This is a genomic window from Sphingomonas sp. IC-11 (genome assembly GCF_021043365.1).
Lineage (GTDB): Bacteria > Pseudomonadota > Alphaproteobacteria > Sphingomonadales > Sphingomonadaceae > Sphingomonas.
In genome coordinates this window covers 55,104-112,774 of sequence record NZ_JAJNDU010000005.1, presented here as the reverse complement: position 1 = coordinate 112,774, position 57,671 = coordinate 55,104, and the positions used below count along the sequence as shown (strand labels likewise).

The 57,671-nt window shown below is 65.6% G+C and carries 50 protein-coding genes (2 of these 50 cut by a window edge); 27 read left to right on the top strand and 23 right to left on the bottom strand.

Translation table 11 applies throughout. The features are described 5' to 3' along the window. Positions 1–296 carry the beginning of a TonB-dependent receptor gene (locus LQ954_RS14370; RefSeq protein WP_231023729.1) on the bottom strand. It extends 2,188 nt beyond the left edge of the window, so the window shows 296 of its 2,484 coding nt (coding positions 1–296); the start codon lies at positions 294–296; its stop codon lies off the left edge, out of view. Between the two features lie 293 nt (positions 297–589). Between LQ954_RS14370 and LQ954_RS14365 the strand changes: the two genes are divergently transcribed. Further along, a complete protein-coding gene (locus tag LQ954_RS14365; RefSeq protein ID WP_231023728.1) occupies positions 590–1,072 on the top strand; it encodes a GNAT family N-acetyltransferase in 483 nt (160 codons plus the stop codon). Positions 1,073–1,197: 125 nt separating this feature from the next. Here the strand turns inward: LQ954_RS14365 and LQ954_RS14360 are convergent, their stop codons facing one another. Next, a complete protein-coding gene (locus LQ954_RS14360; RefSeq protein WP_330999982.1) occupies positions 1,198–2,409 on the bottom strand; it encodes a DmpA family aminopeptidase in 1,212 nt (403 codons plus the stop codon). A gap of 113 nt (positions 2,410–2,522) precedes the next feature. Next, positions 2,523–3,296 carry an SDR family NAD(P)-dependent oxidoreductase gene (locus tag LQ954_RS14355; RefSeq protein WP_231023726.1) on the bottom strand — a complete coding sequence of 258 codons (774 nt, stop codon included), beginning with the start codon at positions 3,294–3,296 and terminating at the stop codon, positions 2,523–2,525. 232 nt (positions 3,297–3,528) lie between these two features. Between LQ954_RS14355 and LQ954_RS14350 the strand changes: the two genes are divergently transcribed. From LQ954_RS14350 to LQ954_RS14340, 3 genes are all read left to right on the top strand, one after another. Beyond that, on the top strand, positions 3,529–4,317 hold the full coding sequence (locus LQ954_RS14350) for a DUF1206 domain-containing protein (protein WP_227772141.1): 789 nt from the start codon (positions 3,529–3,531) through the stop codon (positions 4,315–4,317). Between the two features lie 55 nt (positions 4,318–4,372). Continuing rightward, positions 4,373–4,828, top strand: a complete 456-nt coding sequence (locus LQ954_RS14345; RefSeq protein ID WP_231023724.1) for a YaiI/YqxD family protein — start codon at positions 4,373–4,375, stop codon at positions 4,826–4,828. 211 nt (positions 4,829–5,039) lie between these two features. Next, entirely contained in the window at positions 5,040–5,588 is a 549-nt protein-coding gene (locus tag LQ954_RS14340; protein ID WP_443026637.1) for a fasciclin domain-containing protein, read from the top strand. 100 nt (positions 5,589–5,688) lie between these two features. On the opposite strand, the gene LQ954_RS14335 is transcribed toward LQ954_RS14340, so the two are convergent. The 3 genes from LQ954_RS14335 to LQ954_RS14325 form a co-directional block, all read right to left on the bottom strand. Next, the gene (locus LQ954_RS14335) at positions 5,689–6,261 is read right to left on the bottom strand and encodes a LuxR C-terminal-related transcriptional regulator (RefSeq protein ID WP_231023723.1); all 573 of its coding nucleotides are present in this window, start codon (positions 6,259–6,261) and stop codon (positions 5,689–5,691) included. A gap of 75 nt (positions 6,262–6,336) precedes the next feature. Then, on the bottom strand, positions 6,337–7,542 hold the full coding sequence (locus LQ954_RS14330) for an acyltransferase family protein (RefSeq protein WP_231023722.1): 1,206 nt from the start codon (positions 7,540–7,542) through the stop codon (positions 6,337–6,339). 155 nt (positions 7,543–7,697) lie between these two features. After that, positions 7,698–8,594: a LysR family transcriptional regulator gene (locus LQ954_RS14325; protein ID WP_231023721.1), complete on the bottom strand. Its 897-nt coding sequence runs from the start codon at positions 8,592–8,594 to the stop codon at positions 7,698–7,700. A gap of 162 nt (positions 8,595–8,756) precedes the next feature. On the opposite strand from LQ954_RS14325, the gene LQ954_RS14320 reads away from it, so the two are divergent. Continuing rightward, entirely contained in the window at positions 8,757–9,809 is a 1,053-nt protein-coding gene (locus LQ954_RS14320) for an NAD(P)-dependent alcohol dehydrogenase (RefSeq protein WP_231023720.1), read from the top strand. Between the two features lie 66 nt (positions 9,810–9,875). Here the strand turns inward: LQ954_RS14320 and LQ954_RS14315 are convergent, their stop codons facing one another. After that, the gene (locus LQ954_RS14315) at positions 9,876–10,751 is read right to left on the bottom strand and encodes a hypothetical protein (protein ID WP_231023719.1); all 876 of its coding nucleotides are present in this window, start codon (positions 10,749–10,751) and stop codon (positions 9,876–9,878) included. Between the two features lie 324 nt (positions 10,752–11,075). Here LQ954_RS14315 and LQ954_RS14310 point away from each other — a divergent pair, with 324 nt between their 5' ends. The 4 genes from LQ954_RS14310 to LQ954_RS14295 all read left to right on the top strand — a co-directional run bounded on the left by LQ954_RS14310 (position 11,076) and on the right by LQ954_RS14295 (position 18,743). Further along, positions 11,076–13,730 carry an ATP-binding protein gene (locus LQ954_RS14310; protein ID WP_443026636.1) on the top strand — a complete coding sequence of 885 codons (2,655 nt, stop codon included), beginning with the start codon at positions 11,076–11,078 and terminating at the stop codon, positions 13,728–13,730. Between the two features lie 112 nt (positions 13,731–13,842). Further along, entirely contained in the window at positions 13,843–15,825 is a 1,983-nt protein-coding gene (locus tag LQ954_RS14305; protein WP_231023718.1) for a S9 family peptidase, read from the top strand. Positions 15,826–16,017: 192 nt separating this feature from the next. Beyond that, the gene (locus tag LQ954_RS14300; RefSeq protein ID WP_231023717.1) at positions 16,018–17,220 is read left to right on the top strand and encodes a flavin monoamine oxidase family protein; all 1,203 of its coding nucleotides are present in this window, start codon (positions 16,018–16,020) and stop codon (positions 17,218–17,220) included. Then, a complete protein-coding gene (locus tag LQ954_RS14295) occupies positions 17,217–18,743 on the top strand; it encodes a cation:proton antiporter (RefSeq protein WP_227772132.1) in 1,527 nt (508 codons plus the stop codon). Before LQ954_RS14300 ends, LQ954_RS14295 begins: the two co-directional genes overlap by 4 nt. Positions 18,744–18,776: 33 nt before the next feature. Here LQ954_RS14295 and LQ954_RS14290 read toward each other — a convergent pair whose 3' ends face one another. From LQ954_RS14290 to LQ954_RS14275, 4 genes are all read right to left on the bottom strand, one after another. Continuing rightward, entirely contained in the window at positions 18,777–19,169 is a 393-nt protein-coding gene (locus tag LQ954_RS14290; RefSeq protein WP_231023812.1) for a DUF983 domain-containing protein, read from the bottom strand. 351 nt (positions 19,170–19,520) lie between these two features. Further along, on the bottom strand, positions 19,521–20,765 hold the full coding sequence (locus tag LQ954_RS14285; protein ID WP_227772131.1) for an acyl-CoA dehydrogenase family protein: 1,245 nt from the start codon (positions 20,763–20,765) through the stop codon (positions 19,521–19,523). Between the two features lie 101 nt (positions 20,766–20,866). Continuing rightward, complete coding sequence (locus LQ954_RS14280) at positions 20,867–21,745, bottom strand: LysR family transcriptional regulator (RefSeq protein ID WP_227772281.1); 879 nt, start codon at positions 21,743–21,745, stop codon at positions 20,867–20,869. A gap of 26 nt (positions 21,746–21,771) precedes the next feature. Beyond that, positions 21,772–22,416 (bottom strand): flavin reductase family protein, encoded by a 645-nt coding sequence (locus LQ954_RS14275; protein WP_231023715.1) that lies wholly within the window; start codon positions 22,414–22,416, stop codon positions 21,772–21,774. 201 nt (positions 22,417–22,617) lie between these two features. Here LQ954_RS14275 and LQ954_RS14270 point away from each other — a divergent pair, with 201 nt between their 5' ends. Further along, on the top strand, positions 22,618–23,238 hold the full coding sequence (locus tag LQ954_RS14270) for a YoaK family protein (RefSeq protein ID WP_231023810.1): 621 nt from the start codon (positions 22,618–22,620) through the stop codon (positions 23,236–23,238). 42 nt (positions 23,239–23,280) lie between these two features. On the opposite strand, the gene LQ954_RS14265 is transcribed toward LQ954_RS14270, so the two are convergent. Further along, the gene (locus tag LQ954_RS14265; RefSeq protein WP_231023714.1) at positions 23,281–24,933 is read right to left on the bottom strand and encodes an alkaline phosphatase D family protein; all 1,653 of its coding nucleotides are present in this window, start codon (positions 24,931–24,933) and stop codon (positions 23,281–23,283) included. Between the two features lie 10 nt (positions 24,934–24,943). Then, complete coding sequence (locus tag LQ954_RS14260; RefSeq protein ID WP_231023713.1) at positions 24,944–27,274, bottom strand: TonB-dependent receptor; 2,331 nt, start codon at positions 27,272–27,274, stop codon at positions 24,944–24,946. 506 nt (positions 27,275–27,780) lie between these two features. Here LQ954_RS14260 and LQ954_RS14255 point away from each other — a divergent pair. The 6 genes from LQ954_RS14255 to LQ954_RS14230 all read left to right on the top strand — a co-directional run bounded on the left by LQ954_RS14255 (position 27,781) and on the right by LQ954_RS14230 (position 34,250). Continuing rightward, positions 27,781–28,701: a hypothetical protein gene (locus tag LQ954_RS14255; RefSeq protein WP_231023712.1), complete on the top strand. Its 921-nt coding sequence runs from the start codon at positions 27,781–27,783 to the stop codon at positions 28,699–28,701. A 35-nt stretch (positions 28,702–28,736) separates the two neighbouring features. Next, on the top strand, positions 28,737–29,639 hold the full coding sequence (locus LQ954_RS14250; protein ID WP_231023711.1) for a hypothetical protein: 903 nt from the start codon (positions 28,737–28,739) through the stop codon (positions 29,637–29,639). Next, positions 29,636–30,994: a hypothetical protein gene (locus LQ954_RS14245; protein WP_231023710.1), complete on the top strand. Its 1,359-nt coding sequence runs from the start codon at positions 29,636–29,638 to the stop codon at positions 30,992–30,994. The genes LQ954_RS14250 and LQ954_RS14245 overlap by 4 nt, the downstream gene beginning before the upstream one ends. Then, complete coding sequence (locus tag LQ954_RS14240) at positions 30,995–32,719, top strand: hypothetical protein (protein WP_231023709.1); 1,725 nt, start codon at positions 30,995–30,997, stop codon at positions 32,717–32,719. A gap of 35 nt (positions 32,720–32,754) precedes the next feature. Further along, positions 32,755–33,891 carry a hypothetical protein gene (locus LQ954_RS14235; protein ID WP_227772122.1) on the top strand — a complete coding sequence of 379 codons (1,137 nt, stop codon included), beginning with the start codon at positions 32,755–32,757 and terminating at the stop codon, positions 33,889–33,891. A 116-nt stretch (positions 33,892–34,007) separates the two neighbouring features. Further along, positions 34,008–34,250 (top strand): helix-turn-helix domain-containing protein, encoded by a 243-nt coding sequence (locus tag LQ954_RS14230; protein ID WP_231023708.1) that lies wholly within the window; start codon positions 34,008–34,010, stop codon positions 34,248–34,250. Positions 34,251–34,629: 379 nt separating this feature from the next. Here the strand turns inward: LQ954_RS14230 and LQ954_RS14225 are convergent, their stop codons facing one another. The 5 genes from LQ954_RS14225 to LQ954_RS14210 form a co-directional block, all read right to left on the bottom strand. After that, positions 34,630–35,865 (bottom strand): cytochrome P450, encoded by a 1,236-nt coding sequence (locus LQ954_RS14225; protein WP_231023707.1) that lies wholly within the window; start codon positions 35,863–35,865, stop codon positions 34,630–34,632. A 214-nt stretch (positions 35,866–36,079) separates the two neighbouring features. Continuing rightward, entirely contained in the window at positions 36,080–36,211 is a 132-nt protein-coding gene (locus LQ954_RS16170; protein ID WP_269142333.1) for a hypothetical protein, read from the bottom strand. Between the two features lie 318 nt (positions 36,212–36,529). Beyond that, positions 36,530–38,200, bottom strand: coding sequence for a serine protease (locus LQ954_RS14220; RefSeq protein ID WP_231023706.1), 1,671 nt, complete (start codon positions 38,198–38,200; stop codon positions 36,530–36,532). Further along, positions 38,197–39,144, bottom strand: a complete 948-nt coding sequence (locus LQ954_RS14215; RefSeq protein WP_231023705.1) for a hypothetical protein — start codon at positions 39,142–39,144, stop codon at positions 38,197–38,199. The genes LQ954_RS14220 and LQ954_RS14215 overlap by 4 nt, the downstream gene beginning before the upstream one ends. A gap of 24 nt (positions 39,145–39,168) precedes the next feature. Continuing rightward, positions 39,169–39,756, bottom strand: coding sequence for a glycoside hydrolase family 108 protein (locus tag LQ954_RS14210; RefSeq protein ID WP_231023704.1), 588 nt, complete (start codon positions 39,754–39,756; stop codon positions 39,169–39,171). Between the two features lie 138 nt (positions 39,757–39,894). On the opposite strand from LQ954_RS14210, the gene LQ954_RS14205 reads away from it, so the two are divergent. Further along, entirely contained in the window at positions 39,895–40,662 is a 768-nt protein-coding gene (locus LQ954_RS14205; RefSeq protein ID WP_231023703.1) for a hypothetical protein, read from the top strand. An 80-nt stretch (positions 40,663–40,742) separates the two neighbouring features. On the opposite strand, the gene LQ954_RS14200 is transcribed toward LQ954_RS14205, so the two are convergent. From LQ954_RS14200 to LQ954_RS16345, 5 genes are all read right to left on the bottom strand, one after another. Continuing rightward, positions 40,743–40,940 carry a hypothetical protein gene (locus tag LQ954_RS14200; protein ID WP_231023702.1) on the bottom strand — a complete coding sequence of 66 codons (198 nt, stop codon included), beginning with the start codon at positions 40,938–40,940 and terminating at the stop codon, positions 40,743–40,745. After that, positions 40,937–42,910, bottom strand: a complete 1,974-nt coding sequence (locus LQ954_RS14195) for an ATP-binding protein (RefSeq protein WP_231023701.1) — start codon at positions 42,908–42,910, stop codon at positions 40,937–40,939. Before LQ954_RS14195 ends, LQ954_RS14200 begins: the two co-directional genes overlap by 4 nt. Next, positions 42,907–43,899 carry a toll/interleukin-1 receptor domain-containing protein gene (locus LQ954_RS14190; RefSeq protein ID WP_231023700.1) on the bottom strand — a complete coding sequence of 331 codons (993 nt, stop codon included), beginning with the start codon at positions 43,897–43,899 and terminating at the stop codon, positions 42,907–42,909. Before LQ954_RS14190 ends, LQ954_RS14195 begins: the two co-directional genes overlap by 4 nt. 54 nt (positions 43,900–43,953) lie before the next feature. Then, positions 43,954–44,280 carry a hypothetical protein gene (locus LQ954_RS14185; protein WP_231023699.1) on the bottom strand — a complete coding sequence of 109 codons (327 nt, stop codon included), beginning with the start codon at positions 44,278–44,280 and terminating at the stop codon, positions 43,954–43,956. A gap of 209 nt (positions 44,281–44,489) precedes the next feature. After that, the gene (locus LQ954_RS16345) at positions 44,490–44,870 is read right to left on the bottom strand and encodes a hypothetical protein (RefSeq protein ID WP_443026639.1); all 381 of its coding nucleotides are present in this window, start codon (positions 44,868–44,870) and stop codon (positions 44,490–44,492) included. Positions 44,871–45,176: 306 nt separating this feature from the next. Here LQ954_RS16345 and LQ954_RS14180 point away from each other — a divergent pair, with 306 nt between their 5' ends. The 10 genes from LQ954_RS14180 to LQ954_RS14135 form a co-directional block, all read left to right on the top strand. Then, the gene (locus LQ954_RS14180) at positions 45,177–45,758 is read left to right on the top strand and encodes an ANTAR domain-containing response regulator (protein WP_231023698.1); all 582 of its coding nucleotides are present in this window, start codon (positions 45,177–45,179) and stop codon (positions 45,756–45,758) included. Beyond that, a complete protein-coding gene (locus LQ954_RS14175) occupies positions 45,755–46,966 on the top strand; it encodes a CmpA/NrtA family ABC transporter substrate-binding protein (protein ID WP_231023697.1) in 1,212 nt (403 codons plus the stop codon). Before LQ954_RS14180 ends, LQ954_RS14175 begins: the two co-directional genes overlap by 4 nt. Positions 46,967–47,194: 228 nt before the next feature. Then, on the top strand, positions 47,195–48,430 hold the full coding sequence (locus tag LQ954_RS14170; protein ID WP_231023696.1) for a nitrate/nitrite transporter: 1,236 nt from the start codon (positions 47,195–47,197) through the stop codon (positions 48,428–48,430). After that, a complete protein-coding gene (locus LQ954_RS14165; RefSeq protein ID WP_231023695.1) occupies positions 48,430–49,623 on the top strand; it encodes an alginate export family protein in 1,194 nt (397 codons plus the stop codon). The genes LQ954_RS14170 and LQ954_RS14165 overlap by 1 nt, the downstream gene beginning before the upstream one ends. Further along, positions 49,623–52,115 carry a nitrite reductase large subunit NirB gene (nirB, locus tag LQ954_RS14160; protein WP_231023694.1) on the top strand — a complete coding sequence of 831 codons (2,493 nt, stop codon included), beginning with the start codon at positions 49,623–49,625 and terminating at the stop codon, positions 52,113–52,115. The genes LQ954_RS14165 and nirB overlap by 1 nt, the downstream gene beginning before the upstream one ends. Then, positions 52,112–52,450, top strand: a complete 339-nt coding sequence (gene nirD, locus LQ954_RS14155; protein ID WP_231023693.1) for a nitrite reductase small subunit NirD — start codon at positions 52,112–52,114, stop codon at positions 52,448–52,450. Before nirB ends, nirD begins: the two co-directional genes overlap by 4 nt. 73 nt (positions 52,451–52,523) lie before the next feature. Continuing rightward, positions 52,524–55,157: a nitrate reductase gene (locus LQ954_RS14150; RefSeq protein WP_231023692.1), complete on the top strand. Its 2,634-nt coding sequence runs from the start codon at positions 52,524–52,526 to the stop codon at positions 55,155–55,157. Beyond that, entirely contained in the window at positions 55,147–55,944 is a 798-nt protein-coding gene (gene cobA, locus LQ954_RS14145; protein ID WP_231023690.1) for a uroporphyrinogen-III C-methyltransferase, read from the top strand. Before LQ954_RS14150 ends, cobA begins: the two co-directional genes overlap by 11 nt. Positions 55,945–56,199: 255 nt before the next feature. After that, complete coding sequence (locus tag LQ954_RS14140) at positions 56,200–56,559, top strand: DUF6285 domain-containing protein (RefSeq protein ID WP_231023689.1); 360 nt, start codon at positions 56,200–56,202, stop codon at positions 56,557–56,559. 771 nt (positions 56,560–57,330) lie between these two features. Further along, positions 57,331–57,671, top strand: partial view of a right-handed parallel beta-helix repeat-containing protein gene (locus LQ954_RS14135; protein ID WP_231023688.1) — the start only. It continues 892 nt past the right edge of the window; 341 of the gene's 1,233 nt are visible here — the first part of the coding sequence; the start codon lies at positions 57,331–57,333; the stop codon falls past the right edge of the window.

Genomic DNA, 57,671 nt, shown 5'->3' with positions numbered 1-57,671 from the left:
GGCGCGGTGCGGGTCAGTTCGGTGAAGCTGGTTGTGCCGGACGCGGCGAGCGCCTCGCCGGAGGTTGCCGAGATGGCAATCGGTGTATCCTGGATACGCGTGTTGCGGCGAAGAGCCGTGACGACGATCTCGCCATCAGCTGCTGCATCCTGCGCGCCCGCCGATGCTTCTACAGGCGCTGGCTGATTGGGGACCTCCTGAGCCGCCGCAAGGCTCGGCGCAAATGCCATCGCCCCACCCAGCAGAAACGCCCGCATGCCCGGCATACGCCGGCCAGCACTGTTCAGTGCTACCATTTCACCCCCCTTTGTGACCTTGCGTCCTCCCGCCACGCGGGATCGGCAATGATGCTGCGCAGCGTAAGCTTTGTGCGACCGAAAGTGCTGCGTTTTTACGGCCGTTCAGGAGAATTATTGCGTCCGGCATGCGGCAGCCGCAAAAGGATGTTCTTTCCGGACGCCGCACGCCGAAAAACTGTCGCCCGAACGACTTCGTCGCGGCATGAGCATTCGCCGCCCCCATTGCCGGCGTGAATCATCAGGGGGCTGGGCGTGCGGATCGCACGAAACGAACGACAAAAGGGGCTGCAATGCTGATCCGGGAAGCACGAGAAGCGGACTGCTCTGCCATCGCAGCGATCATCATGCCCACCATTGCGGAAGGCGCGACCTATGCGCTCGACCGGGACATGAGCGTAGCCGATGCAATCTCCTACTGGATGGCCGCGGACAAGGAGACGTTTGTTCTCGAGGATGACGGTGACATCATCGGCACCTTTTATCTTCGGGCCAATCAGGCGGGCGGCGGACGGCACGTCTGCAACTGCGGCTACATGACCCGGCAGGATGCCGGCGGTCGCGGTGCTGGCCAGTTCATGTGCGAACAATCCATGATGATCGCCCGGGCGCGCGGCTATCGCGCGATGCAATTCAACTTCGTCATCAGCAGCAATGCGGCAGCCGTTCGCCTCTGGCAGCGGCTCGGCTTTGACATCGTCGGCCGCCTGCCCGGCGCGTTCGATCACCCGGACCATGGCCTTGTCGACGCACTGGTGATGTTCCGCACCCTGTAGCCCGGACCGAAGCCTCGTGCTGGCTGTATCATCCGCGCGGCGTCACGGCCGGTTGGGGAGCGCCGCGGCAACAAGACTGTGCGAGGACACCGCGCCGCTGCGCCAGAGGGTGCCCCGCCGACGCCTTACCGCCGGCGCTTGCCCTCGCCCGGCCCGGCGGGATCGTCGCTCCGGTGCATCTGGCGCCACATCGCCACAACCTTTTCGACCGGCAAGCGATCAACGGTGCCGCGATATCCCTTCACCGTTTGGCCAGCGAACAACGAGTTGATGACCGCTTCCTCGGTCGCTTCGCTCACTGCCTGGAAAAGCGGCGTCATCTGATCGTTGCCGACATCGGGATAGCTGCTGACGATGCCACGCCGCTGCTGCGTACGACGCACGTCCGCATGGGTGGAAAAGGCGATGGCATAATCGCCGGAGCCGTTGGTCATCGGCGATCCGGTGCGGGCGATACCAAGAAAGGCGCGCGCCGCGAGCCGCTTCAGATTGCGATCGGACAGCGGAGCATTGGTGGCGATCACGACGATGATCGAGCCGTCGCCCTGCTTGCGGTCCACGGCATCCTCGAACAGATAACCGCCCAGCCGCTCACCCACTGGCATGCCGGCGATCGTGAGCACCCCGCCGTAATTGCTCTGCACCAGCACGCCAATGGTATGGCCACCCAGCGACTTGGGCAGCACGCGCGAGCTGGTTCCGATCCCGCCCTTGTAGCCGAAGGCCACCGTGCCGGCGCCGGCGCCCACGGCGCCTTCGGCGACCGGGCCGGGCTTTGCCGCGGTGATCGCCTCACGCGCGGTGGCGATCGTAACCGTGCGTGCGCGAATGTCGTTGAGGAAAGAGTCGTTGGTCTCGCCGACCACCGCATTCACCGATTGCACCTGATCGTTGCCGGGTTGCGCCAGCGTCCATTCGATTGTGGCGGCCGCGGCTTCGGGCACAGAGAGCGTGTTGGTGAGCAGGATCGGCGTCTCGAGCTCGCCCAGTTCCTCTACCTGAGTGCTGCCGGCGAACTTGCCAAAGCCGTTGCCGACGCTGAACCCCGCCGGCACCTTGTTCTGGAACAGGTTGTCGCCGTGCGGAAAGATGGCGGTCACGCCGGTATGCACGCGCTCCCCGTCCACCAGCGTCGCGTGGCCGACCCGAACGCCCGTGACGTCCGTGATCGCGTTGAGTGGCCCAGGGGTCAGAATGCCGAAGCGAATGCCAGCCTCCCGCGCTCGGGTTGGCGCCGGCTGCGCCGGATCGGCCCGCAAGCCCGTGCTCATCGCCAGCAACCCGCTACCCAGCATCGCACATCCGATCAGCCGCCCAAGCCGCCCCAGCTTCGCCATTGCCTGTCCATCCCCCCTGAACCCGCCAGTGCCACCTCACCAGCGTCAGGGCGCGTCTTCGCACATCCGCCGTCACTGTCCAGCGCCGGCGCTGGCACCGGCTCACCGGCAGGTCACCGATCCTGCCCGCCATCGACGGGCACGATCGCGCCGGTGACGAAGCTCGCGAGCGGGCTGAGCAGAAACGCCGCTACGCTGCCGATCTCCTCTGGCCGGCCAAAGCGCTGCAACGGCACCTCGCGCCGGATCCAACGCCACCAGCTTTCGGCGCGCGGGCCCGTGGAGCGCTCCTCCCAATCGCCGCCGGGAAAGATGATGTTGCCAGGCGCGATGGTGTTTACCCGAACCCCTTTTGGCCCGGCGATCACCGCCAGTTCCTTGGCGAGGTGCCCCATCGCAGCCTTGGCGGTGCCATAGGTCAGCGGTGTGCCGAGTGCGGCGAGCCCAGCGATGGAGCCGATCATCAGCAGCGAACCTTCACCGCGTGGCGCCATCCGGCGCAGCGCCGCTCGCGCCAGGTAAAAGGCGGAGTCGAGATTCTGCGCCATGCCGCCGCGCCATGTTTCATCATCCACCTCGAACCCTGGCGGGCATGGATGCAGGCCGACATTGGCGACAGCGCCCCACAACGGCCCCATCGCCGCTTCGGCATCGGTGATCACCTGCTCCACCTGGTTGGGATCGGTCATGTCGCCGGCCGCGCTCCAGATCGCGTCGGCGCCATAACGGTCGGCGAGCGCCGCATGGGTCGCGGCCAGAGCCTCGGCACCCCGCGCCGTCATGGCCACCCGCGCGCCTTCCCCAAGGCACGCTTCGACAATGCCGAGGCCAATGCCGCGGCTACCCCCTGCCACGAAGATCGTCTTTCCGGTAAGCTGCAGGTCCATTCGCCTCTCTCCTGTTCCGCCGCTCTCGATCGTGCCGGCATGCGGGATCTTCTGCCCGCACCTGCATCGCCCCACCGCGTGCGCGATGGCAAGCACGTCTTGCCTCTGACACCAGAGAGGCACCGTCCGCCCCCTCATGCGCCTCTCGGCGTCCGGCGCCACGCAGCCAATCTTGCGCGCCCGGAACGAACTCCGCGTCCCAGCGGTTTGCGGGATCGAGAGGACATCGCCGATGAATGCCAGCGCACGGTTGACGACACTAACCCGGCTGGGGTTCGCCACCCGCGGGGCGCTCTATATCGTGATTGCGGTGTTGATCCTGCGCACCGGGCGGGCGGAAGACCCCGCCGGTGCCCTTCAATATCTGGGCGAAAGCGGCGGCCAGTTGCTGCTGGGCGTAATGGCCGCGGGGCTGCTGGGCTATGGCATCTGGAGACTGTCCGACGCTGCCTTCGACATCGAACGCCATGGCAGTGATCGCGACGGTGCGCTCGAGCGCGTGGGCGCGGCCGCCAGCGGAATCGTCCATCTGTTCCTTGCATGGCAGGCGGTGCGGCTGATGCAGGGCGCGGCGTCCTCGGGCGATTCCACCCGTGAGGGCGCCGAAACCGCGCTATCACTGCCGGGGGGAAGCGTGATCGTGATGCTGGGGGGCGTGGTGCTCGTCGGCGTCGGGATCCTGCAACTGGTCAAGGCGGTGAAGGCAACCTTCCTGGAATATCTCGACCCCGCCGTGGCTCGCCAGCCGTGGGCGCAATGGAGCGGCCGCATCGGCTATGCCGCTCGCGGCTTCGTGTTCATGATCAGCGGCTATTTCCTGTTGCGCGCGGGATCCGAGGAACAGGGCAACGCAGCCGGCGGCATGGACAAGGCGCTGGCGTGGCTCACCAACCCGTGGGACCTTGTGATTGCCGTGGGGCTGCTCGGCTTCGGCATTTTCGGCTTGGTCGAGGCCCGCTATCGACGGCTGCACGACGCGCCCGTGGACGGCATCGTGCGTCGCGCCACCGGTCGCGCATAGTCGAGCGCAACGCCGCGGGGGCGCAGCACGACACCTTCTGTGGCAAGAGAGAGCGATGACCCTGCCCAGAATTCTCGTCGATGCCGATGCCTGCCCCGTGAAGGAGGAAATCTACCGCGTCGCGTATCGCCGCGAAGTACCGGTAACATTAGTCAGCAACGCTTATCTGCGCGTACCCCAACATCCGCTGATCAACCGGATCGTAGTGGATGGCGGCTTTGACGCCGCTGATGACTGGATTGCCGATCATGTTGATGGCGCCGCCGTGGTCATCACATCCGACATCCTGCTCGCCGATCGCTGCCTCAAAGGCGGGGCAGGTGCGGTGCTTGGCGCGAATGGCCGCCCGTTCACGACCAGTTCGATCGGGAATGCCGTAGCAGTGCGCGCGATCATGAGCGATCTTCGCGCCGGCGGGGACCGCGTGGGCGGCCCGCCCCCGTTCAGCAAGGAAGACCGCTCGCGCTTCCTTTCCGCGCTGGATGAGGCGCTTGTACGTTTGAAGCGTTAGCCGCGCGGCCCGTTCGCAGCCGCGGCCAACAGCCCGTCCGCCGCACCTGTACCTATGGGCAGGTCACCGGCGCGCAATCCGATATTTCCTAGATTTGGCAGCAGGATAGCAGATTTTTCGCCGCGCGCGGCCGCTCTCGCGGGACGAAACAACTTAGCGGAGCGTGCATTCAGCGGGATCAGAACAAGCATCAGATCCCAAAGGAACGGATATGCCAGCGTTTCGCCACCTCATGATCCTCGCCGCCAGCGGTATGGCTCTCGCCGCCCCCGTCCACGCCAATGCCCAGGCCGCCGCCACACCGCAGGCATCGCGGACCATCGTTGAGAATGCCGCCGCCCTTCCCGATCTCAGCACATTGGTCGCGGCAGTGAAGGCCGCCGGACTGGTGGACACGTTGAGCGGCCCCGGCCCGTTCACCGTATTCGCCCCCACCAACGCCGCCTTCGATGCCCTGCCGCCAGGCACGGTGGACACGCTGCTGAAGCCTGCCAACAAGGCGCAACTGAGCTCTGTCCTCACCTATCACGTCGTGGCCGGGAAGGTGACGGCGGCTGATCTTGCCCGCCAGATCCGCGCCGGCGGCGGCATCGCCACTCTTACCACGGTTCAGGGCGCGAAGCTGAAGGCCAGCATGTCCGGCAGCAATGTGATGATCACCGACGCTGCGGGCGGCAGCGCGACGGTCACCACCGCGGACGTGCCGCAATCAAACGGCGTCGTGCACGTCATCAACAAGGTGCTGCTGCCCAGCGCTTGACGCTTCATCTGCCCTGCCCCGGGCCTGTCCCTGGATGCTCCCCCTGCTCAGGGACAGCGGATGGGGAGGCGCCTCCCAACGCCTCCCCATCACCCCTCGCTCAAAGCCCCGCTTCCACGGCCGCCCGGATCGCCTCGGCCGCGGTGCGACAGCCCAGCGCCTTCAGCAGCGCCGCGCGGTGCATCTTCACCGTTCGCTCGCTGATCTGCAGTTCATAGGCGATCTGCTTGTTCATGCGGCCGGCGGCCATCCTGACCAGCACGTCGCGTTGCCGGGTTGAGAGTCGCGCAATGGCGTCACGCGACGGCGAGGCCGGATTGTCTGCGGAAACCGGATATTGCGATCCGAGAATGTACCGCAAGGCGCCGTCCGCATCGAATATCGGCGCCAGCATCACGGCATTGCGAAAGGGCGTGCCGTCCTTGCGGTAATTGAGGATCTCCACCAGCGTGGTTCGCCGCTCCTGCACCGCGCGCCTCAGCTCGTCGGTCAGATCCGCCTCGGTGTCAGGTCCGCGCAGGAAGCGGCAGTTGCGGCCCACCACCTCCTCCTGCGCATAGCCGGTAAGGGCCACGAAGGCTTCGTTGCAGGCGATGATCGGTGTGTCCGGCAGATGGGGGTCGCTGATCACCGCAGCGACGGAACTGCCTTCGATCATGGCGTGCGGGGACATTGCTTCATGTTAGCCGGATTCCGGCATTTCTGGCAAACGCGCCGATGGTGAAGCGGCGATCGACGGGAGCCGCCGTCATCGCGCTGGTATTGGGCGGGGCGCCAATCCGGTGCGCGCGCCGGGCGACAATCCGCTGAACAGAAGCTGCAGCACGGCATGGCGCCTGATAACCAGCCACGCGGCCCAGCACAGCGTGAGCGTCCCGATCGTGAGCAACAGGAAGCGCGCGGTCACCGGAAGCGGAAGGCCGTCGACCGCCCAGAACAGGAACACCAGCGCCGGCAAGTGGAGCAGGTAGATGGCGAAGGACGCGTCCACCACCTCCTTCACCCAGGGATGTTCGCGATTGAACAAGGCAAACACGCCAGCGATCAGGAACTGGCTGAGACCGATCGCCGCCACCGCGCGCAGGATACAAACGAGCGCCCAGGGCAGCGCCGACGTCCGCGTCAGCAGGACGAAAGCCGCACCCGCGCCGATCACGGTGAGCGGCCACATCCAGCGGGTAACGGCGCTCCGCAGCCCTGCTGTGCGCTGGATGATCATGCCAAGGGCGAAATACGGCCCATACATCCAGGCAAAATGCAGGGTCAGCACGTCGGCGGCGAAGGAATCCTCGGCCATCACCCGCCCCTCCATCTTGCCGACCAGGAAGGTGAAGCAGCCGGTCGCCACCGCGTAAAGGAAGAGCAGCAGGCCCGCGTGCCCGGCAATCCGGCGATCCAGCGACGGGGCAATCGCCACCAGCCGGCGCCCCGGCATCAGCATGACCAGCCCGGCCGCAAGTGCGCTGTAGTAGATCAGCACGATCAGGAACCAGAGATGCTCAGTTGTCGATCGGCTGAGCGGCAGCGTCTGGTCAGCCCAGCTGGCAAGAACGCCGCCGGGCGGCGCGCTTTGCAACGCAACGCCCAGGTGCATGATCGGCACCAAGACGATCAGCCCGAAGACCAGCGGAATACCTAGCCTCGTCATGCGGCCGCGCAGCCATTCGGCCGGATCGCGACGCGCCAGCAGCATGGCCGCGAAATAGCCGGCGATGACGAAGAAACCATGCATCCTGAACAGATGCAGGAAGTGCATGACATAGGTCAGCGGGACGGATTGATCGGGGCTGCTGATCATCCAGCCGCCGCCCGCGCGAAACGGATGCGTTGCGTGAAACGGAATGCCCAGCAGCATCAGCAGCGCGCGCAACGCATCCCAATGCGGCTCACGCGTGGATGGCGACGGCGCCGGGGACGATAACTGATCCGCGCCGCGTACCGCTGCAACTGCCACTTGTTCGGACAGGCTGCTCCTCCCTCCCTCGACGCCGCGGCGGGCCGATGACGATCGGCGGCGGTGAACGGCGTCAATCTAGGGCAAGTGCCGCCATGATCCGGTGCTTATATGGACGTAATCCCGAATGGTTGGGCAATGATCGCCCGCCGGGTTCACGCAGCGCGGTAGCGCAGCGCTTCCACGATGACGGCAAAGGCCGGGGTCGGCTGGCGACGACTGGGATAGTAAAGGTGATATCCCGGAAACGGCGGTGACCATCGGGTGAGCACGGCTTCCAACGCCCCGCTGTCGATATGTGGCTGTAACAGTGACTGCGGCAGGTAGCAGATGCCGAACCCCGCCCGCGCCGCAGCAAGGATCGGGAATACCGATGAAAAGGTCAGCTGCCCCTGCACCCATACCCGTCGCTCATGCCCGTCCTGCTCGAACTCCCAGGCATAAAGGCCGCCGTAGGTGGGCAGGCGCAGGTTGATGCAGACATGCGTGGTCAGATCCTCCAGCGTCTCTGGCCGGCCGTGAGCGGCGAAATATCCCGGAGAGGCGGCCGCAATCATGCGGGCTTCCGGCCCGATCGGCACCGCGATCATATCCTTGGCGATGATGTCGCCGAAGCGAACGCCGGCATCGAACCGTTCGGCTACGATGTCGGTCAGTCGGTAATCCGTGTCGATCTCGACCTGGATGTCGGGGTAATCGCGAAGCACCGGTTCCAGGGCGGGCCACAGCACCGTGGTCAGCGAATGTTCGTCCGCGCTGATCCGCACCGTGCCGGCCGGACGTTCACGCAGGGCGCTCAGCGCCGCGACTTCCGCTTCGATCTCTTCGAAACGCGGCGCCAGCGCGCCCAGCAGCCGTTCTCCCGCCCCGGTCGGAGTGACGCTGCGCGTGGTGCGGTTGAGCAGGCGAATGCCTAGCCGCTCCTCCAGCGCGCGCATGCTGTGGCTGAGTGCGGAGGGCGTGACCCCCATCTGCGCCGCCGCGCGGGTAAAGCTCCGCTCCCGCGCAACCGCCACGAATGCCGTCAGCTCGGCCAGGTGCTGCCGGTTCATTCTTGAACTCCATTCACAACTGCATGCAGATCATCGCTTCTAATCGCCGGAACGCGCCGACGCTATGTTGGGGGGCACATGGGAAGACGGGCCGCATCCCGGCCGCTCTGGCCGCCGGGTCAGCGCTCATCCCCAAATCACAGCAAGGAAGGAGCATCACCAATGGCTACCATTGCCTATGGCGCACATGGCGCGGACAAGCCGGTCGAGCGCATGAGCATCGAACGTCGGGCACCCGGCGCCCACGACGTGCAGATCGACATCGCATATTGCGGCGTCTGCCATTCGGATCTCCACCAGATCCGGGCCGAATGGAGCGGCACGATCTACCCCTGCGTGCCCGGTCATGAGATTGTCGGCCGGGTCAGCGCGGTAGGCGCGGACGTTACCAGGTTTCAGGTCGGCGACATCGTCGGCGTCGGCTGCATGGTCGACAGCTGCCAGCATTGCGCCTCCTGCGGCGAAGGGCTGGAACAATATTGCGAGAACGGCTTCACCGGCACCTATAATTCACCGACCCCCGACGCGCCCGGGCACACGCTCGGCGGCTATTCGCAGCAGATCGTGGTCGACGACAAGTTCGTGCTGAAGGTACGCCATGCCGAGGAGCAGCTTGCCGCTGTGGCACCACTGCTGTGCGCCGGCATCACCACCTATTCGCCGCTGCGTCACTGGAACGTCGGCCCCGGCAAGAAGGTGGGCATCGTCGGCATCGGCGGTTTGGGCCATATGGGCGTGAAGCTAGCGCACGCGATGGGCGCGCATGTGGTTGCCTTCACCACCTCCGAGAGCAAGCGGGAGGATGCAAAGGCGCTGGGGGCAGACGAAGTCGTGGTGTCGCGCAACGACGAGGAGATGGCGGCGCACGCTGACAGCTTCGATTTCATCCTCGATACCGTGGCGGCGAGCCATAATCTGGACGCGTTCACGGCCCTGCTGAAGCGCGACGGGACGTTGACGCTGGTCGGCGTGCCCGAACATGCACACCCCTCGCCGGATGTGTCGGCGCTGATCTTCCGCCGACGTGCCATTGCCGGTTCGCTGATCGGCGGCATCGCGGAAACGCAGGAAATGCTCGATTTCTGCGCCGAGCACGGCATCGTCGCTGACATCGAGATGATTTCCGCGCAGGAGATCGACGCTGCCTATGAACGGATGCTGCGCAGCGATGTGAAGTACCGCTTCGTCATCGACAACGCGACCATGGCTGCCTGACACGATCGGGCCGCGGCGGCGCCTCCCTGTCGGGGCGCGCCGCCGCTCGCGGGCGCCGGAGCGGCGTTACGCCGCGGCTTCCAGCACCCGCATAGCCGCAGCGCCGGTCAGGTCATGATTGGACATGCCGTCCGCGATGAACTGGTCCAGGCTCTGCAGCGCGCGCGGGAGGATGGTGATCTGGCGCGCGGCCTGGCTGATCTGAACGAGACCCTGAGTCTGCGCATCATTGAGCAACTGACGAACATGGGTCCGTGAGATCGAACAGCTTCTGGCGAGGTCGGCCAGCGAAAGCGATACGGTGGCTGACCCCGCCACCAGCGTCGCGCTTACCAGTCGGAGCAGCACCAGGATGCCCGCATCGCGCGCCAGGAACAGCATGATGTCCGGGTTGCGGAGCAACACCATCGCGGATTGAACGAAGAAGTCGCAGGCGACGCCGCGCTGCACCCGCTGGAACGCCGGATCGCGTCCCAGCGCGCGCGCATAACGGCCCTCCCCGAACAGGATCGCGAGCGGCCGGTAATGGCTGATCAGCCATTCCTGATCGTGCGCAAGCATCTTGGGCGTCGGCGCCAGCAGCCGCACCCGTGCGTCGTGCGGCGACACGCGGCTTTCCAGATAACCGGTCTGGATCAGACGGGAGACGACCTGCTCGATCCGCCGCGGGCTCGCCAGCCCGAAAGGGGCAAGCGCCTTTTTCAGATTGCTGATCGTCGGCCAGGTATCGCGATCTTCTTCGCGAAAACCGGCATCCAGGCAGATGGCCACCGCGAAAATCACGGTCCGCGCCCCTTCCAGCAACAACCGGTTGAGAAACACGTCATCGCCATATAGCGCGAGAACACCATTCAAATAGGCAACCCGCGCTTTTGAATATTCAGGGTGCGCCAGGATTGATGCTGCCGTCCGGTATTTCACCTGAAAATGTGAATCGTACACCTCTTCGCACACGATCGAGACGCCCCCACCCCTGAACGGCGGGGGGAATGACATACCTGTACTGGAGTTGGAAGAAGTCGTGCAATGCACGGGCAAATTCTGTCTTCATCAAGTTCAACGATCCCGTCGCTGTACTGATTACTAGGCTCAGGCAGGGATCGCGCGCTTCGATCCCTGATCGTCATCGCTCGACCTGCGTCCGGCGCGGCCACCGCGCCGGCCTCGCCAAGGAACATGATCTGCAGGCCGATCAAGACGGGCGTGTGGCTGGAATTATCAACAGCCCGGCGCTAGTCGCAGGTCGATGAATCCGGAGCCAAGGTATTGACGATCCAAGTTCCCGGTCACGGCACTCTTGCCGATGTCTTCGTCGGAGACGGCGAAATGGCGCGGCTCATGCGGGCGCACGATTGGTCCGCGACCTCGCTCGGAACGCCGGAAAGCTGGCCCAATGCCCTGAAGGTTGCCCTTCGCCTGCTGCTCACCTCACGGTTCGAGATGTGGCTTGGCTGGGGCCCGGACATCAACTTCTTCTACAACGATGCCTATCGGCCCACTTTGGGGATCAAGCATCCCCGCTCGCTGGGTGTGCCAACACAGGTCCTCTGGGCCGAGATCTGGGACGATATCAAGGACCGGCTGGCAACCGTTTACCAAACGGGAGAGTCGACCTGGGATCGCGCGCTCCTGCTGGTGCTCGAACGCAATGGCTATCCCGAGGAAACCTACCACACCTTCTCCTACAGCCCGCTGATCGGTGACACCGGCAAGGTCGAAGGCGTGTTCTGCGCTGTGTCGGAGGAAACCGACAGGGTCATCAGCGAACGGCGGCTTGCGTCCCTGCGGGAGCTCGCATCCGGGCTTGCCGCGGCGCAGGAGCAGCAGGAGGTGTTCGAGGCGATCCGCGCCGGCCTCGCCCACAACAGCCACGACCTGCCGTTCAGCCTGGTATATCTCTTCCGCGAGGATGCGGCGCCTTCGCTTGTCGCTGCAGCGGGCATGGCACCGGATCACGCGCTGGCAGCACCCGATCACTGGAATCTGGCGCGGATCTCGCGCGACAAGGGCGTAATCGTCGAGGACGCACCCGAAGGCGATCTGCCGCGCGGCGCCTGGAACAAGCCGCCACGTCAGGTGGCCATTGTTCCCCTCGCCGGTCAGCGCAGTGGCCGTCCACGCGGCGCGATCGTCGTCGGCCTCAATCCCTATCGCCAGGTCAGCGACGAATATCTGAGCTTTCTGGAGCTTCTCGCCGGCCAGATCGCCTCCCGGCTGGCCAGTGCCGAGCTCATGGAGCGCCGCACGCGTGAGCGTGACCGGGTCCGCGAATTGTTCCGGCAGGCGCCCAGCTTCATGTGCATTCTCGCCGGGCGAGAGCATCGCTTCGAACTGGTCAACGACGCTTATCTCAGGCTCGTCGGCCATCGCGACCTCATCGGCCTGCCCGTCCGCGAAGCACTTCCGGAAATCAAGGGACAGGGCTTTTTCGAACTACTCGACAGCGTGTTCGCCAGCGGGGAGCCGTATGTCGGCCGCAACATGCCGGTCGCGATTCAGCGCACCCCCGGGTCAACGCCCGAGGAACGCTTCGTGCATCTGGTCTATCAGCCGATCTTCGATTCCGAAGGCGCGGTCTCCGGCATCTTCGTGGACGGCTATGACGTCACCGATCAGAAGCGCGCGGAGGACCAGCTCCACCAGCTCAACGACACGCTGGAACAGCGGGTCGCCGAGCGGACCGACGAGCTTCGCATGGCGCTGGAGCAGCTTCACCATGAAGCGAAGGAGCGCGAGGCCGTCGAACAGGCACTGCGCCAGTCGCAGAAGCTGGAGGCCCTGGGCAAGCTGACCGGCGGGGTCGCCCACGATTTCAACAACCTGCTGCAGGTGATCAGCGGCAATCTCCAGCTGCTGACTCGGGACGTGGCGGGCAATCCGCGCGCGGAAAAGCGGGTGGAAAATGCCATGGCCGGCGTCACGCGCGGCGCCAAGCTCGCTTCACAGCTGCTCGCCTTCGGCCGCCGTCAGCCGCTCGAGCCCAAGGTGCTCAACCTCGGCCGTCTGATCGGCAGCATGGACGACCTGCTTCGCCGCTCGATTGGTGAGGATGTGGAAATCGAGACGATCATCGCAGGCGGGCTGTGGAACACGCTGATCGATCCGGGCCAGATCGAGAATGCCATCCTCAATCTCGCGATCAACGCGCGCGATGCGATGGCGCACGGCGGTCGGCTCACGATTGAGGCGAACAACGCCTTCCTCGATGACGGATATTGCCGGCAGCATGACGACGTAACGCCCGGCCAATATGTGATGATCGCGGTGACCGACACCGGATCGGGCATTCCGCGCGACATCATCGACCAGGTGTTCGAACCCTTCTTCAGCACCAAGCCGGAAGGCAAGGGCACTGGGCTTGGGCTGTCGATGGTGCACGGGCTCGTCAAGCAAAGCGGCGGGCATGTGAAGATCTACAGCGAGGTGAACGAAGGTACGACCATCAAATTGTACCTGCCGCGCGCCGTGGAGGACGAAGACCTGATCACCGACACCAGCGCCGCGCCGGTGCGGGGCGGATCCGAGACGGTCCTGGTTGTCGAGGATGATGACGAGGTGCGCGAAACCGCCGTCGCCCTGCTGTCGGAACTGGGCTATCACGTGCTGAAATCCCGCGATGCGTTGAGCGCGCTGAACGTGATCGAAAGCGGCATTGCCATCGATCTCCTGTTCACCGACGTGGTGATGCCGGGGCCGCTCCGCAGCCCGGAGCTGGCGCGCAAGGCAAAGGAGCGGCTGCCGCAGCTCTCCGTGCTGTTCACCTCCGGCTATACCGAAAACGCCATCGTCCATCATGGCCGCCTCGATCCGGGCGTGGAGCTGCTGTCCAAGCCGTACACGCGCGAGGCATTGGCGCGCAAAGTCCGCCACGTCCTGGGCAAGCACGACGAAGAGGGGGATGGTTCTCTGGCACAGCGCTGAGCGATCTCGCCGTGCAGAGCCGGCGGGCCATCACGGCCGCCGCGCGCCTGGGCACGTCGCCGACCGCGCTTCCTGCTTGACGGCATAACCATCGTCATCCGATCAGGGTGGCATGTTCAAACACTTTGCAGCCTCGCTCACCCTCGTCGCGCTTGCGGCCGGCGCCTCCGCCCAGACCATCGCTCAGCAGACCGCCAGCCCGCAGACTGCCGGCGCTCCAGCGGTCAGCCAGCGCCAGGTCGGCAGCGCCACCCTGTCGGGCGTGCCGGAAATCCCGGCCGATGTGCGCGAGGCGGTGCAGCGGTACCAGAACAGTCGCGCGGCGCAGTTCGAGGATTGGCTGCCCGATGGGTCGATGCTGATCGCCACGCGCTTCGGCGCGACGCAGCAGCTGCATCATGTGGCAAAGCCCGGCGCGACGCGCACGCAGGTCACCTTCGGCGCGGAGCCGATCGCCAGCGCCACCGTGATCCCCGGCACCGACCGTTTCGTAATGACGCGCGACACCGGCGGCGACGAGTGGTTCCAGCTCTACACCCGGGGCCTGACCGGCACCGCGCAGCAGCTGACGCAGGCGGGGACGCGCAACGGCTCGCCCGTGTTCAGCAAGGACGGCAGCCTCCTCGCCTGGGCGCGCGCCACCAAGGGCAGCGCGGCGTACACGATCCTCGGCGTCGATCCGAAGGCCGGCGGCACGCCGCGCACCTTGTATCAGGCGGACGGCGCCGTGGCCCCGGCGGACATTGCGCCCGACAAGTCGCGGCTGATCTTCGTGCGCAGCCTGTCGAACCGCGAGGACCAGCTATTCGAACTCGATCTCGCCACCGGCAAGGCACGGCGCATCGCGCCCAAGGCAGGAGTCGCCGTCTATCAGTCCCCGCGCTACCTGCCGGGCGGCAAGAAGCTGATCGCCATTTCGGATCGCGGCAACGACACCCGCCAGCTGGTCGAGATCGACCTCGCCACCGGCGCGCAAGTGGTGCTGACGCCGGGGCTGAAGTGGGACGTCGAAAGCTATGACCTGACCGATGACGGCCGGGTGCTCGCTTATGCCGTGAACGAGGACGGCTTCTCGCGCGTCGTCGTGCAGGATCGCATCACCCGCCGCGCGCTGCCGCAGCCGACGCTGCCCCAGGGCGTGCTCACCGCGCTGAAATTCTCGCCGGACGGCAAGCAGCTGGCGATCGGCCTGACCTCTGCCACCTCCGCCGGCGACGTATGGAGCTGGGACGTCGATGGCGGGGAGCTGACGCGCTGGACCACGTCCGAACTCGGCGACCTTGATCCGGCGCAGCTCGCGGAGCCGGAGCTCATTCGCTTCAAGTCGTTCGACGGCCTGTCGGTGCCGGCGTTCGTCTATCGGCCGAAAGGCGTGCCCGCGGGGACGCGGACGCCGGTGATCATCGACATCCATGGCGGGCCGGAGGCGCAGACGCGGCCGATCTGGAATTACGGCGCGCAATATTTCGCCGACGTGCTGAAGGCGACGGTGATCCTGCCCAACGTCCGCGGCAGCGACGGCTATGGCAAGCGCTACCTCAACCTCGACAATGCCGAGAAGCGCGAGGATTCGGTGCAGGACATCGGCGCGCTGCTCGACTGGATCGCTGAGCAGCCGAACCTCGATGCCAATCGCGTCGCGGTCTACGGCCAGTCCTATGGCGGGTACATGAGCCTTGCCGTGATGACGCATTATTCCGACCGGCTGGTCGGCGGCGTCGAGCGTTATGGCATCAGCAACTGGATCACCTTCCTCGAGAATACCGAAGCCTATCGCCGCGACAATCGCCGCGCCGAATATGGCGACGAGCGTGATCCCAAGATGCGCGCCGTGCTGGAGCGCGTGTCGCCGATCACCAACGTCGATCGCATCAGGAAGCCGATGCTGGTGATGCAGGGCGCCAATGACCCGCGCGTGCCGCAGCTCGAATCCGATCAGGTGGTGGAGAAGCTGCGCCAGAACGGCAATGAGACCTGGTACGTCCTGTTCGCCGACGAGGGCCATGGCTTCCTGAAGAAGCCCAACAACGATCTTCGCCGCGAGGTGGAGACGGTGTTCCTGCGTCGCCTGTTCGAGCAGCAGCCGGCGCGCTGATCCCGGCAATCGCCCAAAATTGCCCCGCTCGATGCCGGCCGGGGCAACAGGCCAATCTGACCCGCTAACAGGCCGGAACCCGGCCGAAAGCCGCCGCCGCGGTCCTATTACCGGCCGATACGCTCCGCTCGCGCTACGGATCGCACCCCTGCTCCCGCACGTTGCGCTGCTCGACGTGGCAGGTGATCGGCAATGAAGGATGAAGTCGACGTCGTGATCGTCGGCGGCGGCGCAGCCGGGATCGCGGCCGGTCGGTGGCTTACCGACGCGGGGCGATCGGTTCTGATCATCGAGGCGCTGCCGCGGCTGGGCGGGCGGGCGCACACCGTGCTGCTGGGCGGTTATCCCGTCGATCTCGGCTGCGGCTGGCTACATTCCGCAGAACGCAACCCGTTGAGCGCGCTGGCAAATTCGCTCGGCGTGGCCGTCGATCGCAGCAAGGCGGCCTGGGGTGATCAGCTGGGCGCGATCAACTTCCCGAAACAGGCGCAGCAGGAAGCCTGGCAGGCTTATGAGGCGTTCACTGATCGGCTCGCCAAGACACCGCCCGCAAGCGACCGCGCGAGCGACGCACTGACCGAGTGGCAGCCGTTCATCAACGGGCTTAGCAGCTTCATCAATGGCGTCGAAACCGACCGCCTCTCCGCTCGCGATTTCACCGCCTACGAGGATGCGGCCAGCGACAATAATTGGCGCTTGCCCGACGGTTACGGCGCGTTCATCGCCGCGCTTGGCCGCGACGTGCCGATGATGCTAGACACTCCCGTCAGCGCCATTCGAGCGGGCGTCGTCGAGACCGGGCGAGGCGCCATCCAATCCCGTGCCGTGATCGTGACCGTGTCCGCCGAGGTCCTGGCGCATGGCGCCATCCGCTTTCCTTCGGCAGCCGCGGATCATCTCCACGCAGCCACGCAGCTACCCCTGGGGCTGGCCGATAAGCTATTCCTTTCGCTTGCCGATCCCGAAGCCGTTCCCGCGGAATCGCACCTGCTCGGCCGGTTCGATGATGAAGGTACCGGAAGCTATTATCTCCGGCCGTTCGGACGACCGATGATCGAATGCTTCCTGGGCGGCGCTCATGCCCGCGCGCTGGAGCAGGGTGCGGCAGTCGATTTCGCGATTGGCGAATTGCGCGCGCTGCTCGGCGCGGATTTCGCGAAGGGACTGCGGCCACTGCTGGCAACACGCTGGGCGAAGGAGCCGACGATCCTGGGCTCGTACAGCCATGCCTTGCCGGGCCACGCAGGTGCGCGCGCAACGCTCGCGCGACCGATCAACGATTGGCTTTGCCTGGCCGGCGAGGCCTGTTCCCCGCACGATTTTTCCACCGCGCATGGCGCGTGGCAGAGCGGGATTGTCGCCGCTCGGCACGTCCATCAGGCAATGCCGCAATGACTTTCTTCGAAAGCCTGCTTGCGCTGCTTGGCATCGCGATCGTGCTGCTCCAGGTCGCGAGAAGAAGCGGGATCCCCTACCCGGCCCTGCTCGCCGGCGCTGGTGTGGCGCTCGCCTGGATTCCTGGTGCGCCGGTGATTGCGCTCGATCCGCATACCGCGCTGGCGCTGTTCATCGCCCCCGTATTGATCGACGCTGCCTATGACTTCCCGGTCGGTACCGCGCAGCGCCTGTGGCGGCCGCTGTTCGCGCTGGCCGTGATCGCCGTGCTGCTGAGCGCCGGCGTGGTAGCGTGGCTGGGCATGACCTGGGCGGGCCTGCCCTTCTACGCAGCCCTGGCGCTGGGCGCGATCGTCGCCCCGCCCGATGCCGCCGCCGCGACCGCCATTTCGGGCAGCGTCCGCATGCCTCGCCGCACGGTGGCGGTGCTGAAAGGCGAAAGCCTGCTCAACGATGCCGCTGCCCTCCTGCTGTTCAGCACCGCCATCCTGATTCAAAGCCATGGCGGGGTGGATGCCAGCCTGGTGCTCACCGTCAGCCTGGCCGCCCCCGGCGGCATCGCACTAGGCTTCGCGCTGGCATGGATCATGCGGCGGGTCCAACCGCTGGTTTGGGGCACGCTCAGCGGAAACATTCTGCAGTTCGTCACTGGCTTCGGCGCCTGGCTGCTTGCCGAACGGCTGCACCTTTCGGCGGTGCTTTGCCTCGTCACCTTCGCGATGACGATCGCGCGCTCGGCGGGCCTCGCAACGCCGCCGCGCGCCCGCATTCACGACTTCGCCGTCTGGGACAGCGCGGTGTTCCTGCTGAACGTCTTCGCTTTTTTACTGATGGGATTCCAAGCGCGTACCATCATCGGCGCCATGAGCGCGGCGCGGCTGGCGGATGCCGCCTGGTTCGCGGGCGCAGTGGTCGCATCGCTGATCGTCGTGCGTCTGGCGTGGGTGCTGTTCTACAACCGGGTCGCGCACCATTTCCCCCGATTGCGTGGCGACGTTTCCCCCGCGCGCTTCGGCGAAGGGGTGCTGGTCGGATGGTGCGGCATGCGCGGCCTGGTAACATTGGCCACGGCCTTTGCCCTGCCCGCACAGTTTCCGCAGCGCGATCTTATCGTCCTCACGGCCTTTGCGGTCGTGCTCGCGACATTGGTAGTTCAAGGGCTCACGCTTGCTCCGCTGGTCCGTCGTCTGCGGCTGGACGGCGACGACGGGCTCGGCGAGGAACTGGCCAGGGCGCGGCGCGAGATGGCCGAGGCGGCGCTCACCGCGCTACGGGACAGCGGGGGGCCCGCAGCCGATCACTGGCGCTGGGGCTATCGCCTGAAGTTGACCAACGACGCGGCGACGACCGCACAGAAGCGCTCGCTTGGCCTCGCCGCCATCCGTCACCAGCGCGAGCGGCTCGAAGCGCTGCGTGACGCTCAGCGGGTTGGCGCGGATGCCTTCCTGGTGCTGCAGGAAGAGCTCGACTTTGCCGAGGTAAGCCTGCGCACCGAGGAGGAGCGACGCATTGAGGAGGCTTGATGACGTTGATTGTACGGCGCCGCTGAGGAGACGCTATTGATCGAAGTCGCTTTGCTCGGGATCGGTGCCGTGCAGTTGCGCCCAGAGCTTGCGGGTCCCCGCCTCCTGCGCCCGGTTCACATATTGCGACGCGACCAGCCATCCCTTGATCGGCCGCAATGGGAGCAAGGTACCGATCGCCATGAACGGCACGGAGGTTAACAGGTGAACCCATGCCGGCGGATCAAACGCCACTTGCACCCAAACGACAAAGGCGATCAGCGGCAGCGCGCAAACGCACAGTGAGAAGAACGCCGGCCCGTCATCGGGCGCAGCAAAACGATAGTCGAGACCGCACGTCCCACAACGATCCACGATCTTCAGCCACGACCGAAACATGCGCCCCTGCCCGCAGCGGGGACAAAGCCCCTTCCACCCGCAACGCATGATCCAGCGAAACTTGGCGCCGTCGGTGTCGTGCTCGACAGGCACAGGATGATTGTGTTCCACGCTGGACGAGATAGCGCGCGAATTTGCTGGCAGGATTGGACAAATTGTCCATCCGGCGCATTCCGGCAAGTGGCGCCGGAACTACACCGGATCTGGTGTGGCCTACTGCCGCGGGACGGCGGGCGTTAGCTCCCGCCTAGCCGAAGGACTTAAAAGGGGTGTCGGCCGCGCGTCACGGCTGTGGAGCCGGCGCGTGTTGTGATCCTCTCAGCACGCGGAGCGCCGGGGAACAGCCCTGTTCCCCGGCACCACGCTGGTGATGCCCTGCTACATCGGGCGTTCGCGCGATCAGTGCAGCGCCAGCTCGTTGCGACCCACCACCATGTGGTGCACCTCGTCCGGCCCATCGGCGAAGCGCAGGTGGCGGACGTCGGCATACAGCTCTGCGAGCGGGGTGAACTGGCTCATGCCATAGGCGCCGTGGATCTGAATCGCCTGGTCGATGATCTGGCAGGTCTTCTCCGGCACCATCGCCTTCACCATGCTGACCCAGACGCGCGCCTCGCGGTTGCCCAGCACGTCCATCGCCTTCGCCGCCTTCAGCACCATCAGGCGCATCGCCTCGATCTCGATCCGCGCGCGGCTGACGAGCTCCAGGTTCTTGCCCAGCATGATCAGCGAGCGGCCGAACGCCTCGCGCGAATTGCCGCGCTTCACCATCAGGTCCAGCGCGACTTCCGCCTTGCCGATCGTGCGCATGCAATGGTGGATACGGCCCGGGCCGAGGCGAACCTGCGAGATCTCGAAGCCGCGGCCCTCACCCAGCAGGATGTTCTCGCGCGGCACGCGCACGTTGTTGAACTTGAGGTGCATGTGGCCGCGCGGCGCGTGATCCTTGCCGAACACTTCCATCGCGCCGATGATCTCGACGCCCGGCGCATCCATCGGCACCAGGATCTGCGACTGCTGCTGTGACGAAGGGGCATCGGGGTTGGTGCGCACCATCGTGATCATCACCTTGCAGCGCGGATCGCCGGCGCCCGAGATATAGTGCTTCTCACCATTGATGACCCATTCGTCGCCCTCGAGCCGCGCGGCGCAGCGCACGTTCTTGGCGTCCGACGAGGCGACGTCGGGCTCCGTCATCGCATATGCGGATCGGATCTCGCCGGCGAGCAGCGGCTCGAGCCATTGCTTCTTCTGCTCGGGCGTGCCGACACGCTCCAGGACTTCCATGTTGCCCGTATCGGGCGCCGAGCAGTTCAGCGCTTCGGACGCAAGCGGCGACTTGCCGAGCTCGGCCGCGATATAGGCATAATCGAGGTTCGACAGTCCCTCGCCCGTCTCGGCGTTGGGAAGGAAGAAATTCCACAGGCCGGCGGCCTTGGCCTTGTCCTTGGCGCCCTGCAGCAGCTCCAGCTGCCCCGGTGCGAAGCTCCAGCGATCCTCGCGCTCTTCGCCGAGCCGCTCGAACTCGGGATAGATCGGATCGACATGGTCGCGGATGAACGCCTTCACGGCGTCGAAAAGCGGGCGGGCGCCCTCGGACATGCGCAGGTCGTCTAGTTCGGGAATGGTGAAGATATTGGACATGGGGCCCCACTCTGGTGCTGGAAAGCCACGATCCTACTGCTGCCCCGATCATCGGCGGTAATGATCATCCGCGATCACTGCCATGAGCGTCGTTCATGCCTTCAGGCGCCCGCGACATGCTCCTGCACCAGTCGCCGCAGCCAGACATTGCCGGGATCGCGCTCTGCCGCCGGGTGCCACAGCAATTGCAGCGGCCGGGGCGTGATCGCGAACGGGAGCGGCAGGACCTGGTTGTCCGCCACCGGCAGCAACGTAGCCGCATGGGTGCCGAGCAGGGTCAGGATCAGGTCCGACTGCGCGACCACCTGCCAGGCCGACCAGATGTTCTGGCAGCGGATCGCCACTCGCCGCGTCTCGCCCAGCGCCGCCAGCCCCTCGTCCTCCAGCCCGGGGCCCGAGCGGCGCGGCGACGCCTGAACGTGATCGGCGGCAAGATAGGTGGCAAGGTCGATCGCGCCGTCGATGCTTGGGTGCCCGCGCCGCGCAGCCACCACCATCGTGTCGGTCTGCAGCGGCACCGCACGCAAGCCGACCGTCGCATCGCTCGCCACGTCGATCGCGAGGTCCAGGTCGCCGCGCGCCAGCTCCTCCGCCACTTCGCTGCGGCGGAAGTTGACGCTGGCCAGCGTCACGCCCGGCGCCGCGCGCGCGACATGCGCTACGATGCCCGCGAACACGCGCGCCTCGTTCGCCTGGCGCAGGCCGATGCGGAAGGCGCGCGTCGAGGTTGCCGGATCGAAGCGCGCCGCGGCGACCAGCGCCTGCTCCACCCCCTGCAGCGCGTCGCGCACCGGATCGATGATCGAGCGCGCCAGCGCGGTCGGCACGATCGCATTGCCCACCCGCACGAACAGTTCGTCGTCGAACGCGACACGCAGCCGGGCGAGCGCGTGGCTGATCGCCGACTGCGACAAATGCAGATGCCGCGCCGCCGCCGTCACCCCGCCGTGCGTATAGATCGCCTCGAAGGTGCCGAGCAGATTGAGATCGATGCGGTTGATCGGCCTTATCGCGCGTCTCCCGCGGGGACGCGCGCGGGATCGAACGCCGGCCGCGCCATGGTGAAGGTGTCGGTGTTGCGCAGATAGGTGCCCGCGCCGTGCATCCGCCCGATCAGCTGCATCGCGGCGGTATCGATGTGGAGCTTCGCGGGATCGGCGATGAACTCGTCGCGGATATGCGTCACCAGGATCTCACCGACCGCGATCACTTGCCGCGGGCCAATCTCCAGCACCTCGCGTTTCACGCATTCGAAGCTCACCGGCGCGGTCGCGATCAGCGGCGGCGCGACGCGTGTCGCCTGCGCGGTGGCGATGCCGGCATAGTCGATCTCGCTCACCTCGCGCGGTGCATCGACGCACGACAGGTTCATCGTCTCGGCATCCTGCTCGCTGACGAGATTCACGACGAACTCGCCGGTCTCGATGATGTTCGTCGCGGTATCCTTGTCGGCGCCGTTCGCATCCTTCAGCAGCCCCAGCACCAGCAGCGGCGGATCGTCGCCCATCGCGTTGAAGAAGCTGTAGGGCGCGGCATTCACCACGCCGTTCGTGCCCCGCGTCGTCACCCACGCGATCGGCCGCGGCGTGACGGTGGAGACGAGCAGCTTGTAGCGCTGCCGCGGCGGCAGATCGGCCATCACGAATTTCATGGCCGATGCCTTCCACTAAATTCCTGCAAAGGAAAGACCATCGGCACCCCCGGGGCAAGCCGCTAAACCAAGCGACGAAGCCAGCCCGCCGGTGGCAGAGCGCCGATATGCCTTCCCGGTCTGCGCGAATACATAGGGTCGACAGGGTCTGGGTGGAGTGCGGCGATGCTGCGGTACGATCGCGAGATGCAAGCATTGGCGATGGGATATGCCGCCCTCGCCGGCGCCGTCGACGCCATCGGCTTCCTCAAATCTGGCGGACTGTTTGTATCGTTCATGACCGGGAATTCTACCCGACTTGCGATCGGAATAGCCGAGGCCATGTCAGTGGCGATCACGGCGGCCGCGCTCATCGCGCTGTTCGTCACTGGCGTCATCCTCAACGTCCTGGCCAGTGAAAGCGCGACCATCATTCACCGTAAGACCGCCGCCACCTTGGTTGTTGCCATGCTCCTCGTGACCGCCGCGGGCGTGGACAGCTCAGGGGGCCATCTGCCCGCCCTCGGTTGCCTTTGTCTTGCGATGGGCGCCGCCAATGCAATCTTTAGACGCGAGGGGGAGGTAGGCATCGGTGTCACCTACATGACCGGAACCCTGGTAAAGCTCGGGCATCGTGTCGCAAATAGGTTGCGCGGCTCGGATGACTCGCCGTGGCTGCCTTACCTGCTGCTCTGGCTTTCGCTGGTGATGGGCGGGGTAGCTGGTGCGGCAGGCTTTGCATGGTCACCGAAAGTCAGTCTCTGGTGCGCAGCTGCCGCATCGATTGTCCTCGCCGGCGTGACGACACGGCTCGTGAGGACCGGAGACGTCGCGTCGGGTTGAGTCACGATTGCGGGCGGCAGCCACACCATGCGGTTTGATGCGTCAGAGCTTCTCCACCGGAACACGCGCCGCGCCCGGACGCGCACGATAGGATGCGACCACCTGACGATGGAATGGCTTGGCTAGGATCGTGGACACCGTTACGAACTGCGCCGTCGCCGCCGTTCGCGTAAGGGTCAGCAGGGTATAACCCTTGCCGTCCTGATCACAGAACGCGACCTCCCGATTCACCTCAGCAAGCACGCTGCCAAGCCCCGGGAGAAGCGAACCGTAGGATGGGCTGGTGATCGCCGTCGCGCCGAATTCCGATGCGACCAGGGCTCCACCATCATCATAGAGGTCGTTTGCCCAGGCAGCGTGACTATCGCCGGCCAGCACGATCGGTCTGGAGCCAGCCCGCTTGAACGCCGCATACAGGCGCTCTCGCGCGGCGGGATAACCGTCCCACGCATCGAAGTTGAACGGCAGACCCGCCTTGTACCCTGCGGCGGCCTGCTGAAGCCGCTCGCGATAGACCGGCGGCAGCTTGGCGATCCGGGCTCCAAAGGTGGCAGCATAGGGCTCCGCCGTCAGATCCGGACCAGCGACGCGTGCCATGATCACTTGATTGCCGAGCACTTGCCAAGGCTTGTTCGCACGAACGGACGCCGCCAGCACCTCCTCGAGCCAATGTTGCTGATCAGGGCCGAGCAATTCACGATCCGGTCTGGCGCGCTCCACCATGACGGCAGCAAACTGTTCGGGCCCCGGCGCCCCGCCCTTCACCTCGGCCTGTTTGGAACGCGCAAGCAAGCGCGTTTCTACCATGGCGAGGGTCGCCAGATCGCCGAATTCGAAGCTGCGGTTGATCGCTTCCCATGACCTTCCGCCCTTGGGATCACGGATCGGCATCCACTCGAAATACGCCTGCATCGCCGCTGCCTTGCGGGCTTTCCAATCCCCTTCGGTTGCAGGATCGTGGTTTTCCGCGCCGCCGATCCAGCCGTCATTCGCGACTTCGTGATCGTCCCAGACACAGATGAACGCTGCGCGGGCATGCGCTGCCTGCATGTCGGGATCGGCCTTCACCTGCGCATGGCGACGCCGGTAGTCAGCAAGGCTCAGGATTTCGTGCGGCGGATCGGGTAAGCGCCCGAGCTTGCGTCCGATCTCGCCACCATAACCCTCGGCGCCATATTCATAGATATAGTCGCCAAGGTGCAGAACCGCATCAAGCCGCGGCAGCGTCGCCATATCGGCATAAGCGTTGAACAGACCGCCGGGATAGAGTTGGCACGATGCGACCGCGAGCACGAGATCGTCCACCGCGCCCACCGGCAACGTGCGAAAACGGCCAGTGGGCGAGCGTTCTCCCGCTGACCCGGTGAACCAGTACCAATAGTCACGGCCGGGCTTCAGCCGCGCCACCTCCACCTTCACCGTGTGATCAGCGGCGGATCGTGCGGTCGCCTGGCCCGAGGCGACGGGAGCGCCGTTCGCCGACGTGGCGACATGCCATGTGACCGGAACATCGCCAGCGCCCGTCGCCAGCGTCACCCGAGTCCATATGACCGCGCTATCCGCAGCCGGATCTCCACTTGCAACACCATGGTCGAAGCGGATCGTGGCACCGTCTGCGGCTTGTCCGGCTCCGGGAAGCCCGAGTGCCGCACTGCTGCCAATCAGGGCAAGAGCGTTGCGTCGATTGAGCGTCATTCCCGTGTCCTCAGAAACGGCCGGTGAGCTGGACGCCGTAGAAGCGCGGCTCCGCCGGAATGAAGGTCGGCGTTCGGAAGCTGCCACCGGTGTTTCCGGCGTCAAGTAAATAGCGTTCGTTCGTTGCGTTGCGCACAAAGCCCGCCAGTTCGAAACGCTCGTCGGCAAAGCTGACGCCCGCGCGCGCGTTAACCAGCGTGACGGGCCCTTGTGACAAGGCGATGTTGTTGGGCACTTCAAAGAAGATGCGGCTGCGGTAGGTGACCGTGGGAGTCGCGAAGAAGCGCATGCCGCCACCGAATGGCGCGTTGATGGTGAAGCCGGCTGCCGCTTGCCATTCGGGCTGGAGGCGGAAACGCGCCCCGGAGAAGGTCGAGGCGAAGCGATCGTTTTCGTCGATGCCGCCGTCGATATATCCAAGATTGCTGAACACGTTCAGCCACGACGCGGGACGCACATTGAGCTCGGCTTCCACGCCAAGATTGCTTGCCGTGCCAGCGCTCTGCGTGAGCGATGTTCCGTTGGGCTGGAGTACGCTCACCTGGAAGCCGTCATACTTCTGGTAATAGACGCCCAGCGAACCCGAGACTGGGCCGAGCGCCCCCTTGAGCCCGGCCTCGTAGTTCCAGACATTTTCTTCCGGAACGAGCTGAAGGTTGGGAACCCCGCGACCACTCGCGAGGCGAGCGCCGAGCTGTACCACCGGAGAGCGCCGCCCCTTTGAGATCGTGCCGAAGACGTTCACGTCCGCGTTCAGGCGGTACAGAGCGTTAAAGCGCGGCAGCACTGCCGCATAGGATTGTTGGGCGGTGAAGGTCTGCCCACCGGTATCGATCTGGCCGGGGACAAGCGAGGTTGCGGCGGGGTTCAAGACAGGACGCGGAACGCGGGCAAAAAAGCCCGACTTTCGCTGTTCGATCAGCAGGCGAACGCCAGCAGTAAGTTCAAGCGAGGCGGCGGGGATCCAGGTCGCATCCGCGAACATGGAGTAGCTATCGTTCTCGCCCTGGTTCTCGAATTCCGATGAATAAGGAATCTGGCTGGCCGCGCCGCGAGAAGCCAGCGCGGTGGCCTGCGCTGCGGTGACGACGCCAGCCGCGTTGATACAGCCGAGGCCCGGGATCAGCGGTGCACCCTGAAGCACTGACGCGCATTGCAGGAAGGTGCCTTCCTCCGAGGAGAAGGGCACGTTCTGGTAATTGTCCTCGACAAAGACGTTCCAGCCAAACGACGCGCGCCACTGCGGATCGGCGTAAGAGAAGCGCCCCTCGTGGGTGGCCTGCCAGCCCTTGGCGATCTCAGCAAACTCGAGGAACCAGGCTGCTGAGCCATCGGCATCGAAGACCTCGCGGCTGTCGAACCGGCGGTAGCCATTCACCGTCGTGAAGGTGAAGCCGGGCGCGAATTCATAGCTGGCAGTGAGATTCAGGTCGTACACCTCTCGGTTGAGGCCCAGCCGGTCATCACCAAGCACCTGCGCCGACAGCGGCGAACCACCGAGATGTGCCTTGGCAAACGGGTTGCCGGGTCCAGCCTCTGTCGGCAGCACGCGCGAGATGAAGGGGGTCCCGCCGTTGCGCTGCTGATCATAGGTGCCGATCAGGTCGACGGTCAGTGCATCGCTGGGCGTGAAGCGAAGCGAGGCGCGCACGCCGAGCTGATCCTGCGAATACAGATCCTCATCCTGGCGTGGCGACAAATTCTCGACATAGCCGTCGCGCTTCTTCCACTCGAAGGCCAATCGGCCGGCCACCGTATCGGAGCCCGCATTGATGAAGCCAGACAGCAACGTGGCGTCGTAATTGCCGTAGCCAGCCGTGAGCGCTCCGGAAAAACCCGCGCGGGGACGAGCGGACGTGAGGCTGATCGCACCAACCGCGGAAGCAGTGCCGAACAAAGTTGCCTGCGGCCCCTTGATCACCTCGACGCGCTCGAGATCGTAGATCGCCTGATACGAACCGCGCGAGCGGGAGATATCGACGCCGTTGTAGTAAAGGGTGACGCGAGGGCCCTGCTGCGACGATCCGGAATCCGAGGTGATTCCGCGAATGACGATGCCGGGATTGTTAGCGCTCTGCTCCTGGATGTTGAGCCCGGGGATGTAGTTGGACAGTTCATCGAGATCGCTCACGCCGATTTCCGCCATGCGTTCTGCGGTCACCGCAGAGATGGTGATTGGCACATCGGTTACGCGCTGCTCGATCTTCTGCGCGGTGACGATGATGTCGCCGCCTTGGCTTTCCGAAGTGGCCGGGTCCTGAAGCGCGCTTTGCGCCGGTGCCGGCGCGCTCACGAACGCGGTGGTGGCGAGCAGAGCCGCGAACGAAATCCGATAGGTCATCTTGTCCCCCGAGTTGGTTCCGGGCGGTTGGACAAGGAATGTTAAACGGCGGCGGCGGCTTGGTTACGATTGCGCGACCCTCGTTCATTTTCGGGGACCGGTCGGCCCGGGCCGACAGGATCTGGGGCGGTGGCGTGGCCCTGAACCAACTGGCGATCGGCTGCCTTGCGATCCCCGCGCAACGCGGGTGAGATAAGTCTCGCTGACTTCTCGCACTCTGCACGCCCGCGTAGGTCGGGCTAGCGCTCCCGCAGTTCCTGCCAGCCAACGTCGCGATCAGTCACCCCTCACAAGCTCAGGTGCCGAGATCCGGCCGCTGACGGTTCTTCTTTTGGTCGATTCCTTTGCCGCACCGCCCGTGTGAATGAGCTACCATGAACGGGGTAGTTGGTCAGTGCGACTAGTCCGGTGCCGCCCAACGGAGCGATCCTACTCGTCGACTTCGGAGTCGGCCGAGAGGGTCGGCCTCCCAAGCTCAAGCCGTATCGTGCGGAGGAGCCCAGACCATGTACGAAACCCAGACCTATGGCGAGATGGAGGCCGACCCCTTTGAGCTGAATGAAGCAGACGGGTACGGCTTTATGCAAGCCGAGAGCGAGAATGGCGGCGGCAATGGCGCGCTTGCTGAATATGAATCGCTCAGCGGCGGCAGCGGCGCCGATGGATATGATGGCTTTGATGGCTTCGACCAGGAAGCCTGGGAGGGCGAAAGCTTCGACCAGTTCGAGCCGTTTGACCAGTTCGATCAATTCGGGGACATGGAAGGAGACCCGTTCTTTGGGAAGATCTGGAGCGCGGCAAAGAAAGCCGCCAAGGTCGTGGCTCCGATCGCCAAGAAGTTTGCACCAGCCATTGGCAGCGTCATCGGCGGAGCGCTTGGCGGCCCCGCCGGTGCTGCGATCGGCGGCAAGCTGGGGGGCTTCGTCAAAAACATGGAGTCGGAAGACGAAGGGGAAACCGAGGACGAGCTGAACGCACCCGTGCGCGTGCCTCCCACGGACGACCAGCTCTCGGAGGCAATGGCGGCGGCCGCGGCCCGGTCAACGCCGCTTGACGCCAGCGCGCTCGGTTCCGCGCTGACCGTGACGATTGCAAGCCGGGCACCGCTTCCGGTGAAGGCGGTCATGCCGGTTCTGGCAAAGGCCGGCAGCGATGTCGCCCGGCGTCTCGCCACCAGTCGCGACCCGCGGGCAAAGGCTTTGATCCGGACCCTGCCGACCATTCAGAAGAAGACGGTCGCGACCCTGACTCGCAAGGTCCAGTCCGGCCGGCCAGTCACGCCGCGCACAGCAGTCCGGGTGATGGCGCGTCATGCCAGCCGCACGCTTTCCAATCCCCAAGTGATAGCGAAGGCACTCGCCGACAATGCGACCAAAAAGCGGGGTATCGACAAGAAAGCCGTGGCCGCTGCGGAGCGGTTCTTCTAAACTGGATCCACCCCGTAAAAGTGGGGAGACGAGCCGTGAGAGTCGAGGATGTCGACCGACTGGTGAGTGACGCAGGGCTCGCCCTGGTCAATGCCAGGCATTACGCGGCAACAGCGGCGAACATGACCCCGCGTCAATACGCCGCGCGGCGGCTTGGTGTCACTCGCGAGGTGCAGGGCAATTTCGTCGCCAAGCTGCAATGGCGGCTCGGCGCTCTGGCGCCCATCGCTCCACAACTGGATGGCGCTCGGCGGCAGGCGCTGGGACGGGCGTCGGCGATGCTGACCCACGCGCGTCAGTTGCTTGCGAGCCGGCCCGGCAGAACAGACACCCTGCCGGGCTTGGGGCTGCCGACGCCAAGGGGCAAGGGCAATACCGAGCTGCTGCCCCGAGCGCCGGGCGAACCTGACGAGGAGCTGCGGCCGGGTGCCCGCCAGCGCGGCGGCCTTCCGCCCTCGCGCGAACGCATCCGCGTGGACCGGCTTCGCACCACTCGCGCCCAAATGCGAGGCCAGGCGGCGAGGAGCAAGCGCGACCATCGCCACGCCATGCTGACCCGCTATCGTCGCATGGCGCTCCCTGCCTTTCGCAAGGGCGTGGAAGTGGCGCTGAGCCCGCGCCGCTACCCGCCGCAAATCGTCAACTTACTCATATCCAGCGCGTCCAGCGATTTCGTGCAGATTCTCGGCAAGCTGTTGAGCGACGCCGATGGTTCCTCTTCCCTAACCGAAACGGTTCTGAACGCGGCAATCTCCTCGGCCCTCGCGGTCGCGGCCAATCGTGTCGGGATCATCGACCAGCAAGCGATCGAAGCGGCCGCCAAGCTGATCAGCCAATTCTTGTCCGCCGCCTCCATCCTGCGCGAGCAGGAGAGCGAAGCCCGCAATGTAGGGCGGCCGATCGGTCAATGGCCGAGCGGTCTGGATGTGGCATCATGACCAGCCCTGCCCTCCTTCCGAGCCATGCGCTCGTGGAACGCAGAAGCACGGCGGCAGCGCGCGTCGCTACGCGTCCGACTGCCACGCTCGCTCTTCGCACCCCGCCTGCCGCGCTGACCTATTTTGCTTGGCGAACGGCCGTCAATTCACGTCGGTACGTGAATGGGTTGCGTCCGTTCCGCGCGGGCGAGTTCGGCACCGGCCCATCGTCCCCCAGCGCCGCTCACCTTGATGCGGTGAACCGGATGATCGCCGCCGCTCGGCTGCGCCAGGAGCGCGAGGAACGAAAGCTGGCGATCCATGCGCGTAACGTGCTGACCGGGGGCGATACCGAGCGGGACGCGCTGCTGACCCTCAAGGAGCGCAGCGAAACGCTGGCGCGCGAGACAGAGCAGGTCTGGGAATTTTATCTCAACATGTTCGGGCAGCGCACCGGACCTTTTGCCAACTGGCTGGGTGCGCTCGATCGGGTAGCGCTCGATTGCTACCAGGCCGTCTACCTCGGTCTCGGCCGCGCGCGTTCCATCCCGTCGCCCTCACCGTTCTCCTATATGGAGACCGGCTTCGGCCCTGCCACCTTCCGCCGCGGGGTTCGGCTGGCGCGGCTCGGCCGGCAGCCCAATCCATTTCCACTGGTGAAGGTACCCTATCACCGCTTGCTCAACCCTTGGTCGCTGGGAGCCGTGCCGCATGAGGTGGCGCACAATCTTCAAAGCGATCTTGGTCTTTGGGAAGTGATGCCTGGCCGCATCGGGGCGCAATTCAAGGCAAAGGCTCTGCCGGCCCGTAATGCCGCGGTGTGGCAGCGCTGGCATAAAGAAACCTATGCGGATCTCGCCGGCGTGCTGCTGATCGGGCCCGCGTACGTCGGCTCGCTGATGGACGTGGTCGGGCGTTCACGAGAGTCGAGCGCCGCCTGGAACGATGAGGCAGTCCATCCGACGCCGGTGATCCGCGTCCCGCTCGGGCTTCGGCTGCTCGAGCGGATTGGGTTCGGCGGGGACGCACGGGCATTCCGCCGCGCCTGGGACGCCCTCTACCCGCCTGCCGTCTGGGCACCGATCCCTGATTGGGTTCGCGCCCGGCTGAACGAACAAATCGATGCCGTGCTCGATGCTATCTGTTTTCAGCCGTTTAACCAGTATGGCGGCAAGGCGCTTGCGGATGTCATCCGGTTCGAGCCCAAACACGCCATGCTGGTGCGCGAAGCGGCGGAGCGGCTGCAGGTGGGAATGGACACCGGCGTCCTGCCGGAGCGGTTCTTGATCGCCGCGGTGCGCCAGGCGCTAGCTTGGGGAAAGACGCCGCCAGAGGTGCTGGCGCGCAACTTCTATGCAGCGTTGGGGAGAGGTTGAATGATCGACGCCCCCCTATCCGCACAGGAAACGGACGCACTGCCGCTTTCCGGTTTCCGCGAGGTTCTGGAAGCCGTGTTGCGGCAGATCCGACAGGCGCGCCTGCCGATCGGCAAGCTGCGGCAACGCGGCGACACCCGGTTGCTCGCCAATCTGATCGAAGGGCTGCGGTTGGCCGAGCGACGAGGAACGGAGGCGTTGGCGGCGCTGGCAGACGAGCGACCCGGCGCGGCAGTCAGCCACGCGGTGGAATTGTGCGACGTGCTCCGCGACGGCGTGCTGAGCCGCGACAATTCCGATGACCTGGACCGGGAGCTGCAAGGCGACGGCGCGGCCGGTCAGAGCGCCGCACTCTGGTCACTTACCGAGCGCCACTTCGAGGCGCTGCAGAAGAGCTGCGGCGAACTTGCTGAAACGATCGTGGCGGTGTCGCCCGGCCTGGATGTGAAGGAGGCAATTGTCATGAGCACGACGGACGATCCGGTCGGACGGCAGTTTAGCGACGTGAGCGAGATCGCCGCCGCGGTTGCGCTTCTGGGCGGTGGATCGATGGGGCCGGGGCGTACGTCAGGGCACCGTTTCGACAGGGTGTCAGATCAAATGGCGGCCACACTGGATTCTATCGGTCTTCCGCATGACGGCGTTCAGCTGCCGGCGAGCAGCAATCCGGATGCCGCCCGCGCACGATTAATCGACGCGCTGTCCCGCAATTTCAGTTCGCGGGACAGGGACGGCAACCGCGTATACCAGCGCACTGATCCACAGCCCTTCAGCCGCGACCCCTATGGCTCAAGCCAGCTGCTGCGCGGGCGCGGTCTGGTGAACGCCAACCTGCTCCGTGCCGAGGCGGATGCGCTGCTCGGCATCCTCGATCGCTTGCCCAGTATGGCGCGCTTTCAGCTTGCCTCACCATGGACCGAAGGCTCGGTGGAGCGAGAGGTCATCCGCCGTGAGCTGGACGCCCTTGTTGAGACCGCACGCGATCCGATGGGCGTGAACCCGCCGCGCGCCAAATTCCAGCTCCGCCGGCTGAACCAAGCGATCGGCGACTATCTAGACAATGCCGAGATTGTGGAAGTGGACGGCACCGCCCGCTCCCGCCTTTCCGACGCGCTCGCCAACGCCTCCGGCGTGGAGGAGCAGATCGACATCATGACGAGCTTCCGCGACGACGAATTGTGCGCACCGACCAGCGTGGTGCGCGATGAAGAGGTTCGTACCGAGCTCGCCAACCTGATCTCGCTCCAAGAGTCCATCTGCAAGCGCCTGACCGCCAGTCAAAGCGGTGCGCAGCTGGGCGTCGCCGCGGCGCGGCTGGAGGAATTGCTGACCGCAGCGCTCGCCTCGGCGGATCAGCTCGAAGCCTATCTGGAGCGATCGGGTACCGACATTCCTGAACAGGACGTCCAGCTCGAACCCAAGAGCGACACGGGAACGGTGCGCCTGTCGATCGGCCAGTTCATCCGCTGGGTTCGGTCAGTCGCGCTTGCCTATGCCGGCGCAGAGAACCGCGCCGTCACGCTGCGACGCAATCAGGCGCAATTGCTCGCCGGTGAGCTGGACAGCCTCTCCAAGGCCGCGGGGCGCTTCGCCGAAAGTCGCCGCCTGGGTCTGTCACGGCCGCTGCCACGCATCCAGCTGCTGGAGCTTGCTGGCTATCTCGCGTCGGCAAGCGAGCAGGCGAATGTCCTTGCCGGCAAGCAGGGCAGTGACAGCGACGATTGATCCCATGCGTTGTTCTCGAACCGGAGCCGCACATCATGGCCAACAATCCGCAAACCCTCGGTGAGCTGAACGACCTCCTCGCGAAACTCCAGGCGCTACGGGCCACCATGGTTCGTGACGCGCGCGACGAGCTGGCCAAGACGCCTGCCCAGGCCGAGCTTATCAACCAATATATCAGCGATGCCGAAACGCTCCTGATGGACGCGCTGAAGGCAGTCCCTGGTGCTCCGGAGGACGATGGTGGCCTCGCCAGCCTGATCGGCCTGGGCGATCGTGTCGCCAGCCGGCTGGACGAGGTGCGTCCAGCGCCGCTCGTTCCCACGTATGACGACCAGATCAGCCGCGACCGGCTCACAGCGGTTGCGGACCTATACTACATATACCAGCATGAGCGGGCCGGCGTGTTCCGCGGCGTGCTGAAGCTTCAGCAGCTGTTCCAGTCTGGCGAAGTGCGTTTGTCGGACGGGCCAGGTGCGCTTTCGCTATACCAGTTCGATCGCAAGCGCGTGCTACGCTACACCCAGCGCGAGCGCCGATCCGTGTATCGGAAGGTGTTTGGATATACGGAATCGCTGCCTCCCAGCGGCGCAGAACCGAACACCGCCTTCCATGCGCTGCTGAGCACCTTCTGCCAGCATGTGTCACGCTTCTTCGAGGACAAGCGGGTGTCGGAGGTGCTTCGTCCCGATGGTGGGCGCGAGACGTTCGGCAGCATGGCGGTGGTGCGTCGGTCCGGGCTCGACCTTCGCCACAATCTCAAACAGGTATCCTACGGCCATGTCGCGGTGCTGCGCAGTGAAGTGATGACGCTGTTGCAGGAGGCGTTCGATATCCTTGGCTCGAATGATGTCATCAACCTCTTTGGCGCCGACAACGCGTGGGATGCTCTGGAGGAGATCATGAAACGGTATCTGAAGGAGATACCCGTGACCTCGCAGCGCAGCCGGATGGCCGTGACCGGTCGGGAGATCCTGCGCTGGCTGGCGGAGGATTACCTCCTCAACACAGTGCGGATCGACTTTGAATCGCTGCTCGAAGCGATCGTCGATGCCTGCGACGACTGGCTGACCAGCGCGGAGTCGCTGGGGTTGCGCAATCAGCCCGGACCTGGCCGGGACAATGTGGTGACGTTCAGGCCGGCGGCACGGGTCTCGCGCGGGCTGTCGGCTTAGGATGACAACGGCAATCAGGGACGCGGAACATGCGAGCCGGAATGCAAGTAGCGGGGCAGGAGCCCGCTGATCTGTGGCCTTCCGCCGCGCAAGCGGCCTGGGGTCACCGCGACACAATGCCGGTTGCGCCCCGACACGATGCCCTGCTGACCTCGCTTGACGCTCTTTCCCCGCGCGAGCGGGAGATTGCGGAAATGGTGGCGCGGGGGCTTTCCAATAAGGCAGTCGCGATCCACCTTGGGATTAGCCACTGGACCGTATCGACGCACTTGCGGCGCGTGTTCGCCAAGCTCGACATCAACGGACGTATTGAACTCTGCCGCTTGGTGCTGACCTGCGGGCAACAGGCTCACGGCTAAGCCGATCAAGAGGGTGGTGTGCGTTGTTGTCAGATGGCGCCGAAGCGAATGGAGCCAGACATAGAAGAATGACGAACCGCAAGGGGTCACCGGCCTGCTTTGTTAGGTGTGCGAGCTTTGGTTTGCAGCGTGACCGTGGGACCAAGCACCAGCGCTGCACAAGAAACGGGCGATGTAGAACCGGCGGAGGGTGCCAAAGGCCCAGTTCAGCTCCGTCCTCGGTGCAGCGTGCGTAGTGATGACAGCCGCGGACCCCCTCACCGACCACCCGAGGCTTCACTCAAGTCTCGAGATGGTCTTGCTATCGGCTATCCTCCTAAGCGGTCCGCCTCGCCCGTAAGTTGGGAGGCTGGCGAAATGCGCCGGCCGCTCCGAGCGGTCACGCCGTGACCATCAACTCCTCCATTCCGCGGAAGAACGGCAGCGTGCGCCAGGCGGGCACCGCATCGGCATCCACCATGCGCAATTCAGGAAAGCGCTGGAACAACTTCAGCAACGCAATCTGACCTTCCAGTCGGGCCAGAGGTGCGCCGATGCAGATGTGGCTGCCGCCGCCAAAGGCAAGGTGGGGCGGGCGCTTGGCGTCGATGAGAAACCGGTCCGGTTCTTCGAAGATCTCAGGGTCGCGATTGGCCGCACGTAAAACGGTCGATACCACTTGGCGTGCGGCAACGGGACAACCGCCCACCACCACGTCCTCTCCCATGATCCGCTGCGTCATATCGACGGGGCCTTCGTAACGGAGCACTTCCTCGACCAGCGCGGGGGCGAGCGCGGGATCGGCGAGCAGTTTGTCGCGCTCGCGCGGGTTCAACATCAACAGCCGAGCGCCATTGCCAATAAGATCGGTCGTCGTGAGATTGCCGCCAACAAGGAGGGCAATGAGGTTTACTGCCAGTTCGTCCTCATTGATGTCAGCGCCCTCGGCCTGAAGCGCGACCATGTCGCTGATGAGGTCGTCGCACGGGTGATCCCGCCGCGCCGCGATCACCTCGTGGAAATAGGCGTGGAGCGCGGCACGACAATGTTCCAGCGTCGCCGTCTGCTCGGGTGAGCGGAACGGGTTTAGCCCGAGGATCACCCCCTCAGACCACGTGCGAAAGTCGGACAGCCGCTCATGATCGACACCCAGAATGACCGCAATCGCCTCAACCGGGATCGGCACGCAATACGCAGCCATGAGATCGAAGGGCTGACCCGGATCAATCGCGTTGAGCGCCGCGTCAACAACTGCCTCCACGCGCGGCCGGCAGGTCCTCACCCGCGCATGGAAGGCGCGTTGCAGCGGTCGCCTGATGCGTGTGTGATCGGGATCGTCGAGCTGAAGGATAGATACAACTTCGGTCCGCGGTATTTCTGTCGGCAGCTGCGCAGCCTGGCGACGCGCCAGATGGGCGCCTTCCTCTGCCTTCATGCCGTCACGCGACGTGCGTCGATCGATGAGGACACGACGCGCGTCGGCGTAGCGGGTGACGATGAAGGTACCTGCTTCATCGTCGCGAGCCACCGGGCAGTGATGACTTAACGGACGTAGCACTGCATGAGGATCGCGTTGGTACGCCGGGTTCATCGGCGTCAATGCGATTAGTGACGCGCGCAGGTCTTCGCCGCTCATGCCGCCCTCTCCTGTTTCTTAGCAGCGTAACAGGTACGCGCGGCAGGGAAAGAGGGGCGACCCGCCAGCTGGACTCAACTTAGTCGCGTGAACACGATCCCGTGAGCGGCGCGACCCCACGTGCGCCGAGTTGCGTCCCGGTAAGTGTGTATGTCGGCACACGGGTGAAGCATGTGCCTGACGTCCCGGGGGAGGCCTCTCATTTCCAAGGTGTTCACGCATCAACCGCCATCGGCAAGAAGGATTGCCCCTGCTTCTTCCAGCAAGGGTCGATTGACGGTCCGACCAGCAGCATCTTGCCTGTGACGCCGGCCCGCTGCTTGCCGGCGAGAATCGCCTCGATCACTTGCGCTGACGGAAGGCGAGCCTGACGACGCGCTTGAGATAGGTCGCGCCGACCTTTTCGCGTGCACCGTTGTAGTGCTGGAAGGCCCCCGTCGCGCGTCACCGACACCACCGAATTGTGGACGTTCAAGCGCGAGCCGCAGGGACAGTGGCACCTGTCGGCGATCCAGCAGATCTGAGCCACTGGTGCAGCGAAGGTGACCCGGCTCGAGAACGCCGCTCGCCTGAGCCTGTCGAACCACACGCCCGGAGCGAGTGTCTGTCGGCGTTGCTCTGGCGATTGGGACGGGATGAAACCCTGTCCTGCGCAACATGGCGATCACCCTCGCGCTGCCATGCCCGCCGCCGCTTCCTTCCGGATAGCGTCCGCGATACAGGCGACGGAAATCGCCTCGTTCGCCCCATATTCGCCGACCACGCCGTTCAGCCTTGGCATGCCGCTTCGCCCGCCCTTGTGGTGAACGGCGATCACCTCCCAACTCCCATAGTTGAAGACCGGGCTGCCGGAGCTGCCGCCCTCAGTCGGCGCGCGGTAATGCACGCGGCATACGCCCTCGATTTGCGGCCGGCCGCTTGTCGGGCCCTCATGGTCCAGCAGTTCATTGTCCTGGAAGGAAAAGGCGAGGTCGCGCCCGCCGGGATAGCCGATCACATAGACGCGCGGCACCGTGCCATCGCCCAGCTCCTCCGCGCGGAGCGGCAGCTGCGTGTTGGTCCTCAGCGGCCGCACATTGGGCACGCGCTCGGCCAGCCGAAGCAATGTCACATCGTGGCGCTGATTGTCGGATGACCAGAGGATCTCCGCCACCTGATAGGGGGTGCTGTCCACCGCTTCGAACACCACCTCCGCCTCGTCGGGCTTCAGCGCGCGCTGGCGGGTGTTGCGGTCGACGAACTCGCCCGCGGCGTTCACCACGTGATAGTTGGTGACGATCAGCTGATCGTCCAGCGTTTCAAGCCCGAAGGCGGCCGCGGTGGTCAGAAAGGCTGTGCCGACGCGCTGCCCCGTCACGTTGTCTCGCACGGAGGCGACCGCCTGCGCCCGTTCCATGCCGTTCTTCCACCATCGGTAGGATTGAAAGCCGGCATTACCCAGCACCGCCTCGAACCGCCCGGCCTTGTCCTTGTCATCCGCCGCGTTGAGCCGGGCGGTTTCCGCCCGCACCTCGTCAACGGACAGGTCGGCGGCGCCGTCCGGTTCCTGCGCCATGCGCACGTTGAGCGCGGCGACCAGATCGCGGCCGCCGCTGCGCCCCTCGATATTCCAGGTCCGCAGCAATTCGCGCAGCGTACTGCCGATCTGAAAGGCACTCGCCCCCTTGTCGGTGAGGAAAACCTTGAAGCGCTCCTGCGCCGCTTGCCAGTCACCCAGCGCAAGCGCCGCCGTGGCCGCCGATGCGCTTTGCCAGGGGCTGCGCTGCTCCTCGGGTAGAGCATCGACATGCGCGAGGATGTCGCGCGCGATCGCCGCCGGATCCACCGGCACCGGCCGGCCGATCTCCCGCGCCTTCGCCGACAGGCCGAGCAGGTTGACGCCCTGCCACGCATTGGCGACCGGATCATTTTCATAGGCGAAGCGATAGGCGGTCAGCGCGTGATCCAGCGCCCAGCCGGCCAGCGCCGCATCATCGCCAGCGTCGAAGAACATCTCCTTGAACGCGCGCCCGATCAATCCCGCCGCCTTCGCGCGTTCGGGATGATTGGGCGGCAGATCGTCTCGCAGCCCGCGCAGCACGTCGATCGCCACCGTGGGCCGGCCGCTCTCGATCAATGCCTGGCCGTAGAGCCGCCGCGCACGCACATGAGCGGGATTTCGCCGGCGGATCTGTTCGGCAAGCTGCTCCACCTGCACGAAGGCGCGTACCGCGCGGAGCCGGTCCAGCAACGCGACCGCCTCGTTCACCGTTTTGTCGTCACTCGCCGCTTTCAGCCGCGCAATCATCGCGTCCGTGGCGTCCGGAGGATCGAATGGCTCGGTAGGATCGGTCATGCCGCTATTCCCAAAAGGATGCGCAGCGCACGGCGCAACGCCGGCTGGCGCAAATATTTGGTGCCCGAGTGCCGCCAGGCGCCGTCATTCTCCACCACCAGATCCTCCACCAGCCGCTCGCCACCCGCCTTGAAGTCATTGGCGAGCGACGGATCGAAGCCGCAGACCGGGTCCAGCCGATCGAATAGGTTGATCCATCCGCCGCGCAGCCGCTCGTGAGGGAAGCCGTCCTCGCGTGACCATTCGGGGGCGAGCTGGTCCTGCACCTCGTCCAGCCCCAGTGGGCTGCCGATCGTGATGAGCCCGTCGATCGCGGGGCAATCCGCCACCCGTTTCAGGCAGTCGTAAGCGATGACCGTGCCCAGGCTGTGCGAAACGACGACATGCGGCGACGACCGCGAGGCACCCAATGTCGCGACCGCCCGGTCACGGATCGTCTTGCGGATCGGCAGCGGCGGCGGGCGGCCGGGCGGGGCGTAGGGCGTGTCGAACAGATAGTGGTGCACGTCCCGCAGATAAGCTTCCAGAAAGCGCTTCTTCAGGAACCAGGGCAGCGGAATGCGCTCCAGCGCCGCCGGTGGGGCATCTTCGGCCGCCATCCCGACCGCCTCGTCCACCATCGCCGCGCCGCTTACCGCCGTCATCTTCGCGCGCAGCCCGATCAGAAAGGCTTCCTCCTCGACGCTTTCCGGCCGGACGGGCGCCACGTCACCACCCGCATCAATCGCCGCCGGGCTGTTTTCCAGCACGCCTTCATAGGCCGCCAGATTGTCGTCCGGCGCCTCATAGAGCAGGTCCGCCCAGTAAACGACGTCGCTGGTGATGCCGAGATCGCCAAGCAACAGCCCGTCCGTGCCGTCGCCCACCGCCGCGCGCCAGAGGCGGAGTAGATCCCTGGCCGGGGGCTTGTTCGAAATACCGTGAATGAAGGTGATATGGGGCATGGGCCCGGTGCTCCCGCGCGATGCTCAGTCCAGCAGCGGATCCCCGCTTTCGTCCTCGGGCACCCGGGCGATGTAATCGGCCTCGCCGAAGTCCACCACCGCGCCCACGCTTTCGAAACCAGGCAGCCCGGCCGCCCCGCGCAGCGCGTTCAGTCGGTTCATCCAGCCTTTCAGGAAGACCCTCTGCGACGGCTTTTTCGCCACGATGGCGTGGTAGAAGCGCTGGCGCCGGTCGCAATAACGCGCCACAGCGCCGCCATCGGCGCGCTCCACCGCCCTGCGGGTATTCTCCCCGAAGTCCCCGTCCGGCACGGCGCCCACCGCATGTTGCAGGAACTTCACCGCCCGGCCCGGCCCCATGTTCACCGCCGTGTCGAACTGTACCAGATCGAGATCGACCGGCAGCAGGTCGCAGCGCGGCGGCACCCAATAGCCCTGGCGATAGATGGCGTTCATCTCGCCTTCCCCCAGCTGCCGGACGGAGCGGGGCTCCAGCCCCTGACGCGTGCGCCAGCGATCGTAGACCGCCTGCGTCACCCCCTTGTTGGTTGCGCCGCCCGGATCGGCGGGATGGTCCACAAATCCGCCCTCCCATCGCAAGATGAACGGCATGGATCGCATGAAACCGTCGGTTGACATGTTAACCCCAGCGGATTTCTCATCTACCACTGTCCGCCAAGTCCAAGTGATTTGCAAGTGTTGCGGCGGCATGGTTATTTGCGTTCACCCATCTGGCTAAGGAACTGTTCTATGCTGAAAAGCAGTCCTGTAAAGGTTCGCGACTATGTTCGCGCGCTCGACTTGCCCGAAAGCGGCGCTTTCTTGGAAGGTGTTGAAAGTGTTCCCATAACGGGCGCTGGGCAGGAAGCGCTGGCCATCGGCACGCAGCTTACCGAATTCACCGCCGCCGTGCCCGCCGACCTGCGCCACCGCGTGGCGGACACCATGTTGCTGGCGCAGCTTGCCGCCGACAAGGCGATGAAGACGAGGCCGGATGCCGAACCCTTCGCCTGGTACGACAAATATTCGGAGGTATTGCAGACGGTCGGCTGGCGGCTGGCGGATATGGAGCAGGTCGAACGGCGGCTGGAGGAGCAGGGCGGCGACGTGCACCGCGCGATCATCCCCGTCGTCACCGCCGCGCTGGCGCCCGGTGCCGCTGCCGCCTCAATCGTGCTCGCCGTGTTGAAAGGGCTGGGCGACATGGACGAGGATGCGCCCTGGATCACCGTGTTCGATCGGTCGAGCGCCCATGCGCGCGGCGCCAAATTCCAGGTCGGCCATGTCGATGTGGACGATGTCGGCAATCCGCAGATGACGCTGGTGTGTTTTTCCATCGACGCCAAGCGCACCATTACCCAGGTGCTGTTCTTCAAGTTCAAGGATGGGGAAACCAAGGTGCGTCAGGCGGTGCGCAAGCTCAGCAGCACGCCTGCGCATCTGGCGCTTGCCGGTGACGAGATCGCGGAACGGGTGCGCCCGTTCATGGTCGATTTCGTGCGCGCGATCGACATCTAGGCGCCCCCAGGGGCCGGGAGGACAGGCCGGGGCAGTACAGGCGTTGGCAGGGAAGGTGCGGATCGCTTCATCCGCCCCGGTCAGCCGACGCGCCCCCACACCGGGCCATATGGCGTGCCGCAGAAGCAGGATACGCCCATCGGCGCGTAACTGGGCAGCCAGCACCAGAATTGCGGCGTGAAGCAGCGGTTGCCCATCGGCTGCGCAGTGGAATCGGCGCCAACGGTCAGCGCGGCGATGGTGGCCGCCGCGATCAATCCAGGGCGGATCTTCCTCATTTCTTGTCTCCGGATTGCGGCGCCCTAGCCAAGCCTGGAACGCCGCCGATGAAGGGGGAAAAGGCCGTTCCGGTGGGCGGCGCTGCTTGCTGCGGAAGGACATTGGCCGCCCGCGCGTTGCGCGCGAGTTCCTGCAGATAGGCGCGTTTCTGCCGCTCGTAGCAGGCCAGTTCGACCGTATCCCCGCCGGAAGCGCCGGCGCAATAGCGGCGTGCCATCGCCTCGGCAGAATCCAGCTGGATCTTGTACAGTTTCGACAGTGCGGCCGCAGCCTCAGAGTTTTCCTGCTCCGCCCGGGATTTCTCGTCGACGGCCCTCAAGATGAGCAGCATCGCCACCAACAGTGTCAGTGCCACAATGCTGACGGCAAAAATGCTCACCAGCCGCTGGTTGCGCCGGAGCCGGGCCACCAGATCCTTTTCGCGCTGCAAGTTGCGATCACTGGCGGCCATCAGATCGGCGACGCTGGCCCAGTCCCCGGTGGAGCCGGCGCCGAGCACCCCCTGCGGCGAGTGCCGGGCGATCCATCCCGGGCGCTTCTGGAGGTCGCGATACCAGGGCAGCCGCTGCTCGGTGGCGGCGGCGCCGAGCACGATGGTGTCATCCTGCGCATGGCTTTGCGCCTGGATGGCGAGCGAGCGCCAGATCATGCCGTCCTGGAATTCACGATAGACGAGGCCGCGCGCGCGCAATTTCCGGTCGAACTGGCTGTCGGCGACCCGCTCCCACTGCCGCAGCAGCGCCTCATGGCTGACGCTGACGATCGCATCTTCGTCCAGCGGATCGGGCGGGAACGGCATGACGAGGCTGGCGGCGCGCGCGCGGAACGCGTCAAGAATCGCGCAGACCGTCTCCCTTTCCGCGCCCGTTTCCGCCATCAATTGCCGCAGGCTGACCGATCGCCGAATGATCCGCCCGTCGGAATCGAGATCGCTGAGCGAGCGAAAAATCCAGTCCGCCGCCTCGGCGCGGGAGGGGTCGTCGCCCACCGCCACCGCCAGCGTTTCGTCCGCATGGCGGGAAAGGGCGTGCTCCGCGCCGCCTACCCCCGCCAGTGCCGCCCCGTTGACCCGGCCGTCTTCACTGGCATGCCAGGCGCGCATCAAGGCGTGCTGCAGGATCGGCAAGCCGTCGATTTCCCGCGAGATGACCGGCATGAGGAGGTCGGCCGCGCCATCCGTCACCGAGCCGCCTGCCCGCCGCGCTGGTTCGTGGATGGCGCGGATCAGCCCCACGGTGGAAATCCGCGGCAGCAGATACTGGCAGCGGTTCACCGCCTCGGCGAACCCGTCCCATATTGCGCAATGGCCCAGGTAATCCGACCGCATCGTCACGATCACCGACAGGCTGCGCTTGCCCAGCGCGGTACCCTCGGGCGCCGGCTCGCCCAGTGAGATGAGAAAGTCGATGACCCGGCGCACCTCAGCGGCGGAGCCGGTGCGGTTGACGGCGAAGATCTCTTCGAACTGATCAAAGACGATGCACAAGGTAGCGTCGGCAGCGGCGGCGATGGCCCCGATATCCTCCGCCCAGTCCGGGCTGACGGCGAGCAGGGTGGGCCAGGGCATGTCGTCATCGCCTAGGTCGGCCGCATCAGCCGCCGCTTCCTCGTCCCGCTCACGCGGGAATTCCAGTTCCAGCTTGCGCGCGAGCGCCTGAAGCGGCCCGCCGGGATCGCCAGGGCGGACGATGATGATCCGGGCGTCCATCGAGTTGGCCATCGCGTCGAGCCGGAAGACCGGGATTACGCCGGCGCGCACGACCGAGGACTTGCCGCAGCCGGAGGCGCCATGGACAACGACGAGTTGGCGCTCCTCCAACAGCCCGGTGATTGCCGCAACCTCGCCCTCGCGCCCAAAAAAGACGCGCGACTCCCGCTCGCTGAACGGGCGCAGCCCCGGATAGGGGCAGACCGGCGCGATCGTGTCGCGCGTCTCGGCCTGCGGCGCATCGATCGCGAGAACACTCATGCTTCGCGCAGCGCTCCCCTCAGTACCGGTAGCCAATCGCCCTTCAACGGCACGCGCGGCAGGTGAAAAGCGTCGCTTTCCGGCGGTGGCTCATCGAACAGGTCGAGCAGCGCCCAGGGGATCGCCTGTTCCTTATCGCGATACAGCTTGCGCCGGGACAGATAAGCCGCCTTGATGCGGCGCCCGATGTCGTCGTCCACGCGGCTGCGCAGCAGAAGCAGCGCCTCGCACCCGTCATATTCCTCTCCGTTCACCACCGCCGTGGCGGGCACGGGCGCGCGTTGCGGCCAGATGATGCTGGGCACCGCCCTTAATTGCGCGCTGCACCACATCCATTGTTCGAGATCGGCCTGTTCCGCCTCGAGGAAGATCACCGGCTCATCGGGCAGCTTCTGCGAGCGAACATAGGCCTCGCGCGCGCTGATCCTCTTCTGCATCGCAGTGATCTTGTCGGCGATCTCCACGACGGCCCGGTTGATCGGAGTGACGAGATCGGCAAGCGATCCGCTGAGAATGAACCCGGCCATGTTGATCGGTTGACCGCGCTCGTCGCAGAAATCGATGAACAACCGGGGCTTGGCGTCGGTACCCAGCAGCGCGGTCGGCCACTTGCCGTCTCTGACCTCCTGCATCCGCAGGATACAGACGTGATCGGCGAAATTGGCCTCCGTCAGCCCTTCACAGAACCAACGCAGCTCCTTTTGACAATAGTCGGACGCATAATGATCGCTGACCATGGCGACAAGGATGCCGGATCGCTGCACAGCGGATTTGAGCTCCCGGTCGAGATCCTGCCCGCCTCGCAGCACGTCGCGATCCAGAAAGGCGTTCAGCCGCACATCGCCGCGATTGAACCGCTGGCTCAGCAGCGTCCCGATCGTGTCCGCGATCTTGCGCGACCATTCGCGCATGTGCTGGTCGCCAGTATCGCCCGCCCAGGCGTAGCTGAAGAAGACATCATAGTCGTAGGCGTCACCCAGTACTGACATCGTCTCCCCCAGATCCTGCACCCGTCAATCGGCGTTATGCGCGCTCCGCCCTTGTCATTCGCTGTCCAGACATCCCAACGCCGCCACATAGGAGCCGCCTTGCTGCTCCCCGGCTTCCCGGCAGCGAGCCTTCTTCTTCTTGGAAGCCGCCGGCCAGCGCGCGGCCAGATCCGCCTTCGCCTGCGTTTCCAGCAGCACGCACCCTTGCTTGTCGGCGATGGGGGCGCAGGACTTCGCCAGATCGTAGCGGGGGAAGCCCACCTCCGGTGCCGCGTGCGCCGGAGCGGGGGCCAGCAACAACAGCGCCGCACTACAAGGTAGCGCTCGGCTAACGGCCCTGATCCTTCTCAAACCGGAGAAGCCTGCAACAATCACGTCCAACGCCGCCTCCTGCAGCGGCAGGATAGCGCAATTACGAGTGCGATAGAAGAGGCACGACTACTTGGCGGGCTTAGTATTCTCCAGCTTCGCCAGGGATAGCAATGGCACGGTGGACTTGGTTACGTGACTTTTGTGGCGAATTATGGGATATCAGGACTGGCACATGAGCCGGACGGCATTTCGCTCCATTATTGCGTAGTCCTTCTTGATTACGTCCGGGGCGGTGGCGATTGATGCGGTTCGCAGAGCGGGAAGCGTGAGCGTGCCCGGCGCGCCTGGCGCGATACTTTGACAGCCCGAACCTGCCGAGTCTGTTCCAGCCGCGCGGCGTATCGGTAGCGGCGAGGTTTCAGCGCCGGCCGGCTCCGCATAGCTGCCCTCCAGCTCACCCGTAGCCAGAACAGGTCGGCGCCGGCCGCCAGCAGCTGGAAGCGGTAACGATGCGGCTTGTCGCCCTTGGACGGGCGCGGACCGTACCAGCCCAGGGTGCGACGGGTGGTCGCGCCTGGCATGATGCCATCGAGCGCGCCGCCGGTCAGCCGATCACGCTCGCTCAGGCCAGCCGGAAAGGCCGTGGTCGTCGCCGGGATGTTTCAGAGCCGTTACCATCGCGCGATCAAGGGAACCTGAGATGTCGCTGCTCACAACACTGCCCCCTCAGCCAACGTCTATTCAAGCAACTCAAGCTGGCGGCGTTGCTACGGAAGGCGCCACTCGCTGATGCGAAGCGCGGGAAGAGCGGGGCCCCCGACATTGGGGCGATCTGAAAGGCGGTGACACAGCGATGCGGTCCGTGGCGGTAACAGGGTCGATCAGCAGGCGGCCCACATAGATTGCGTCAGCCACACCTCGCACCCGCTGGCGTCGCCACGCGAGGCCATGTACGGCAGGAGATCGTGAGGATCGCGATCATCGACACCAGCACCACCCGCGCGGCGATCATTTCCGAGGGGCTGCGCGATGCTGGACTCACCGATCTGGCGGTGATCGATCCCACCGGGCCGCTCGTCGCGCAGATCGAGGCGTGCGCGCCTGAGGTGGTGCTGATCAACCTGGAGAACCCCAGCCGCGATCTGTTGGAGGATTTCTTCGCCGTGTCGCGCGCGCTCGATCGGCCGATCGCGATGTTCGTCGACCAGTCGGATGCGCAAGCGACGATGGCGGCGGTGGACGCGGGCGTGTCGGCCTATGTCGTCGATGGCCTGGCACGGCAGCGGATCAAGCCGGTGCTCGACTTGGCCGTACGGCGCTTCCAGGCTTTTTCGCGCTTGCAGGCCGAGCTGGCGGAGGCGAAGTCCGCACTCGCGGACCGCCAGACAATCGACCGCGCCAAGGCGATCTTGATGAAGCGCCGCGGGCTGGACGAGCCGGCCGCTTACGCGCTGCTGCGCGGCCATGCGATGAAGTCGAACCGCCGGATCGCCGAGGTGGCCGAGGCGATCCTCACCAGCGAGGCGCTGATGGGAGACCTTTCGTGAGCGCCGAGACCTTCCGCATCGGCTTTCTACCGCTGGTGGATGCCGCCTTGCCGATTCTGGCGCAAGAACTGGGCTTCGCCGCGGCGGAGGGCGTGACGATCGAGCTGGTCCGCGATGTCACGTGGGCGACGGTGCGCGACCGCCTGCTCTATGGCCATACCGATGCGGCCCACCTCGTTGCGCCGCTCGCGATCGCCACGACGCTGGGGCGCGACCGGCCGGCAGTGCCGCTGACCGTGCCGTTCGTGCTGGGGCTGAACGGAAATGCGATCACTTTCTCGACCGCACTCGGCGAAGCCTGCGGCCTTGGCGACACGCTCGGCGATCCGGCAGCAATCGGCGCGGCACTAAGGGAGGTGGCAGCGGAGCGGCGCGCGGCGGGGCGCCCGCTGCGCTTCGGCGTGGTGCATCGTTATTCAAGCCACAATTACATGCTGCGCTATTGGCTGGCGGGCATTGGCATCCGCCCGGACGAGGAGCTCACAATCACCGTAACGAGCCCGCCGTTCGCCGCCGATGCGCTGGCGGCGGGCGAGGTGGACGGGATCTGCGTTGGCGAGCCGTGGAATTCGATTGCGGTTGATCGCGGCGTTGGAAGGATCGCGCTTGCGACTGCGCAAATCTGGCGGCGCGGGGTGGAGAAGGTGCTCGCGCTTCGCGCCGACACGGCGGCAGCGCGACCCGCCGCGGTGGCGGCGCTGATCCGCGCTCTGCACGCAGCCGCCGAGCATTTCGTGCGGCCCGAGACGGCGGCGGACAGCGCAACGCTGCTCGCCCGGCGCGAGTATCTCGACGCCCCCGTGGATGCGATTCTGCGCGCGATCACCGATCGTATCCGCCTCGTGCCCGGCGGCACGCCGGTCCATTATCCCGACTTCATGTTCCAGCATCGCGAGGCGGCGAACTTCCCGTGGCGCAGTCAGGCGGCGTGGCTCTATTCGCAGATGGTCCGCTGGGACGGGCCGGCCTTTTCCGAGGAGGACGCCGCCACCGCGCAATCGGTGTTCCGCCCGGACCTGTATCGCACGGCGCTGGCCGGCTCAAACGCGCCACTGCCCAATGCCAGTTCCAAGCTGGAGGGCGCGCTTCACGAACCGATCGGCGCGGGCTCGACGCAGGGGCGGCTGATGCTCGGCAGCGACCGCTTCTTCGACGGCCGCGCCTTCGATCCAGAGGACGTTGCGGGTTACCTCGCTCGGCTGCCGTGATGTGCTGCGGCTGCGAAAGAGGCTTGTGCGCGGGGCGCGAATCAGGCAGCTTACTCCTCGTTCGGCAATGATGCCGGGCACGAGATAGCAGCGTACCGCCTCTCCAGCGCCGGGGAGGCCCACGCTGGCGGACGGGCAGGCGCCCGTATCCGCATCGAGGCAACGAAGCCGCCAGGACGCACCCGAAAGGGTCGCCGTCCTGGCGGCTTTTCGTTTGGAGAACGGACGATGGCGACGGCGTTCTGGGAGGCAAAGAAGCAAAGCGACGGCGGGTTCTGGTCGAGCGGGCATACGCCAACGCTGATCGCCGCTTTCCTCTATTTTGACCTGGCGTTCATGGTGTGGGTGCTGTTGGGGCCGCTCGCGCCCGACATCGCCCAGGCGCTGGCGCTCAGCCCGGCGCAGAAGGGGCTGATGGTGGCGGTGCCGACGCTCGCCGGAGCGGCGCTCAGGGTCGTCAACGGTCTGCTGGTGGATCAAATCGGGCCGAAGCGGTCGGGCGCGATCAGCCAGTTGATCGTGATCGCGGGACTGTTCGCGGCCTGGGCGATGGGGGTGACGACGTTCGCCGGAACGCTGGCGCTGGGCGTGATCCTTGGGTTCGCCGGCGCAAGCTTCGCCATCGCACTGCCGCTCGCCAGCCGCTGGTACCCGCCCGAGCATCAGGGCAAGGCCATGGGCCTTGCCGGCATGGGCAATTCGGGAACGGTGCTGGCCGCATTGTTCGCGCCGGCACTGGCCAAGATGTTCGGCTGGAATGCGGTACTGGGGCTCGCCTGCATCCCGCTGGCGATTGTGTTCGCCGCCTATATGGCGATGGCGCAGGACCCGCCGGGTGCTCCCGCCCCAAAGAGCTTCAAGGAATATCTCAGCCCGCTGAAGCAGGCTGATGCCTGGTGGCTGATGGGCTTTTACTCGGTCACCTTCGGCGGCTTTGTCGGACTGGCCGCCAGTCTGCCGATCTACTTTACCGACCGGTTCGGGCTGACGACGATCCAGGCCGGCTATGCCACCGCGGCGTGCGTGTTCGCAGGATCGCTGGTGCGGCCGATGGGCGGCGCGTTGGCGGATGCGATCGGCGGGGTAAAGGCGCTTACCGCGGTGTTCGCGATGGCCGCGCTGGCGCTGGTGGGGGTGAGCCTGTCGGCAACCTTCACCGCCGCGCTCGCCTGCTTCGTGATCGCGATGCTAGCGCTGGGCGTCGGCAATGGCGCGGTGTTCCAGCTGGTGCCGCAGCGGTTCGCGGCGCAGATCGGCGTGATGACCGGGCTGGTCGGCATGGCGGGCGGCGTGGGTGGTTTCTACCTCGCTTCCTCGCTGGGCCTCGCCAAGCAGTGGACGGGCAGCTTCGCGCCGGGGTTCCTGATCTTCGCCGGGCTTGCGCTGGCAGCGCTGATTGCCCTGGCGGTGGTCAAGAGCGGATGGCGCGCGCGCTGGGGTGCGGCGGAAGGCGTGCGGATCTGATGCGCGCCGCGCTTGCCCTCCTTCCGCTTCTGGCGAGCCCAGCCGCGGCGCAGACGATCGCGCCGCTGGTCGAGGCGCGGCTGCGCCACGAACACGCCGACCAGGATGGCCTGCCCGAGAAGGCGAACGCCGTCACCACCCGCATTCGCGCAGGGGTGCAGGTGAGCGAAGGGCGCTGGTCGGCGCTGGCCGAGGCACAGGGCAATCTCGCGGTCGTGAGCGATGATTATGACGGGCTCAGCAGCGTAGCGACACGGCGCCCGCTGATCGCCGATCCACAGAATGTGGCGCTGTACCGGGCGCAGCTCCAGTATCGCAGCGCTCCTGTGACGATCACCGTGGGGCGCCAGCGGATCGCGTTGGACGACGAGCGCTTCGTCGGCGCCATCGCCTTTCGCAACAACGCCCAGACGTTCGACGCGGTGCGCGCTGAGGTGACGCCGCTCGCCGGGCTGAAGGCCGACCTCAGCTACGTCTGGAGCGTGCGCACGATCTGGGGGATTGATGGTGCGGGCGCACGGCAGCAGGCGGTGTCGGGCGGCAATGTGCTGGCGAACCTCGCCTGGACCTCGCCTGTCGGGGCGCTGACCGGCTTTGCCTATCTCGTCGATCAGGACGAGGTAGCGGTGCAGGGCTATCGCCTCGCCAGTCAGACCTATGGTGTGCGGCTTGCCGGCTCGCAGCCGATTGGCAGGGCGAAGCTTAGCTATCAGGCGAGCTGGGCGCGGCAATCGAGCTGGCATCGCAACCCCAATGATTATCGCGCGGATTACTGGCTGGCCGATGTGGCGCTGGACCTGAACGGGCCGAGGCTGGGGGCCGGATATGAAGTCCTTGGTGCGGATCGCGGCGTGGCGCTGACCAGTTTTCAGACGCCGCTCGCCACCGCCTTCAAGTTCCAGGGCTGGGCCGACAAGTTCCTGACGACCCCGCCCGATGGCGTGCGCGATCTCTACGCTTCCGCCGGCTGGGGCTGGACGACGATCGGCGCGCTGCAGGCGGTGAGCGTGGGCGCGACCTATCACCGGTTCGAGAGCGACCGGATGGTGCGCCGCTATGGCGGGGAGATCGATCTTCTGGCGCAAGCGAAGCTGGGGCGGACGACCGCCAGCCTTCGCTACGCAGCCTACGACGCCGACCGGCTGTTCACCGACACCAGCAAATTCTGGCTCCAACTGGACTGGACCCTGTGATGAAACACGAACCGATCCGCATCGCGGAGACCGACACGCGGCCGCATTTGATTGTCGTTGGCAATGGTATGGCGGGATGCCGCGCGGTGGAGGAACTGCTCGCCCGCGATCCGGCGCGATATCGCGTGACGATCTTCGGCGCCGAGCCCTTGGTCAATTACAACCGCATCATGCTTTCGCCAGTGCTAGCGGGGGAGAAGACCTTCGACGACATCGTGATCAACGGCCGCGCCTGGTATGATGATCACGGCATCGCCTTGGTGTCCGGCGATCCGGTGATTGCCATCGATCGGGGGGCGCGGACCGTCACGTCGCGCGGCGGGATCGTGTTGGATTACGACCGGCTGCTGATCGCGACCGGCTCTGATCCCTTCATCATCCCGGTGCCAGGCAACGACCTGCCGGGCGTGATTAGCTTCCGCGACATGAACGACGTGGATGCGATGCTCGCCGCCGCGGCGAAAGGCGGGAACGCGGTAGTGATCGGCGGTGGCCTCTTGGGGCTGGAGGCGGCGCATGGCTTGAGCCTGCGCGGCATGAAGGTGACGGTGATTCATCTGATGCCGACGCTGATGGAGCGACAGCTCGACGAAGCCGCCGGGTGGCTGCTCAAGACTGCGCTGGAGGCGCGCGGGCAGACGATCCTGACCGGCGCCGATACCGCCGAGATCGTCGGCGACGGGCGCGTCGAGGCGGTGCGCCTGAAGGACGGGACCGAGATCCCGGCCGACCTGGTGGTAATGGCGGTCGGCATCCGGCCATCGGTTGCGCTGGCCCGTGAGGCGGGGCTGGAGGTGGGCCGCGGGATCACGGTGGACGACCATATGGTGACGTCCGATCCCGCGATCCTCGCGGTGGGCGAGTGCGTCGAGCATCAGGGCCAAGTCTATGGCCTGGTCGCGCCGCTGTGGGACATGTGCCGCGCGCTCGCCGATGGGTTGGTCGAGGCACCACGCGGATACCAGCCGGCGCCGACCTCGACCAAGCTAAAGGTTGCAGGACTCGACGTCTTCTCGGCCGGGGACTTCGGTGGTGGCGATGGCGCGGAGGATATTGTGCTGCGTGATGCGAGCCGCGGCATCTACAAGCGCGTGGTCGTAAAGGACGATCGGATCGTCGGGGCGGTGCTCTACGGCGATACGGCGGACGGCAATTGGTATTTCGATCTGCTGCGGCGGGGCGAGAGCCTCGCCGATATCCGCGACGCGCTGATCTTCGGCCAGGCCTTCGCCTCCGGAGGTGGGCAGGCGGACCCTAAGGCAGCCGTTGCGGCGCTTTCCGAGGATGCGGAAATCTGCGGCTGCAACGGCGTTTCCAAGGGGCAGGTGGTCGCCTGCATCGGCAAGGGCGCGCACAGCCTGGATGCGGTGCGCGCGGGGTGCAAGGCCTCGGCAAGCTGCGGTTCGTGCACCGGCATTGTGGAAAGCCTGCTGGCGCTGACGCTCGGCGGCGAGGTCGAGGCGGGCCCCAAGACGATCTGCAAGTGCACCAGCTTCGGCCACGATGACGTGCGCCGCGAGGTCGTGGCGCAGGGGATGCGGTCGATCCCTGAAGTCATGCAGAAGCTGCACTGGTCGACGCCCGATGGCTGCTCGTCCTGCCGGCCGGCGCTCAATTACTACCTGCTGTGCGCGCTGCCCGGCGACTATGTCGACGACCAACAGAGCCGTTTCGTCAACGAGCGGATGCACGCCAACATCCAGAAGGACGGCACCTATTCGGTGGTGCCGCGCATGTGGGGTGGCCTGACGAACCCGCGTGAGCTGCGCGCGATCGCTGATGTGGTGGAGAAGTTCAACGCGCCGATGGTGAAGGTGACGGGCGGTCAGCGGCTCGACATCTTTGGGATCAAAAAGGAGGATCTGCCCGCCGTTTGGGCCGACCTCAACGCCGCCGGGATGGTCTCGGGGCACGCTTATGGCAAGTCGCTGCGCACGGTGAAGACCTGTGTCGGGAGCGAATGGTGCCGGTTCGGCACGCAGGATTCAACCGGGCTGGGCGTGAAGCTGGAGCGCGCCACCTGGGGTAGCTGGATGCCGCACAAGTTCAAGATCGCGGTGAGCGGCTGCCCGCGCAATTGCGCGGAGGCGACGATCAAGGACTTCGGCGTGGTGTGCGTCGACTCCGGCTATGAGCTGCACGTCGGCGGCAATGGCGGTATCAAGGTGCGCGCGACCGATCTGCTCTGCAAGGTGGCGACCGAGGCGGAGGCGATGGAGATGTGCGCCGCTTTCATCCAGCTGTACCGCGAGGAAGCGCGTTATCTGGAGCGCACCGCGCCGTGGATTGAGCGCGTCGGCCTCCCGTACATCCAGTCTCGGCTGCTGCCCGATGCCGAGGCGCGGGCCGACCTCGCGCGGCGGTTCTTCTTCTCGCAACAATTCTCGCAGGACGACCCCTGGGCGGCGCGCGTCAAGGGAGCCGAGCACGAGCAGCATGCGCCAATGGCGCGCTTTCAGCCGGTCACGGCGAGGCAGGAGGAATTGGCATGATCGGCGAATGGCTCGATATCGGCTGGGTTGAGGAAATCCCGCTGCGCGGCAGCCGCACCGTGCAGGTCGCCGGGGGTCAAGACATCGCGGTGTTCCGCACTGGCGAGGGCAAGGTCTTCGCGTTGCTTGATCGCTGCCCGCATAAGCACGGCCGCCTCAGCCAGGGTATCGTCCATAGCGGCGCGGTAGCGTGCCCGTTGCACAATTGGCGGATCAGCCTGGCGACCGGCGAGGCGCTGGGCGAGGATAAGGGGTGTACGCCGGTGGTGCCGGTGAAGCTCTCGGGCGGTCGGGTGCTGATCTGCCGCGCGAGCACGTTGCGGGCGGCGGCGTGAGGGTGGTGTCCACTCTCCCTCTTCGTTCCCTGAAGAGGGCCGGCGAGAGGGCCGGTCCGGTCCGGTGTCGCTCGTGACTGCCCCTTTCTCAACTCCCGCCCACGAAGGGAAAGGGCCACCCGCAATCCGCACCACCTGCGCCTATTGCGGCGTCGGCTGCGGGCTCAGCGCCGCGATCACCGGCGAGCGCTCGGTAACGATCGAGGGTGATCCCGATCACCCCGCCAACCGCGGCAAGCTGTGCTCCAAGGGCACGCACCTCGGCGAGACAGTGGGGCTGAAAGGCCGCCTGCTACACCCGACGATCGGCGCCAAGAGCGCCACATGGGACAAGGCGCTCGACCTCGTCGCGCGTCGCTTCCGCGAGACGATCGCACAGCACGGACCGAACAGCGTCGCCTTTTACGTGTCCGGTCAGCTGCTAACCGAGGATTATTACGTCGCCAACAAGCTGATGAAGGGCTTCATCGGCTCGGCCAACATCGACACCAATTCGCGGCTGTGCATGTCGAGTGCGGTCGCCGGCCATATCCGCGCGTTCGGCGAGGACGTGGTCCCCGCGAGCTACGCCGACATCGATACCGCGGACCTCATCGTGCTGATCGGGTCGAACACCGCCTGGTGCCACCCAATCGTTTATCAACGCATCCGCGCCCGCTGCGAGGCCGGCGCCAAGCTGGTGGTGATCGACCCGCGCCGCACCGAGACCGCGGAAGAAGCCGACCTTCATCTCGCCCTTCGCCCAGGCACCGATGTAGCGCTGATGAACGGCGCGCTTGCCTGGTGCCGGGACGCGGGGGTGTTTGACGCGCGCTTCCTCACGGACCACGTCGCCGCACCCGAGGGCTTCTGGGAGGCCGTGTCGGACGGTCATGATCTCTGGTCGGTCGCACGCACCTGCGACGTTCCCGCCGCGGACCTCAAGCGCTTTTACGAATTGTTCGCCGCCAATCCGCGCACCGTCACCCTGTTCAGTCAGGGGATCAACCAGTCGCTGGCAGGCACTGACCAGGTGAATGCGATCCTCAACCTCCACCTTGCGACGGGGCGAATCGGCAAGCCCGGGGCGGCGCCCTTCTCGATCACGGGCCAGCCCAATGCGATGGGCGGGCGCGAGGTTGGCGGGCTCGCGACCACGCTGGCCGCGCACATGGACTTCGCGCCCGAGAACCGCATGCTGGTGCAGCGCTTCTGGAGCTCCCCGCCGATCGCGGAGAAGCCGGGGTTAAAGGCCGTGGACCTCTTTCGCGCCGTCGGCGAGGGGCGGATCAAGGCGCTGTGGATCATGGCGACCAACCCGGCGGTGTCGATGCCAGACGCCGGGCGCGTGCGCGAGGCGCTAGCGGCTTGCCCCTTCGTCGTCGTGTCGGACGTGATGGCGGATACCGACACGGGCGCGTTCGCGCATGTTCGCCTGCCCGCCGCCGCCTGGGGCGAGAAGGACGGGACGGTCACCAATTCGGAGCGGATGATCAGCCGCCAGCGCGCTTTGTTCCCGCTGCCGGGCGAGGCCAAGCCCGACTGGTGGATCATCAAGGAAGTGGCCCGGCGGATGGGGTGGAAGTCCGCCTTCGCCTATGATCGTCCCGCCGATATCTGGCGCGAGCATGTCCGGCTGGCCAATTACCAGAACAACGGCACACGCCTGTTCGCGCTGCCGGGACAAGGCGGCGGCGGCAATGCCGGCTATGACGAGATGGCGCCGTTCCGCTGGGGCGGGACGCCGTTCACCGATGGGCGCTTCCCGACCCCGGACGGGCGCGCGCGGCTGGTGCCCGTGGCGCAGAAACCGCTCGCCCCACCGCTGACGCACTGGCCGATGACGCTCAACACCGGCCGTTATCGCGATCACTGGCACACAATGACGCGCACCGGCCTGGCTCCCAAGCTGGCGCGGCATCGGGCGGAGCCGCTGGTGGAAGTGCATCCGGACGACGCCAAGCGTCTCGGCATCGCAGACGGCGGGCTGGCGCGGGTGGCCACCCCACAGGGCGACAGCATCTATCGCGTGAGCATCACCACTGGGCAGCGGCCGGGCGAGTTGTTCGTGCCGATCCACTGGACCGATCGCACGTCGAGTGGCGGGCGTACTGGACTGCTGCCGCGGCCGCTGGCCGATGCGATCTCCGGCCAGCCAGGCTTCAAGGCGACGCCGGCGGTGATCGCGCCGATCGCCACGCGCTGGCGCGGCTTCGCGTTGTTCGCCGACGAACCGAAGCGGTCGCCTGATTGCCTGTGGGCGACCCGCGTCACGGTACCGGCAGGCAGCCTGTTTGAACTTGCCGGTGACGGTGATCCCGCGGCACTTGACGCGATCCTGCCGGGCGGCGAGCGGATCGAGGCAGTGGACGCCGCGCGCGGCACCCGGCGGGTGGCGGTCCTGGCGAACGGAAGGCTCATCGCCGCATTGTTGCTCACGGAAAGCGGCGAAGTGCCTGGACGCGACTGGCTGATCGCACAGCTAGCCGAACCGCAGGCCGCGCCTACCCTGCTCGCCGGCCGCGCGCCGGGCGTCTCGGCCGATAGAGGACCGATCATCTGCACCTGCTTCGATCTTGGCCTGCGCACGATCCTCGCCGCCATCCGGGACCAGCACCTCGCCGATGTCGTCGCAATCGGCGCAGCGATCGGCGCCGGTACCAATTGCGGCTCGTGCCGCCCCGCGCTCGCGCGCCTCATCGCAGAGGAGACAACCGATGCTGCATGAAGATTTCCCGCCCGGCAGCGTGTGGCTGGTCGGCGCCGGCCCTGGCGATCCCGAACTGCTGACGCGCAAGGCGGAACGGCTGATCGCGGCTGCCGACGTGGTGTTTCACGATGCCCTGGTCGGCGCCGGCGTGCTCGACCTCATCCCTGCCAGCGCCGAGCGCATCAGCGTCGGCAAACGATCTGGCCGCCATTCCAAGGACCAGGCGGCGATCGACGCCCTGATCGTGGCGGCGGCGAAAGCCGGCAAGCGCGTCACCCGGCTGAAGGGCGGCGATCCCGCGATCTTCGGCCGCACCGCCGAGGAGGTAGCGGCCTGCACCAAGGCGGGCGTGCGCGTTCGCATCTGCCCCGGCGTTACCGCGGCGAGCGCCGCCACCGCCGCTGCCGGCCTCTCGCTCACCCTGCGTGATAGTGCGCGGCAAGTGACGTTCGTGACGGCGCATGCGCGAGCGGGCGTGGCGCTCGACCTCGATTGGCAGGCGCTTGCCAGTTCAGCCACGACGCTGGCGATCTACATGGGGCGCGCCGCCGCTGGCCTGGTCGCGCAGCAGTTAATGGCGAGCGGACGAAGCGCGGACACGCCGGTACTGGTCGTGGTCAACGCGTCTCTCCCCAGCGAGCGTCTGATCCGCGGAAAGCTATCGTCGCTCGCCTTTCTGGTGGAGACCGTGGGCCATCACGATCCAACGATGCTGATCGTCGGGGAAGCCGTTCGGCCGAGCGACCCGCTGGCGAGGGGCGACATGCTCCGGCACTGGCCGCAACGGCATCGGGTTGAACCATGAAGAAGGCTGGCCGGTCGATGCTCCGTCACATCGGGGCGGCGCCCTCCTGTGGATGGATGCGCTTCAACGTTTATGTCTGGATCTGTTGCGGCATCGTCATGCTCATGGCGCGTTGAACGATCGCCGAAGTAGCTTGTACGCCGCTGCTACGGCGTAGCGCGGCGACGGCAGGTGCTCGGCAGCTGGCGCTCGGGCGTATCGACCGCGAGCATGGTGAACTGACTGCGCGGAGGCGACACGACTCTGGAAAGGGCGATGATCGCTCGCCGCGCCTCAGAGAACGGACTCGACCTCCTCCGCGCGATCATGGGACAGGAATCTAGCGATGCAGGAACAGCCGACTCCTTAAAAGATCCTGGCAACGGTCGCCACCTTTCTGCGCGATGTAGCAATGCCGCAGCTCCAGGGGCGCGCGAGCTTCACGGCCTTGCGATGAACGCTGTGGAACTGTTGCGGCGGGAGATTGAGTTGCGGCCGGCAGCCGAGGATCGTGAGTTGGCTTGCCCTGAAGCGTTGCTTTGCCAACACGGCTCGCCGGACGGGTTGGACCAGGAGCTAGCAGTTAGGATACGGAACGGTCTGATCGACATCCGCAGTTCCGATCTGCTCGACTGACTGATCGAACTTGCGGAGAGCGCAGGAGCGATATTCGACCGATACATCTTTCTAGACCCTTGATCCGCCCTCAGAGTTTATGGTTGAGAACCTGACATCGCTACGCTTCATCTCGATGGCGACCGTGATCGGTTCGACTCGAACGGACGGCGCCGACCCGGATCTTTGCGGCATCGTGATCGCCCCGCTGCTCCGGCTTATTCGCGTTCGGCAGCCGCCGTCGCTAGTGGGCGCTGCCCCGTTGCGGGCACTTCGGTGGCGCCGGCAACCGGCCCACGTACCACCTGAGAACTGGTAAGTCGGCGACATGCAGCAATCAAAAGGCGATCGCTGCCGGTCGATTAACCCGCCTCAAAGGGAATGGCAATTTCCCTGGCCACTCCGCGGGACCCGCGCGCTCGGTCAGCATACCCGCCTTTCGCTCGCGCGAAATTCGCGCCGAGGCCATCATCGCGCTTTGCTCCTGGGCCAAGTCACGGATGGATTAGGCGTGATCAGCCGTGCGGTAGTGGTAGCGACAAACGCATGCTAGAACCGACAATGCGCGATGGAGTGCTCTACTGAGCATCCTGGCTGCATAAATTAGCGGATTTGTTCGGTCGTTCGGTCAACAGAAGACTTGCCGGTCTTAACATTAAATAAAATTGTGGAGCACTGCATTATATCAAACCTTTGCAGGCACTTAATTCCCATTGATATCTGTACGATACTATATAGTCTTTTATGGGATTAGGTAAGATTCTCAGTATATGACACTACGGGGGGTATACTATGTTGTATCCCTACAAGACTCAGTTCGCGGTGATTTCACTTTTATTCACCACAATCCCGGCAACGACGAAGCTGGACGCAGAAGATACTGGCAGTGCATGCTTTAAGGTTTACGCGCACCCACAGCGGGCGGAGCAGGCTCTTGCCGAACTCCGGAGCATATTAGCCGCGGGCGGAAGGCTGTGCATTCTTGTCTCTGGGACGTTTTTTCTTGATCACCCCTTGCGGCTCACCAGCGGGAACGCTGGGTCCAAAATCGTGTCGGCCCCGGGCAACATGGCCACGTTCATCGGCAGGAGCGGGGCGTCACGCGGGCTGGAGATCATCGGCGCCGATGATGT

What these genes read in the sequence shown, in the direction of transcription:
- LQ954_RS14365 (WP_231023728.1), top strand. Translation starts at nt 590, where the DNA reads ATGCTGATCCGGGAAGCACGAGAAGCGGACTGCTCTGCCATCGCAGCG.
- LQ954_RS14360 (WP_330999982.1), bottom strand. Translation starts at nt 2,409, where the DNA reads ATGGCGAAGCTGGGGCGGCTTGGGCGGCTGATCGGATGTGCGATGCTG.
- LQ954_RS14355 (WP_231023726.1), bottom strand. Translation starts at nt 3,296, where the DNA reads ATGGACCTGCAGCTTACCGGAAAGACGATCTTCGTGGCAGGGGGTAGC.
- LQ954_RS14350 (WP_227772141.1), top strand. Translation starts at nt 3,529, where the DNA reads ATGAATGCCAGCGCACGGTTGACGACACTAACCCGGCTGGGGTTCGCC.
- LQ954_RS14345 (WP_231023724.1), top strand. Translation starts at nt 4,373, where the DNA reads ATGACCCTGCCCAGAATTCTCGTCGATGCCGATGCCTGCCCCGTGAAG.
- LQ954_RS14340 (WP_443026637.1), top strand. Translation starts at nt 5,040, where the DNA reads ATGCCAGCGTTTCGCCACCTCATGATCCTCGCCGCCAGCGGTATGGCT.
- LQ954_RS14335 (WP_231023723.1), bottom strand. Translation starts at nt 6,261, where the DNA reads ATGTCCCCGCACGCCATGATCGAAGGCAGTTCCGTCGCTGCGGTGATC.
- LQ954_RS14325 (WP_231023721.1), bottom strand. Translation starts at nt 8,594, where the DNA reads ATGAACCGGCAGCACCTGGCCGAGCTGACGGCATTCGTGGCGGTTGCG.
- LQ954_RS14320 (WP_231023720.1), top strand. Translation starts at nt 8,757, where the DNA reads ATGGCTACCATTGCCTATGGCGCACATGGCGCGGACAAGCCGGTCGAG.
- LQ954_RS14305 (WP_231023718.1), top strand. Translation starts at nt 13,843, where the DNA reads ATGTTCAAACACTTTGCAGCCTCGCTCACCCTCGTCGCGCTTGCGGCC.
- LQ954_RS14300 (WP_231023717.1), top strand. Translation starts at nt 16,018, where the DNA reads ATGAAGGATGAAGTCGACGTCGTGATCGTCGGCGGCGGCGCAGCCGGG.
- LQ954_RS14295 (WP_227772132.1), top strand. Translation starts at nt 17,217, where the DNA reads ATGACTTTCTTCGAAAGCCTGCTTGCGCTGCTTGGCATCGCGATCGTG.
- LQ954_RS14290 (WP_231023812.1), bottom strand. Translation starts at nt 19,169, where the DNA reads ATGCGTTGCGGGTGGAAGGGGCTTTGTCCCCGCTGCGGGCAGGGGCGC.
- LQ954_RS14285 (WP_227772131.1), bottom strand. Translation starts at nt 20,765, where the DNA reads ATGTCCAATATCTTCACCATTCCCGAACTAGACGACCTGCGCATGTCC.
- LQ954_RS14275 (WP_231023715.1), bottom strand. Translation starts at nt 22,416, where the DNA reads ATGAAATTCGTGATGGCCGATCTGCCGCCGCGGCAGCGCTACAAGCTG.
- LQ954_RS14270 (WP_231023810.1), top strand. Translation starts at nt 22,618, where the DNA reads ATGGGATATGCCGCCCTCGCCGGCGCCGTCGACGCCATCGGCTTCCTC.
- LQ954_RS14265 (WP_231023714.1), bottom strand. Translation starts at nt 24,933, where the DNA reads ATGACGCTCAATCGACGCAACGCTCTTGCCCTGATTGGCAGCAGTGCG.
- LQ954_RS14260 (WP_231023713.1), bottom strand. Translation starts at nt 27,274, where the DNA reads ATGACCTATCGGATTTCGTTCGCGGCTCTGCTCGCCACCACCGCGTTC.
- LQ954_RS14255 (WP_231023712.1), top strand. Translation starts at nt 27,781, where the DNA reads ATGTACGAAACCCAGACCTATGGCGAGATGGAGGCCGACCCCTTTGAG.
- LQ954_RS14245 (WP_231023710.1), top strand. Translation starts at nt 29,636, where the DNA reads ATGACCAGCCCTGCCCTCCTTCCGAGCCATGCGCTCGTGGAACGCAGA.
- LQ954_RS14240 (WP_231023709.1), top strand. Translation starts at nt 30,995, where the DNA reads ATGATCGACGCCCCCCTATCCGCACAGGAAACGGACGCACTGCCGCTT.
- LQ954_RS14235 (WP_227772122.1), top strand. Translation starts at nt 32,755, where the DNA reads ATGGCCAACAATCCGCAAACCCTCGGTGAGCTGAACGACCTCCTCGCG.
- LQ954_RS14230 (WP_231023708.1), top strand. Translation starts at nt 34,008, where the DNA reads ATGCCGGTTGCGCCCCGACACGATGCCCTGCTGACCTCGCTTGACGCT.
- LQ954_RS14225 (WP_231023707.1), bottom strand. Translation starts at nt 35,865, where the DNA reads ATGAGCGGCGAAGACCTGCGCGCGTCACTAATCGCATTGACGCCGATG.
- LQ954_RS14220 (WP_231023706.1), bottom strand. Translation starts at nt 38,200, where the DNA reads ATGACCGATCCTACCGAGCCATTCGATCCTCCGGACGCCACGGACGCG.
- LQ954_RS14215 (WP_231023705.1), bottom strand. Translation starts at nt 39,144, where the DNA reads ATGCCCCATATCACCTTCATTCACGGTATTTCGAACAAGCCCCCGGCC.
- LQ954_RS14210 (WP_231023704.1), bottom strand. Translation starts at nt 39,756, where the DNA reads ATGCCGTTCATCTTGCGATGGGAGGGCGGATTTGTGGACCATCCCGCC.
- LQ954_RS14205 (WP_231023703.1), top strand. Translation starts at nt 39,895, where the DNA reads ATGCTGAAAAGCAGTCCTGTAAAGGTTCGCGACTATGTTCGCGCGCTC.
- LQ954_RS14200 (WP_231023702.1), bottom strand. Translation starts at nt 40,940, where the DNA reads ATGAGGAAGATCCGCCCTGGATTGATCGCGGCGGCCACCATCGCCGCG.
- LQ954_RS14195 (WP_231023701.1), bottom strand. Translation starts at nt 42,910, where the DNA reads ATGAGTGTTCTCGCGATCGATGCGCCGCAGGCCGAGACGCGCGACACG.
- LQ954_RS14190 (WP_231023700.1), bottom strand. Translation starts at nt 43,899, where the DNA reads ATGTCAGTACTGGGTGACGCCTACGACTATGATGTCTTCTTCAGCTAC.
- LQ954_RS14170 (WP_231023696.1), top strand. Translation starts at nt 47,195, where the DNA reads ATGGCGACGGCGTTCTGGGAGGCAAAGAAGCAAAGCGACGGCGGGTTC.
- LQ954_RS14165 (WP_231023695.1), top strand. Translation starts at nt 48,430, where the DNA reads ATGCGCGCCGCGCTTGCCCTCCTTCCGCTTCTGGCGAGCCCAGCCGCG.
- nirB (WP_231023694.1), top strand. Translation starts at nt 49,623, where the DNA reads ATGAAACACGAACCGATCCGCATCGCGGAGACCGACACGCGGCCGCAT.
- nirD (WP_231023693.1), top strand. Translation starts at nt 52,112, where the DNA reads ATGATCGGCGAATGGCTCGATATCGGCTGGGTTGAGGAAATCCCGCTG.
- cobA (WP_231023690.1), top strand. Translation starts at nt 55,147, where the DNA reads ATGCTGCATGAAGATTTCCCGCCCGGCAGCGTGTGGCTGGTCGGCGCC.
- LQ954_RS14140 (WP_231023689.1), top strand. Translation starts at nt 56,200, where the DNA reads ATGATCGCTCGCCGCGCCTCAGAGAACGGACTCGACCTCCTCCGCGCG.